Below are 57025 nucleotides of genomic sequence, written 5' to 3' on the forward strand. Positions count from 1 at the left end.
CAGATCCGGCACCAGCTCGAAGAGATACTGGGACCAGCTCATCGGCGAATTCCAGTTCGAGCACCCGGACATAGCCGTCGACGTCGACGTCTACGACCGCGGCGAGGTCGACCGCAAGGTCGCCGATCTGGTGAAGGCCGGCAAGGCGCCGGACATGGCCCAGATCGCCACCTACGCCGACTACGCGGCCGAGGACAAGCTCTACAGCGCCGACGAACTCCTGTCGATCCCCGCCCAGGCCGACTTCATCCGCGCGGTCTCCGTGGCGGGCACCGCCAACCGCAAGCAGTACGGTCTGCCGTTCACCGCCAGCACCCGGGTGTTCTTCTACAACAAGAAGCTGCTGAAGCAGGCCGGCATCGACAGCCCGCCGAAGACGTGGGACGAGCTCCAGGCCGACGCCACCGCGCTCCAGCAGTCCGGCGTAGAGATCCCGTACGGGCTGCCGCTGGGCCCGGAGGAGGCGCAGGCCGAGACCCTCAACTGGATGCTCAGCGCCGGCGGCGGCTACACCGACAACATCGGCAGCTACACCTTCGACGCCCCCGAGAACATCCGGGCCTTCGAATGGCTGCGCGACGAGATGGTCGCCAAAGGGCTCACCAACCCCTCCCCGGGCAAGACCAACCGCAAGGACGTCTACGACGCCTTCATCCGCGGCGAGGTCGCCATGCTCAACGGTCACCCGACGCTGATGGAACGCGCCCAGGAGGGCGGCATCGACTTCGGCATGGCACCGCTGCCCGGCCGGGAGAAGCCGTCCACGGCCACCACCGGGGTCGCCGACTGGATGACGGCGTTCAAGCAGAACGGGCACCGCAAGGAGATCAGCGCCTTCCTCAACTTCGTCTACGACAAGAAGAACGTCCTCAAGTTCGCCGAACAGTACGACCTGCTGCCGGTGACCAACTCCGCCTTCGACGAGATGCGCTCCGACGAGGCGCACCAGAACGTCTGGGAGTTCCTGGACCAGCTGCGCACCGCCCAGCTCTACCCGGTCGACAAGGTCTCCTGGGCCCCCACGGTCCGCGACCTGCGCCGGCAGATCGGCACCACGGTGGAGCAGGGCGGCAATCCGGGGAGCGTGCTGCAGGCGCTCCAGCGGGAGGCCGAGGCCACGGAGAACGCCAACTGACACCGCCGGCGGCGCCGGTGGCACCGGTGCCGAAGCCGTCCCGGGCCGGGCGGCCGCCGCGCACCCCGGCCCGGTGCCCGTTCGGGCCGTACCCGCACGGCGGTCTGGCGGACCGTCATGCTCCCCGCTAGGTTCGCAGATTCACGCGAACTCAGGGGAGGGCGGATGCGCAAGGCGTTGACGTGGCTGCCGGCACTGGCGGTGTTCCTGGGCACTCTGTGTGCCGGAACGGCACCGGCCGCCGCGAACACGGCCGCGGAGCCCGCCGGCCCGGGCACCGGCAGCACGGCGAACAGTGCGCGCGGCGCGGACCGCTCGGACCGTGCGGACCGTGCGGACAGGCCGGACAGTGGTGACATCAAGGACCGGATCCTGGCCATCCGCGGCATGCGTCTGGTGGAGGAGAAGCCGGTCGACGGCTACCGCTTCTTCGTCCTGGAGTACACCCAGCCCGTCGACCACCGCCGCCCGTACCTCGGCACCTTCCAGCAGCGGCTCACCCTGCTGCACAAGGGCACCGACCGCCCGGTGGTCTTCCACACCTCCGGCTACCACGTCTCCACCCAGCCCGGCCGCAGCGAGCCCACCCGCATCGTGGACGGCAACCAGGTCTCCCTGGAGTACCGCTACTTCACCCCCTCCCGTCCGGACCCGGCCGACTGGTCCAAGCTGGACATCCGGCAGGGCGCCGACGACCAGCACCGCCTCTTCCGGGCCCTCCAGCGGATCTACCGCGCCAACTGGCTCTCCACCGGCGGCAGCAAGGGCGGCATGACCGCCACCTACTACCGCCGCTTCCACCCGCACGACATGGACGGCACCATCGCCTACGTCGCACCCAACGACGTCCGCAACCGCGAGGACTCCGCCTACGACCGGTTCTTCGAACAGGTCTCCACCCCGGAGTGCCGGGCCGCGCTCAACGCCGTCCAGCGCGAGGCCCTCGTCCGCCGCGACGAGATCGTCGGCCGCTATGAGGACTGGGCCCGGGAGAACGGGGCCACCTTCACCACCGTGGGCAGCGCCGACAAGGCGTACGAGAACGTCGTCATGGACCTGGTGTGGGCCTTCTGGCAGTACCGGACGGAGGCGGACTGCGCCGAGGTGCCCGCGCCCACGGCCTCCACGGACACCCTCTACACCTTCGTCGACGAGGTCTCCGGCTTCTCCTTCTACACCGACCAGGTCCTCGCCGGCTACGCGCCGTACTTCTACCAGGCCGGGACGGAGCTGGGCTGGCCCTCCTTCCGCACCCCGCACCTGGACGGCCTGCTCCGCCACCCGGGCATCTACCAGCCGCGCAGCTACGTCCCCCGGGACATCCCGATGCGCTGGCGCGGCCGGGTGATGGACGACATCGACCGCTGGGTGCGCCACCGCGGCGAGCGGATGCTGTTCGTCTACGGCGAGAACGACCCGTGGGGCGCGGAACGGTTCCGCCCCGGCAAGGGCTCGCGCGACGCGTACGTCTTCACCGCGCCCGGCGCCAACCACGGGGCGAACATCGCCGGACTGACGCCGGAGGAACGGGACAAGGCCACCGCCGAGGTCCTGGAGTGGGCGGGCGTGGCGCCCGCCGCCGTCCGCCGTGACGCCTCGAAGGCCGAACCGCTGGCCGAGCGGGACGCGAAGCTCGACCGGAAACCCGTCGAGCCGCGCAACGCCCTGCGGCCGTAGGCACGGCGCAGGCACGGCGCAGGCACGGCTTGGAGGGCCGCACGGCACGGGCGGGCGCCGGGTTGCCGACGGCGCCCGCCCGCCCGGCACTCAGAGGCGGCGGGCGCAGCCGGTCGGCTTGTCGCCGCCCAGCCGGACGTACAGGTCCGTCGACCGGGGGCAGGAGGAGCGTTTCGCCACCGCCTTGGTCACCTTGAACTCCGGCGCGGGCACGGCGGATTCGGCGCAGGAGGTCTCCCGGACCTCGTTCTTCCGGGTCAGCCGGACGCAGTCGCCGGCGATCGTGCGCGGGCCGCCACCGCCGCCGGGGTCGCCGGGGTGCGGCGGCTCCAGATTGCGCATGCAGGCGTAGCCGCGCCGGGCCGCGGAGCCGCTGCCGCCGCTGTCGCCGATGCCGTCCGGGTGTTCGGTGATGTGCAGCAGGAAGTCCGTGCGGGCCGGGCAGACCGGGCCGTCCTCGGTGCCGCCGTGGAAGCGGAGCAGCACCCTGGCCACGGCCCGCTCGCTGCCGCACGGCACCTCGTCGAAGGACCGGCGGCCGCGGGTGCTGCACTCGTTCTCGGCGAGGAAGACGACGTTGGGCGTGGACGCGCTCGCCGCCGCCTTGCCGTCGGGCCCGGCGATGCGGCCGGTGCCGGAGGTGTCCGGCTGCCCGCAGGCGGCGGCCAGGGTGAGCGGAAGGGCGAGCAGGACGCTCAGGGCGGCACGCCGCGCCCCTCGCGTGGTCCGTGCCGTCGCCGGTGTCCCGCTCTGTCGTCTCGCGCGCATGGGCTCATCATCCCCCGTCCGCCGGACGCGGCCCGCGGGGGCGGGCGCACGCCCGGCGGGGGCGGGGCTTTTGCGGCGTACCGTCCGGGGATGCGCCGCGGGTGGCGTAGCGGTCAGTACGACAGGCCGTGGCCGATCGGGTACAGCACCTGCTCCGGGTCGTCCGCGTCGGTGACCGGAACGGGCAGCCGGCCGACCGGGTCCACCCGGCCCGCGATCACCCGGGCGGCGGCGCGCATCTCCCCGTCCGTCCAGGAGTAGCTCGCCAGCGAGGCCGCGACGCCGTCGAGCCGGGCGATGTCGTACGGGTTGCGGATGGCCAGCTGGACGACGGGGACTCCGGTCGCGACGAGCCGGGAGACCAGGGTGCGCTGCGGGGACGTGGCGGTCACGTTGTAGGTGGCCACCACCACCGCGTCCCGGCCGGACGCGGCGGCCGCGGCCCGCTCGATCAGCTCGGGGGTCGGGGTGACGCCGGTGGAGAGCGCTGTGGCGGTGAAGCCCAGTTCGGTGAGGGTCCGGGCGAGGACGGTCGTGGGCGGGCCGCCGGTTCCGGAGGGGGCGGCCGGGTCGGCGCCCACCACCAGCAGGTCCTGGTGCCTGCGGGGCTTCAGGGGCAGCGTGCGGTGGCCGCCGGTCCGCCGGTTGAGGACCAGCGTGGTGGTGCGGTCGGCGATCCGCTGGGCCGCCCGCAGGTGCGGCGGGACGCCGACGGTGCGGTCGACGCCCTCGTGGGTCACGTACGGCTCGTCGAAGAGGCCGCGGCGCTGCTTGAGCTCCAGGATGCGCAGCAGCGAGGTGTCGACGCGCTCCTCGCTGATCTCGCCGCTCTCCACGGCCGCCAGCACGGCGTTGTAGGCGAGCCGGAAGTCCGGCGGGTTCAGGAGCTGGTCGACGCCGGCCTTGAGGGCGAGGACGGGCACCCGCTCGTCGCCGTACTTCTGCCGCACGCCCGCCATGTCGAGGGCGTCGGTCACCACGACGCCCTCGTAGCCGAGGCGTTCCCGCAGGATGCCGGTGAGGATCGGCCGGGAGAGGGTCGCCGGGTCCCCGGCCGGGTCGAGGGCGGGGACGACCAGATGCGCCGTCATGATCGAGTCGACGCCCGCGGCGATGGCGGCGCGGAACGGCGGCGCGTCGAGCCGCTGCCACTCCTCCTCGCTGTGGGTGATGACCGGGAGGCCGGTGTGGCTGTCGGTGTGGGTGTCGCCGTGGCCCGGGAAGTGCTTGGCGGTGGCCGCGACGCAGGCGCTCTGATAACCCTTCACCTGGGCCGCGACCAGGCGGGCGACGGCATCCGGATCGGCACCGAACGACCGCACGCCGATGACCGGGTTGGCCGGGTTGACGTTGACGTCGGCGACCGGCGCGTAGTCCTGGCGGACGCCCATGGCGGCCAGTTCCGAACCGGAGATGAACGCGGCCCTGCGAGCGTCCTCACGGGAACCGTCCGCGCCGAGCGCCATCGCACCCGGCAGCAGGGTGGCGGGCGCGCCCACACGGGCCACGAGGCCGTGTTCCTGATCGGTGGAGATGAGCAGGGGGACGGGGGTGGGCTGGGCGAGGCCGGCGCGCTGGATGCCGTTCGACAGGTCGGCGATCTGGTGCGGATCGCGGACGTTGTGCGCCCAGGCGAAGTAGATGATGCCGCCGACGTGGTACTCGGAGACCAGTTCGGCCGCGGTGGAGACCCCGATCTCCTTGCGGTTGGCGGCGGCGTCGGCCGGGTCCGGGTCGGTGGCGGAATGCCCGTACACCCGCATGACGAACAGCTGGCCGACCTTCTCGCGCAGGCTCATCCCGGCGATGAGGCGGCGGAGTCTCCGCCGGTCGACGGGGTGGTGGCCCGGGGAGTGTCCCGGCGGATGCGGCGGCCCGGCGGCGAGGACCTCGCCGGCGCCGGTGGCGGCGAGCGCCGCCGCTGCGGCGGTGGCGGTGAGCAGGGTGCGGCGGGACGGGGAGTGGTGCACGGTGCGCTCCTTCCGTACGGAGGTGGCGGGCGCCGGAGCGGCCCGCGGCCGCCGCCCGCGCCCGCGGTGGCCGGCGGGGGCGGCCCGGGGCGGCGAGGGCCGGGCCGGGGCGGAGGGGCCGGTGTCCTTGAGCGGGGTGGCGGGCGGGTGTCGCGATCCGGCGGCCTGACGGTCCGGCGGCTCGGTGGCTCGGTGGCGCGATGGCTCGGCGGGGCTCGGCGGGGGCGGGGCGGATGAAGGAAACTTCCAGCCGTCAACGGATATCCGGAAAGTTTCCGCCAGTCAATGGGCCGTGCGCTCCATGGGCCCGTACGGGTCGCGCGCCGTCCGCGCGGCGGGGGCGGCGAGGGCTGCGGGACGCCGCCGTCAGCCCCGCTTCCGCTCCGGCTCGGCACGCCAGTGGCGTCGCAGCGCGCCGACCGTCTCCACGATGGCGGGACGGCGTGCCGCGCCGGGCCGCCACAGGGCGTACAGCCGGCGCACCGGGGCGGGCTCCAGCGGCACCACCGTCACCTCCCCGGGCAGCGGACCCCGTCCCAGCCAGGGCACCAGGGCGATGCCGAGACCGGCGGCCACCAGGGCGGTCTGGGTCTCGTACTCGGCCACCTGGTGTGCCAGTACGGGCTCTTGGCCGGCCGCGCGCAGGGTCCGCACCAGCCAGTCGTGGCAGACCGACCCCGGCGGCTGGCAGATCCAGCGCTCCCCGGCCAGTTCCTCCCGCCGCACGGCCTCCCGGCCGGCCAACGGGTGCCCGGCGGGCACCAGCAGCTCCGACGGATCGTCACCGATCACCGTGCGTTCGACGCCTTCGGGGGTGGGCAGCGGCGCGACGTCCCAGTCGTGCGCCACGGCCAGGTCGATCACACCGCGGGCCACCAGCGCGGGCGACAGATGAGGGTCCGCCTCGGTGAGCCGTACGTCCAAGGAGGCATGACGGGCCGACAGTTCGGCGAGGACACCGGGCAGCAGGCCGCGGGCCGCCGTCGGGAAGGCCGCGACGGAGAGCAGCCCCGAGGGCTGCCCCCGCCGTTCCTCCAGCTCAGTCTCCGCCCGCTCCATCAGCGCGAGCAGTTGTTCGGCCGCCGCCGCCAGCGCCTCCGCCGCGTCGGTGAGCACCACGCCCCGGCCGCGCCGTTCCAGCAGCGGGGTGCGGGTCTCCCGTTCCAGCTTGGCGATCTGCTGGGAGACGGCGGACGGGCTGTAGCCCAGGGCGTCGGCCGCGGCGGCGACCGAGCCGTGCACGGCCACCGCGTGCAGGGCCCGCAGCCGGGGCAGATCGAGCACGGTCCGTTCTCCCTTCCCGCGCCGGCGGGCCGGGCGACGGACGGTCCCGGGTGTGGTCGCGGCGCGGCTGTCGAACAGTTGACCACGGGGAGGGGGAGGTGCGGGAGCCGGGCCCGGGGACGGCCGGGGCGGCCGGCAGGGCGGACCGGAAGCGCGGACGAGAGGCGCGGACCGGAAGTCCGGAGCGGAAGTCCGGACCGGAAGTCCGGACCGGAAGTCCGGACCGGAAGTCCGGACCGGAAGTCCGGACCGGAAGTCCGGAGCGGAAGCCCGGGGAGCCGGGCCGCCGGGGCCCCCGTCCCGGGATGAAGCACTGCTTCATCATCCGGTGAAGCATTCCGTGCTGGTGCTTCACGGTCCGCCGCGGCGATGCTCGCACCATGCGTGCCGTACACACCGCCCTGGCCGTCCTCGTCGCCGCCGTCTGGGGCGTCAACTTCGTGGTCATCGAAGTCGGCCTCGGCCACTTCCCGCCGCTGCTCTTCTCCGCCCTGCGCTTCCTGGTGGCGGCACTGCCCGCCGTCTTCTTCGTGGGACGGCCGCCCGTCGCCTGGCGTTGGGTCGTCGCGGTCGGGCTCGCGCTCGGCGTGGCCAAGTTCGGACTGCTGTTCGTCGGGATGGACGCCGGGATGCCGGCCGGACTCTCCTCTCTCGTGCTGCAGATCCAGGCCGTCTTCACCGCCCTGTTCGCGATGGCGGTGCTCGGCGAACGCCCCGGTGGCGTGCGGCTGCTGGGCATGGCCACCGCCCTGGCCGGCATCACCGTCGCCGCCGTCGACGAGGGCGCCTCCGGACCGCTGTCCGGCTTCCTCCTCGTCGTCGCGGCCGCCGCCTGCTGGGGGGTGTCGAACGTGATGACACGGCTTGCCGCGCCCTCGGACGCCTTCCGTTTCATGATCTGGGTGAGCGCCGTGCCGGTGCTGCCGCTGCTCGGGCTGTCCCTGCTGGTCGAGGGGCCCGAGGCCGGCTCGGCGGCCCTGCGGTCGATCGACGCGGGCGGGGCCGGGGCGGTCCTCTACGTCGCCTGGTGCGCCACCGTGTTCGGTTTCGGGGCCTGGGGCTTCCTGCTCCGCCGGTATCCCGCCTCGTCCGTCGCCCCGTTCTCCCTGCTGGTGCCGGTCTTCGGGATGTCCTCCGCGGCACTGCTGCTGGGCGAGGACGTCAGCGCTCTGCGGTGGTGCGCCGCGGTGCTGCTGGTCGGCGGAGTGGCCGTCACCTCGTTCGGCGGGCGCGCCGGGCCCGGACGCGGCAACGGCGGCCCGGACGGGGACGGCCGGGGCCGGGGTCCCGTCAGGCGGACTGGGTCAGCAGCCCCAGCAGATGATCGCGGCCCGGTGCCAGCAGCCCCGGCAGCTCCGGGGCCCGCGGGTACCAGCGCTTCTCGAACTCCCAGCACAGCCAGCCCGCGCCCGCGTCCGGACGGGTCTCTCCCGCGTCCTGCCGGGTGAGCAGGTCCACGCACTCGGCGAGGGGCAGCACGCCCGCCCCGAGCGGCAGCGGGCTGGTGTCCTCCACCGACGCGATGTCCTTGACCTGGACGTAGCCGAGATGCGGGGCGAGCACGGCGTAGGTCGTCTCCGGGTCCTCGCCGGCCAGCCAGGGGTGCATGACGTCCCAGATCGCGCCGACGGACGCATGCCCGACCAGGCCCAGCACGCGCGCCGTGTCGGCGCCCCGGCGGTGCGAGTCGTGGGTCTCCAGGAGAAGGGTGACGCCCAGGTCGGCGGCGCGCGGTGCGGCGGCCCCGAGACGGCGCGCGGCAGCCGCGTCGGCCTCCTGCGTCGTCGGCTGGTCCACCCCGCCGGGGAACACCCGTACGTAAGGGGCGCCCAGGTCGTGCGCGAGGGCCAGGAGCCCGTGCAGCTCGTCGACGACCGTCTCGTCGTCACCGGGGGCCGCGACGCGGGTGTAGCCGGCCGCGCTGAGGACGCGCACCCCGGCGTCCTGGAAGCGGCGCACGGTCTCCTTGCGGACCTCGGCGCCCACTCCGGGGTGCACGGGCTCGTCGGGGTGGACGCGCAGCTCCACACCGTGGAAGCCGTTGTCCGCGGCGAGCCGCGCCACCTCGGAGATCTCCATGCCGGGGACACCGAGGGTCGAGAAGGCGAGTTGCACGGGGGCTCCTGGGGCGTGTCGGTCGGGTGGGTCCTGCCGGCGCCGCGCGGGGCGGGCGCCGGACGGCCGTCTGGGTCCGTACCGCCACCCCTGCCGGGTTCGCACGGACACAAGCCGAGTGCCCGGAGTCGGCGCGGACATGCCGGACGGTCCCGCACGGGCCTGTCCCGGACGAGGGCCGGCGCGGTGGCCCCCGGGCCACCCGGCCCGGTCAGCGCGGCGGGGCGGTGGAGGCGCGGACCATGAGCTCCGCCCGGACGGTGGCCACGCCACCGGGCGGTGCCGTCTCGCGGTCCATCGCCAGCCGCCCCGCGCGGGCCCCGGCGTCCTGGAGCGGCAGCCGTACGGTCGTCAGCGCGGGGACGGCGTCCGCGCTGAAGGGGAGGTCGTCGAAGCCGGCCACGGAGACGTCCTCCGGGATGCGCAGCCCCCGGTCGCGGAGGGCGGCGAAGGCGCCGAGGGCGATGGTGTCGTTCGCGGCGACGACGGCTGTCATCGCGGGCTCCCTGCGCAGCAGTTCGAGGGTGGCGTCGTAGCCGGAGGCGCGGTCGAAGGAACCGTGCACGGTCAGCCGCTCCGCGCCCTCGGTGAGCCCGGCGGCGGCGAGGGCCGCGCGGTGGCCCTCCAGCCGGTGCCGGGTGGTGGTCCGGTCCGGCGGCCCGGTGACGTACCCGATGCGGCGGTGGCCCAGGGCGAGCAGGTGTTCGGTCAGCCGCTGGGCGCCGCCCCGGTTGTCGAAGGCCAGGGTGGTGACGGCCGGCTCGCCGTCCCCGCTGTGCGGCAGCGGCGGCCGGCCGCAGAGGACGACGCGGGTGCCGGCGGCGGTCAGCCGGCCGAGCTTGGCCGCCACGGCGGCGGCGTGGTCCGCGCCCTCCGCGGCGCCGCCGGTGACGACCACGGCGGCGGCCCGCTGGCGCTGGAGCAGGGTGAGGTAGGTGAGTTCCCGCTCCGGGGAGCCGCCGGTGTTGCAGACGACGGCCAGCTTCCCCCCGCCCCCGGGGAGACCGGCGATCTCCGACTGCACGGCCCCCGCGATGATCCCGAAGAACGGGTCGGCGATGTCGTTGACGAGGATGCCGACCAGGTCGGAGGTGGCCGCGGCGAGGGCGCTGGCCGGCCCGTTCACCACGTAGTCCAGCTCGTTCACCGCCCGCAGCACCCGCGCCCGGGTGGCCTCGGAGACCGGATAGTTGCCGCTGAGCACCCTGGAGACCGTGGCCGAGGAGACCTTGGCGTGCGCCGCCACATCCGCCAGAGTCACTGCCATCTGTTCCTCCGTGTCGCCGCCGGACGGTGCGGGACCTCCCATCCGATCCCCCCCGGGCATGCTCTCACCCGCACGGCGCGCGGAGCACCCGGCCGGTGGATTGCCGACCGCAGTCTTGTCGACGCCTGTGCGCTCTGCCTAGGGTCCCTCTCGCGAAAGCGCTTTCCCGAACACCCTTTCCGCCGCGTCGGTCCCGCCGCCTCCGTCCCCAGCCCCGCCGGCCACCCTCGGCATCACACCCCGGAGAACGATGAGCGCTCCCCTCACCGTCACCCACGTCCACGGCGAACGGATCTCCGTCGTCTGCGATGACGTCGAACTGATGGCCTACGTCTACCGCCCCGACCCGGAGCCGTACGAGTCGCGCAAGCCGTACGCCCACCCGCTGCGCACCCTGGCCGGGCACACCGTCACCGGCTACCGGCCCAACGACCACCGCTGGCACAAGGGGCTCCAGCTGACCGCCAGCCATCTCTCCCACCAGAACTTCTGGGGCGGCAACTCCTACATCCACGGCCGGGGTTACCAGCGGATCCCCGAACGGGTCGGCTCCATGCGGCACGACGGCTTCGACCGGATCGGGGCGGACGGCGGCCGGATGTCCTTCACCGAGCGGCTGACCTGGGTCGCGCACGGGGGAGAGGAGTGGGTGCGGGAATCGCGGACCGTCTCCGCCCACTCCGCCGACCCGGAGGCGGGCTGCTGGGCGCTGGACTGGTCGTCCCGGCTCACCAACATCCGCGCGGAGCCACTGGAGTTCGGGTCCCCGACCACGGCCGGCCGCGAGATGGCCGGCTACACCGGTCTGCACTGGCGCGGCCCGCGCGACCTCACCGGCGGCGACGTCCTCGGCCCCGGCGGGCGCGGAGGGCCGGGGGAGGCCGGGGCCGCCGACATGATGGGCACTCGCGCGCCGTGGCTGGCCTTCACCGGGGAGCGCGACGGTGTCGACGCGCGCAGCACGGTGGTCTTCGCGCACGCGCCGGAGAACGACCGGGCGATCCACGCCTCGCACTGGTTCGTCCGCTCCGAGCCGGCCCCGAGCGTCGCCTTCTCCTGGGCGTTCTTCGAGGAGTTCGGCCTGCCGCCGGGCGAGAGCTTCGGCTACCGCTACCGGCTGCTGATCGCCGACGGGGCGTGGGACCGGGACCGCATCGGGGAGCGCCTGGCGGTGCTGGACTGGTGAACGGGCGCGGACCGCGGGGTGGTCCGCCGGGGCTCCGTCGACTGAGCGGAGGCGCGAACGGAGACGCGAACGAGCGTCCGGTTGAGGTGAGGCGTCCCGTCGGCCGACTTGTGAGGACCGTCCGGGCCGGTTAGCGTCATACGTAGAAAGCGCTTGCTGTCATTCCCGTGCCGCGTGACTCCGCACGGGGGCGGGCCGCGCGGGGCGGTGGGGCAGGGGTGGGAGAGGGGACGGTCGAGTGACACGCACGACGGTACGCATCGCCATGAACGGGGTGACCGGCCGGATGGGCTACCGGCAGCACCTCCTGCGCTCGGTGCTCGCCCTCCGCGAGCAGGGCGGCCTGGCCGTGGACGACGGGACGGTCATCTGGCCGGAACCCGTGCTCGTCGGCCGCCGCGAGCACGCCCTGCGGGCCATCGCCGAGCGGCACGGCCTCGAGCACTGGACCACCGACCTCGACGGCGTCCTCGCCGACCCGGCCACCGACGTCTACTTCGACGCCCAGATCACCTCCGCCCGCGAGGCGGCCGTGCGGAAGGCGATCGCCGCCGGCAAGCACGTCTACTGCGAGAAGCCGGCCGCCGGGGACCTCGGCGGCGCCCTGGAGCTGGCGCGGCTCGCGCGGGACGCCGGGATCAAGCACGGCGTCGTCCAGGACAAGATCTTCCTCCCCGGCCTGCGCAAGCTGAAGCGGCTGGTTGACGGCGGCTTCTTCGGCGAGATCCTGTCCGTCCGCGGCGAGTTCGGCTACTGGGTGTTCGAGGGCGACTGGCAGCCCGCGCAGCGCCCCTCCTGGAACTACCGCGCGCAGGACGGCGGCGGCATCGTCACGGACATGTTCCCGCACTGGGAGTACGTCCTGCACGAGCTGTTCGGCCCCGTGCGCAGCGTGCAGGCCGAGGTCGTCACCCACGTCCCGCGCCGCTGGGACGAGCGCGGCAAGCCCTACGAGGCGACGGCCGACGACGCCGCGTACGGCATCTTCCGCCTCGCCGGCGGCGCCGTGGCGCAGATCAACTCCTCCTGGGCGGTGCGCGTCCACCGCGACGAGCTGGTCGAGTTCCAGGTCGACGGCACGGAGGGCTCGGCCGTCGCCGGGCTGCGCGGCTGCCGCGCGCAGCACCGCTCGGCCACCCCGAAACCCGTGTGGAACCCGGACCTGCCGGTGACCGAGTCCTTCCGCGCGCAGTGGCAGGAGGTGCCGGACAACGAGGAGTTCGACAACGGCTTCAAGGCCCAGTGGGAGCTGTTCCTGCGCCATGTGGTGCTGGACGAGCCCTGGAGCTGGGACCTCCTCGCCGGGGCCCGCGGTGTGCAGCTCGCCGAACTCGGGCTGCGGTCGGCGGCCGAGGGCCGCCGCCTCGACGTGCCGGAGCTGACGCTGTGACCCTCCGCCTGCCCGCCGCCGGGGGCGCGCTCCGGGCGTACGAGCCCCGCCGCGAGCCCGCCCCCGCCGTGCTCGCGCGGGGCGCGCGGAGCCCAAAGGAGGCCCCGCGGTCCCGTACCGTCCACGCCGCCGCCCATGTCGTCGCCGACCCCTTCGCGGACAGCGCGCCGGACGGGCCGGCCGCCGTCGACTGGGAGACCACCCTCGCCTTCCGGCGCCACCTCTGGTCGCACGGCCTCGGGGTCGCCGAGGCGATGGACACCGCGCAGCGCGGCATGGGTCTGGACTGGCCGCGCGCCGCCGAGCTGATCCGCCGCTCCGCCGCCGAGGCGCGGGCCGCGGGCGGCCGGATCGTCTGCGGAGCGGGCACCGACCAGCTCACCGGACCGGGCGCGGGACTCGCCGCCGTGCGCGCCGCGTACGAGGAACAGCTCGCGCTGGTCGAGGAGTCGGGCGCGCGGGCCGTGCTGATGGCGTCCCGCGCCCTGGCGGCCGCCGCGCGCGGACCGGAGGACTATCTGGAGCTCTACGGGCATCTGCTGCGGCAGGCGCGGGAGCCGGTGATCCTGCACTGGCTCGGCCCCATGTTCGACCCGGCGTTGGAGGGTTACTGGGGCAGCACGGACCTGGACGCCGCGACGGACACGTTCCTCGACGTGATCCGGGCCCACCCGGACAGGGTGGACGGGGTGAAGGTCTCCCTGCTCGACGCCGGGCGCGAGACCGCCCTGCGCCGGCGGCTGCCGGACGGGGTCCGCTGCTACACCGGCGACGACTTCCACTACCCCGAGCTCATCGCGGGGGACGAACACGGCTTCAGCCACGCGCTGCTGGGCGTCTTCGACCCGATCGGCCCGCTGGCCGCCGAGGCGGTGCGCGTCCTCGACACGGGGGACACCGGCGGCTTCCGCGCCCTCCTCGACCCCACCGTCCCCCTCGCGCGGCACCTCTTCGCCGCTCCGACCCGCTATTACAAGACGGGTGTGGTCCTGCTGGCCTGGCTCGCGGGCCACCAGGCGCACTTCACGATGGTCGGCGGCCTCCAGTCCGCCCGCTCGCTGCCGCACCTGGCCCGGGCGTACGAACTGGCCGACGGGCTCGGCCTGTTCCCGGACCCGGAGCTGGCGGAGCGGCGGATGCGCACCCTCCTCACCCTCCACGGAGTCGCCCCGTGAACGGGCTCGACCGGTTCAGCCTCAACCAGGAGACCATCCGGCAGTGGTCACTCCCCGAACTCGCCAAGGGGTGCGCCGAGGCCGGCGTACGGCGCGTGGGGCTGTGGCGCGCGCCGGTGCAGGCGTACGGAGTGGAGCGCGCGGCGCGGCTGATGCGCGAGGCCGGGCTGTCCGTCAGCAGCCTGTGCCGGGGCGGCTTCCTCACCGCCACCGACCCGGCGGAACGGGCCGCGGCGCTCGCCGACAACCGCGCCGCCGTGGACGAGGCCGCCGCCCTGGGCACCGGCACCCTCGTCCTGGTGTGCGGCGGGCTGCCGGAGGGGAGCCGCGATCTGCGCGCGGCACGGGAACGGATCGCCGACGCCCTGGCCGAACTGGTGCCCTACGCGGCCGAACGCGGGGTCCGGCCGGCCATCGAACCCCTGCACCCGATGTTCGCCTCCGACCGGTGCGTGGTCTCCACCCTGGCGCAGGCCCTCGACCTGGCCGAGCGCTTCCCCGCCGACCGGATGGGCGTCGTGGTGGACACGTACCACCTGTGGTGGGACGACACCGTGCCCGAACTGATCGGCCGCGCGGGCGCGTCGGGCCGCATCGCCGCCTTCCAGCTCGCCGACTGGGTGACCCCGCTCCCCGAGGGCGTGCTGCTGGGGCGCGGCCAACTCGGCGACGGCTGCGTCGATCTGCGCGGATTCCGCGAACAGGTCGACGCGGCGGGCTACGGCGGACCGGTGGAGGTGGAGATCTTCAACCCCGCCCTGTGGGCGCGCGACGGCGCGGACGTGCTGGCGGAGACCACGGAACGGTACCGACGGCTGGTGGCGTGACGGCCGGTGCCGGCGCGCCGTCCGGGTTCGCGGCCGCGGTCCGGCCGGACGGCCGCGGATGACGGCCGCGGCTCACGGATGCGGGTGACGGGTCGTCAACCTCCGCGCGGGGCGACACCGTCGTCGGGAGGGATCTTCCTGGCTCCGGCTGGGTACAGCAGGTAGCGGACCGATCGCACAGCGCGACGGTGTTCGGAAAGGTGCCACCTGCATGACCGAGACAAGCGACCGGACCGGCGGCGTAGAGAACCGTTTCCCGCGCCACCCCCGCAGCGTGGGGCGGGCCCGCGCCGCCCTGCGGAGCCAGCTGTCGGCCTGGGGTGTGGAAGGGGACGCGGCGGACAACGCGGAATTGCTGATCTCCGAACTGATGACCAATGCCGTGCGGCACGCGCGGGTTCCGCACGGACGGGAGATCGAGGCACGCTTCGCGCTGACCGGGCGCCTGCTGCGGCTGGAGGTCTCGGACGCGAGCGAGCGGCTGCCCGTACCCGCGCAGGCGGGAGCCGAGGCGGAGGGCGGCCGGGGGCTGGCGCTGGTGGCGGCGCTGTCGCACGACTGGGGCATCCGGCCCCGCGAGGGCGTCGGCAAGTGCGTCTGGGCGCTGCTCGAACTGGCGGGCGGCCCCCGGCCGTCAGCCGTGACGGCCTCCGTGCCGGTAACTGTGCCGGCGTCCGTTCGAGCGGTCTCCCCGGCCCCGGCCTCGTCCGCCGCCACGACCGCGACCACGACCGCGGACGCCGGTACCGGAAGCCGGAGTTGCTAGTGCCGCTTGCCCCGCCGCTTGGCCAGGGCGGCCGCCGCGATGGGGAGCCCGGTGTTGATGGCGCGGTTGACCTTGGCGGTGGGAATGCCGGTCTTCTTGGAGACGGCCCGGGCCACGGGATCGGTGATCTTTCGGAGAAACATCATGTCCTCCACGGTACGTCCGGCGGCCGCGATGGGCATATGGGCAGCTCGCGGCGGGTGCGCGGGGGCGCGGAAGCGGGCGCGGGGGGCCGCGGGAAAGAAAAGAGGAATACTTATGAGTAGCCGTGCAACCCTTTCCGGGTTCCGGCTGTCGTACTCGGTGTCGGGCTTCCCGGGGGGAGATCTGGGGGGATTTTCAGGGGGGACCGTCGTGGGGGGACCCGAGGGTGCCCGGTCCGCGGACCGGGCACCCTCGATACCGTTCACGGGCCTATCCCGTCCGCATCCCGGGCACGCCGGTCACGGCCGGCGCTCCGTCATCCTCGCCCGGCAGCGCTTGTCCGGCAGCCTCGTCAGCCCTCGTCCGGGGGCACGGCGTCCGGCGGTGCGTCGTCGAGCGGAGCCCCGGGCAGTACGGCGAGATCCGCGGCCCGCGGGAAGGAACTCTGCGCCCCGGCGCGCGTGCAGGCGGCGGAGCCGACCCGTACCGCGTACCGCACGGCGGCCTCCAGGCCGTCACCGGCGCTGAGCCGCCAGGCCAGGGCGCCGGTGAAGGCGTCACCCGCCCCGGTGGTGTCCACCACCGCCACCCGCGGCGCGGGCACCGGCACCACGCCGTTCCGGTCGGCGGCCAGCGCCCCGGCCGCGCCCAGCGTGACCACCACCGAACGCGGCCCGCGGGAGAGCAGCGCGGAGGCCCAGACGGCCGGCTCGTCCGCCTCGGCGGCCGGGTGGCCGGAGAGCAGGGCCAGCGCCTCGTGCTCGTTGACGACCAGCGGATCGCAGGCCGCGAGCACCTGCGGCGGCAACGGGGCGGGAGGCGACGCGTTGAGCACCAGCCGGGCGCCGGGCGCGCGGGACCGCACGGCCTCCGCCACCACCGCCATCGGAATCTCCAGTTGCGCCGAGACGACCCGGGCGGAGGCCAGCAGACTGCCGGCGGCCCGGATGTCCTCGGGCGCCAGGCGGGCGTTGGCGCCGGGGGAGACGATGATGCTGTTGTCGCCGGCCCTGTCCACCGTGATGACCGCGACGCCCGTCGGCCCCTCGCCGACGAGCACGCCCACCGTGTCGACCCCCGCCGCGCGCTGCGCGTCGAGCAGCAGTCGCCCGTAGGCGTCGCCGCCGACCCGGGCCAGCAGGGCGGTGCGCGCTCCGAGGCGCGCCGCGGCGACGGCCTGGTTGGCGCCCTTGCCGCCGGGGTGGACGGCCAGGTCGGAGCCGAGCACCGTCTCCCCCGCCCTCGGGCGCCGGTCGACTCCGATCACGAGATCGGCGTTGGCCGAGCCCACGACCAGCAGGTCGTAGCCAAGCATGTGGTGTTACCCCCTCTGCCGGAGGCCGTCCGGGCGGGTGGGACGGCGGTGGTCCGCGGCCCGTGGGCCGCCGGTACGGCCAGCTTGGCCCATTCCGGGGGTGGTTGGGGGCAAGTCGCCGGGAACGGGCGCGTTCCGCGCCGTCCGGGCGCGTCCGGCGGGTCGTCCCGGGTTGTCCACAGGCCGCCCGCGGTGTCGGCGGTCGGCGGTACCGTCGCGGCATGGCGCAACTGTCGGTGCTCGAGGGGGTCCTGGAGCGGATCACCTACGCGAACGAGGAGAACGGCTACACGGTCGCCCGGGTCGACACCGGCCGCGGCGCGGGCGATCTGCTGACGGTCGTCGGTTCCCTGCTCGGCGCGCAGCCCGGCGAGTCACTGCGGATGGAGGGCCGCTGGGGCTCCCACCCGCAGTACGGCAAGCAGTTCACCGTCGAGAACTACACCACCGTGCTCCCCGCCACCGTCCAGGGCATCCGCCGCTATCTGGGCTCCGGCCTGATCAAGGGGATCGGTCCGCGGATCGCCGAGCGGATCGTCGACCACTTCGGGATCGACACCCTCGACGTCATCGAGAAGGAGCCCGGCCGTCTGATCGAGGTGCCGGGGCTCGGCCCCAAGCGCACCAAGCTGATCGGGGCCGCCTGGGAGGAGCAGAAGGCGATCAAGGAGGTGATGGTCTTCCTCCAGGGGGTCGGCGTCTCCACCTCCATCGCGGTGCGGATCTACAAGAAGTACGGCGACGCCTCGATCTCCGTGGTGCGCAATCAGCCCTACCGGCTCGCGGCCGACGTCTGGGGCATCGGCTTCCTGACCGCCGACCGCATCGCCCAGGCCGTGGGGATACCGCACGACAGCCCGGACCGGGTCAAGGCCGGGCTCCAGTACGCCCTGTCGCAGTCCTCCGACCAGGGCCACTGCTACCTCCCCGAGGAGCAGCTCATCTCGGACGCGGTGAAGCTGCTCCAGGTCGACACCGGGCTCGTCATCGACTGCCTGGGGGAGCTGGCGGGCGAGGAGGAGGGCGTCGTCCGGCAGACCGTGCCGGGTCCGGAGGACGGGCAGCCGGTGTCGGCGGTCTATCTGGTCCCGTTCCACCGGGCCGAGATCTCCCTGGCCGGCCAGGTGCTGCGGCTGCTGCGCACCGGAGAGGACCGAATGCCGGCCTTCCGCGGCGTCGACTGGGAGAAGGCGCTGGCCTGGCTGGGGAAGCGGACGGGGGCACAGCTCGCCCCCGAGCAGGAGCAGGCGGTGCGGCTGGCGCTGACGGAGAAGGTCGCGGTGCTGACGGGCGGCCCCGGCTGCGGCAAGTCCTTCACCGTGCGGTCCGTGGTGGAGCTGGCCCGGGCGAAGCGGGCCAAGGTGCTGCTGGCGGCACCGACCGGCCGGGCGGCGAAGCGGCTGTCGGAGCTGACCGGCGCCGAGGCGTCCACGGTGCACCGGCTGCTGGAGCTGAGACCGGGCGGGGACGCCGCCTACGACCGGGACCGGCCGCTGGACGCCGATCTGGTCGTCGTCGACGAGGCGTCGATGCTGGATCTGCTGCTGGCCAACAAGCTGGTCAAGGCGGTGCCGCCGGGCGCGCACCTGCTGATGGTGGGCGATGTGGACCAGCTGCCCTCGGTGGGGGCGGGGGAGGTGCTGCGGGATCTGCTCGCCCCGGACAGTCCGGTGCCGGCGGTGCGGCTGACGAGGATCTTCCGGCAGGCGCAGCAGTCGGGGGTGGTGACCAACGCCCACCGCATCAACTCCGGCGTCCCGCCGATCACCCACGGCCTGCCCGACTTCTTCCTCTTCCCCGAGGAGGACGCGGAGGAGGCGGGCCGGCTCACCGTCGACGTGGTGGCCCGCCGCATCCCGGCGAAGTTCGGGCTGGACCCGCGCCGGGACGTCCAGGTGCTCACGCCGATGCACCGCGGCCCGGCGGGGGCCGGCGCGCTCAACGGCCTCCTCCAGCAGGCCGTCACCCCGGCCCGTCCCGATCTGCCGGAGCGGCGCTTCGGCGGCCGGATCTTCCGGGTCGGCGACAAGGTCACCCAGATCCGCAACAACTACGAGAAGGGGGAGAACGGCGTCTTCAACGGCACGGTCGGCGTGGTCACCTCCCTCAGCCAGGACGACCAGCGGCTCACCGTCCGCACCGACGAGGACGAGGAGGTCCCCTACGACTTCGACGAGCTGGACGAGCTGGCGCACGCCTACGCCGTGACGATCCACCGCTCACAGGGCAGCGAGTACCCGGCCGTGGTCGTCCCGGTGACGACGAGCGCCTGGATGATGCTCCAGCGCAATCTGCTCTATACCGCGGTGACCCGAGCCAAGAGACTGGTCGTGCTGGTCGGCTCCCGGCGGGCGCTGGGCCAGGCGGTCCGTACCGTCTCGGCCGGCCGGCGCTGCACGGCGCTGGACCACCGGCTCAGCGGCGCGATCTGAATCCCGGCCCCCGCCTTTCGCGGGCGCGCGCGGAGGAGCAGGATGGGCCCGCACGCGGCACGCCGTGCCATTAATAGGCCTGACGGCCGACCCCGAGTGCACGGCTTCTGGCCATATGGGGGAAGGTAGAGGCAGTCAGGGCACCTCGAAGCAGAGGCACAACGTCGGTGAGGGATGACGTGAGCGACAACTCAGTAGTACTGCGGTACGGGGACGGCGAATACCAGTTCCCCATTGCCGACAGCACTGTCGGCAACAAGGGCTTCGACATCGCGAAGCTCCGCAACCAAACCGGTCTGGTGACCCTGGACAGCGGTTACGGCAACACCGCGGCATATCAGTCGGCGATCACCTATCTCGACGGTGAGCAGGGCATCCTGCGCTACCGCGGTTACCCGATCGAGCAGCTCGCCGAGCACAGCACCTTCCTCGAGACCGCGTATCTGCTGATCAACGGTGAACTCCCGACGGGCGACCAGCTCGCCGGTTTCCAGAACGAGGTCACCCAGCACACGCTGCTGCACGAGGACGTCAAACGCTTCTACGACGGCTTCCCGCGCGACGCGCACCCGATGGCGATGCTGTCCTCCGTGGTCAGCGCGCTGTCCACGTTCTACCAGGACAGCCACAACCCGTTCCACCCGGAGCAGCGCCACCTCTCGACGATCCGGCTGCTGGCCAAGCTGCCCACGATCGCCGCGTACGCGTACAAGAAGTCGATCGGCCACCCGGTCGTCTACCCCAGCAACGATCTCGGCTATGTCGAGAACTTCCTGCGGATGACCTTCTCGGTGCCGGCCGCCGAGTACGAGCAGAACCCGGTCATGGTCAGCGCGCTGGAGAAGCTGCTGATCCTGCACGCCGACCACGAGCAGAACTGTTCGACGTCGACGGTGCGCCTCGTCGGCTCCTCGCAGGCCAACATGTTCGCCTCGATCTCGGCCGGCATCTGCGCGCTCTGGGGCCCGCTGCACGGCGGCGCCAACCAGTCGGTGCTGGAGATGCTGGAGGGGATCAAGAACTCCGGCGGCGACGTCGACACCTTCATCCGCAAGGTGAAGAACAAGGAAGACGGTGTGAAGCTCATGGGCTTCGGACACCGTGTCTACAAGAACTTCGACCCCCGGGCGAAGATCATCAAGGCCGCCGCGCACGACGTGCTCGCCTCCCTCGGCAAGTCCGACGAGCTGCTGGACATCGCGCTCAAGCTGGAGGAGCACGCGCTGGCCGACGACTACTTCGTCGAGCGCAAGCTCTACCCCAACGTGGACTTCTACACCGGTCTGATCTACCGGGCCATGGGCTTCCCGACCGAGATGTTCACCGTGCTCTTCGCGCTCGGCCGGCTGCCGGGCTGGATCGCCCAGTGGCACGAGATGATCAAGGAGCCGGGTTCCCGGATCGGCCGGCCGCGCCAGATCTACACGGGCGTCGTCGAGCGGGACTTCGTTCCGCTGGAGAAGCGCTGACCACCTGCTGCTGACCGGACCCGGGGTATTCCGGGGCACCGGTGACGGGGGGCCGCCCGCAGCCGTCGCGGGGCGGCCCCCCGTCCGTTGCGTACAGGGGCCCGTCCGCCCACAGGGGCTCGGGGCCGGACGATCGCGGTGTGCGCGCGGGCGCCGACCGGGTCCGGAAAAGGTGGAGAGCGCCCCGCGGCCGATCCCCCCACGGGTCGGCCGACGAAGCGCTCTCCAATCCCGGATCGGATTCCCCCCACGGGATCCGGCCGGGGGTCTGCCCGCCGCGGAATCCCGCGGCCGGAAGCTTCGGCTCGTAGTGCTCTGTTAGATGCTTTTCAGTTGTCCTCGGTTGTCCGGCCGGAGCCGGTTACTGCCTGCCGGGACGAGCACGTACGGGAGGGCCGCTCAAAGCTCCCCGGGCACGCGCCCCGGCTCACATGACGGGTTCCGTCCCCCAAGACGGGTCCGTCAGGCGGATGCCGCACCCCGCCGGAGGTGTTGCATCGCACGGTTAGACTCACGACCCGCCCCAATGGTTACCCCCGAAGAATGTGATCTGGGTCTCATGCCATAAGGGGCCAATGAGGGCAAGGGCTCCGATAAGGAGATCCGGATCCCCGGGTGAGGGTCTCATGCAGCATCTGGTGATGCTGTGAAGGAACGCAATCTCAGGCTGTTGGTGACGACGAAGACGGACGAGAAGGCCATCGCGGCCCCGGCGATCATCGGGCTGAGGAGTCCGGCCGCGGCGAGCGGCAGCGCCGCCACGTTGTAGCCGAAGGCCCAGAAGAGATTGCCCTTGATGGTGCCGAGGGTCCGGCGGGAGAGCCGGATCGCGTCCGCCGCCACCCGCGGATCACCGCGGACCAGGGTCAGATCGGCTGCCTCGATGGCCGCGTCCGTACCCGTGCCCATCGCCAGCCCCAGATCCGCCGCCGCCAGCGCCGCCGCGTCGTTGACCCCGTCGCCGACCATGGCGACCGTCCGGCCCTCTTCCTGGAGCCGCCGGACGACCGCCACCTTGTCCTGCGGCAGCACTCCGGCGATCACCTCGTCGATGCCGACGGCGCGCGCCACGGCCTCGGCCACCGTCTCGTGGTCCCCCGTCAGCAGGACGGGCGTGAGCCCCAGGGCTCGCAGTTCGGCGATGGCCCGGGCGCTGGTGTCCTTCACCGTGTCCGCGACCGTCAGCACCCCTATCGGCCTGCCGTCCGCGGTGACCGTGACGGCCGTGCGGCCGGCGGCCCCGGCGGCCTCCTGCGCCGCCGCGAGGGAGGCCGGCAGCGCGCCGTCGCCGTCCACGCCGTCGCCGGGCAGCGGTTCCCGGCCGACGAGCACGGTGCGGCCGTCGACCCGTCCGCGGACACCGAGGCCGGGGACGTTCTCGAAGTCCGCCACGGCGGGCAGGGGGCCGGTCCGCTCGGTGGCCCCGGCGGCCACGGCCCGGGCGATCGGGTGCTCCGAGGCGTTCTCCACCGCGCCCGCCAGGCGCAGCAGTTCCTCCTCGCTCACGCCCTCGGCCGGGACGGCCTCGTGCAGGGTCATCCGCCCGGTGGTGACGGTGCCGGTCTTGTCGAGGACGACGGTGTCCACCCGCCGGGTGGACTCCAGCACCTCCGGCCCCTTGATGAGGATGCCGAGCTGGGCGCCGCGACCCGTACCGACCATGAGGGCCGTCGGGGTGGCCAGGCCCAGGGCACACGGGCAGGCGATGATCAGTACGGCGACGGCGGCCGTGAAGGCGGCGGTGACGTCACCGCTCACCAGCAGCCAGACGCCCAGGGTGCCGAGCGCGATCAGGATGACGACGGGAACGAAGACCGCGGAGATCCGGTCGGCGAGCCGCTGCACCGCAGCCTTGCCGCTCTGCGCCTCCTCGACCAGCGCCGCCATCCGGGCGAGCTGGGTGTCGGCGCCGACACGCGTGGCCTCGACGACCAGCCGGCCGCCCGCGTTGACCGTCGCCCCGGTCACGGCGTCGCCTGCGCTCACGTCCACCGGGACCGACTCGCCGGTCAGCATGGAGGCGTCCACGGCCGAACTGCCCTCCACCACCACGCCGTCGGTGGCGATCTTCTCGCCCGGGCGGACCACGAAACGGGTGCCGGCCGTGAGGCGGTCCGCCGGCATCCGCTCCTCGCGGCCGTCCGGGTGCAGCACGGCCACGTCCTTGGCGCCGAGCTCCAGCAGCGCCCGCAGGGCGGCGCCCGCACTGCGCTTGGAGCGGGCCTCCAGATAGCGGCCCAGCAGGATGAACGTGGTCACCCCGGCGGCCACTTCGAGGTAGATGGCGGAGGAGGCGTCCGCGCGGGAGACGGCGAAGCTGAACTCGTGCCGCATGCCGTGCATCCCGGCGTCGCCCAGGAACAGCGCCCAGAGCGACCAGCCGAAGGCGGCCAGGGTGCCGATCGACACCAGGGTGTCCATGGTGGCCGCGCCGTGCCGCAGGTTCGTCCAGGCGGCGCGGTGGAAGGGGAGGGCGCCCCAGACGATGACGGGGGCGGCGAGGGTGAGCGACAGCCACTGCCAGTTGTCGAACTGGAGGGCGGGCACCATCGCCATCAGCACCACAGGCACCGACAGCACGAGGGAGACGAGCAGGCGCTGGCGCAGGGCTTCCTGCTCGGCGCGGTGCCGGTCCGCCGCCCCGCCGGGGGACGGGACGCCGGCCCCGCTCGCGCCCGCGGGCAGCGGCTGGTCCGGCCGCGGCGTTGCCGGGCTTTCCGGTGCGGGGCGTGGTTCCGGCTTGCGCTCGGCGGTGTAGCCGGTCTTCTCGACGGTGGCGATGAGGTCGTCCACGGCGATGCCGCCGGCGAAGTCGATCCGCGCCTTCTCGGTGGCGAAGTTCACCGCGGCGGAGACGCCCTCCATCCGGTTGAGCTTCTTCTCGACGCGGGCCGCGCAGGAGGCGCAGGTCATACCGCCGATGGCGAGTTCGACCCGCTGCCGGGGCTCCTCGAGGGCTTCGGGCGGGGGCTGGGGTGCCGTACTGGTCATGAAGGTCTCCGGGAGGGGAGGGCCGGGCCGTGCGGGTCCGCGGTGGCGGAGCGGCACGGCCCGGCGCGGGAAGGGCGGCCGGGGCCCGGTCAGGCCCTGCCGGCCAGTTCGTAACCGGCCTCGTCGACGGCGGCGCGGACCGCGGCGTCGTCCAGCGGGGCCTCGGAGGTCACGGTGACCAGACCGGTGGCGGCGACGGCCTTGACGGAGCTGACGCCGTCGAGCGCGGACAGTTCCTCGGTCACCGCGCCCTCGCAGTGACCGCAGGTCATTCCGGTCACCCGGTATGTGACGGTGGCGCTCATGGTCTTCTCCTCGGTAGGGGTCTGCGGAGCGGGGCCGGCGAGGGGCGATCGCTTGCGATGCCCGCCGGATGCTCCATCGGAACTGCATCATACCCTATACCCCTAGGGGGTAAGTTCCCGAGGGATTCCCGCAGTCTCCTCAGGGTTTCTTGAGGCTTCTCGAGACTTCACGGGGCTGCCCGGCCCCTGGGGGTCCCCCGAGGTCCTGGGACCTCTGGGCACCCGGGGTCCCTGAGGCTTCTCCTGCCGGGAAGGGGCGGACGGATGGACGGTCGCACGGCCGCGCGCCGGCGGGGCTCAGGTGGCGGCGGGCGCCCCCGCGCCGACGACCGGGGCGAGATAGCGGTGGAGCGCGGCCTTCAGTTCGGCGAAGTAGGCCTCGCGCTCCTCGCCCTCGTGGCTCATGGCCAGCTCCATCCCCGAGGTGAAGAAGACGAACGCCAGGGTGGCCGCGCGTTCGCACTGCCCCGCGGGCAGGCCGGGCGCGCGCAGGGCGATCAGCTCGGCCGTGCGGGCCCGGAAGACGCCGTCGAGCGCCTCGTGCTCGTCGGCGATGTCCTGGGGCAGTCCGGGGGCGTGCATCAGGGCGAGCGAGGCGGGGTTGCGGCGGATGAAGCCGATCAGCGGGTCGATGATCCGGTCCAGGGCCTCGGAGAGCGGGAGCATGGCGTTCTCCGAGGTGAAGACCTGGCCGTGGGCCTCGCGCATCCGGTGCAGCAGCCGGCCGCCGAGCTCGACGGCGATGGCCTCCTTGTTCGGGAAGAACTGATAGAGCGTGCCCGGGGAGACGCCCGCCTCGCGCGCGATCGCGTTGGTGCTGGCCCCGTCGTAGCCGTGGTCGCAGAAGACCCGGGCGGCCGCCTCCAGCAACTGCTCGATGCGGCGCTCCCCGCGGGCCTGGCGGCGCCGCGGCCTGGCCGCGGCCGGCGGCCGCTCCGCGCCGGGCCGCTCCGGGGGGCGGGCCCCGTCGCCCCGCTGCCCGGCGGGGGGCTCCTCGCCCGCTGCCCCCGGCCGGTTCCCCGGCGCCGTCGGCTGCTTCTCGGACACGCGCGTCTTCCCCGGACTCTCTGCCTGTCTGGTGGCGGTTGACAAATGCGAGCGGTCACTCGCATTCTAAGGAACGCGAGCGATCGCTCGCTTTTGCCAAGTCTATTGGCAATCGGGGGAAGGGGACACCTGCGTCATGTCTGCTGACAACGGCCGTACGGGCGGCTGGACCCGGCTCGTCACGGCCCGGCCGAGACTGTCCCTGCTGGTCGCCCTGGTCTTCACGGCCCTGGCCGTATTCGCGGGGAGCGGTGTCGCGGACCGCATGGGCAGCGGCGGCTTCGAGGCACCGGACGCCGAGTCCACCGCCGCCACCGAGGCGCTCGACCGGCGCTTCCCCGCCTCCGGGCCCAATCTGCTCCTGCTCGTCGACGCCTCCGGGACCTCCGTGGACGACCCGGCCGTCGCCGCGGAGGGCCGGAAACTCGCCGAGCGGCTGAGCGGGGAGAAGTCCGTCACCGGCGTCACCTCCTACTGGGCCACCCGCTCGCCCGGGCTGCGCGCCGAGGACGGCCGGCAGGCCCTGATCACCGCCCGGATCGAGGGCGACGAGAACACCGTGAACCGCACCCTGGAGCGGATCGCCCCCGGACTTCGCGGGGAGCACGGCCCCGTCGAGGTGTCGATCGGCGGCCGGGCCGCCCTGCAGAACGAACTGCAGACCACCGTCCAGGAGGACCTGCTCCGTGCCGAGCTGATCGCCCTGCCCGTCACCCTGGTGCTGCTGATCATCGTCTTCGGCAGCGCCGTCGCCGCCCTGCTCCCGCTGCTCATCGGGGTCGTCGCGATCCTGGGCACCAACGCGGTACTGCGCGGGCTCACCGAGCTCACCGACGTCTCCGTCTTCGCCCAGAACCTCACCACGGCGCTGGGCCTCGGGCTCGCCATCGACTACGCCCTGTTCATCGTCCGGCGGTACCGGGAGGAGCTGGCCGGCGGCGCCGGACCCCGCCCCGCCATGGGCACGACCCTGCGCACCGCCGGGCGCACGGTCCTCTTCTCCGCGCTCACCGTCGCCGTCTCACTGGCCGCGATGCTGGTCTTCCCGCAGTACTTCCTGCGCTCCTTCGCCTACGCCGGCATCGCCGTGGTGCTGCTGGCCGCGCTGGCCGCCCTCTCCGTGCTGCCCGCCGCGCTCGTGCTGCTCGGCCACCGGGTGAACGCCCTGGACCTGCGCAGGCTGCTGCGCCGCGGCCGGCCCGCCGCACCCGACACCGGCGCGGGCTGGGCCCGTACCGGCCGGCTGGTGATGCGCCGGGCACCGTTCTTCGCGATCGGCACCACCGCCGTCCTGCTGCTGCTCGGAGCCCCCTTCGCCGGGGCGACGTTCGGCACCGTCGACGACCGCCAGCTCCACGCCACCGCCGAATCCCGCGTGGTTCAGGACCACTTGCGGGACGGCTTCCCGGGCACACCCGGCGGAGCGGTCGAGGTGCTGGCCGAGGGCGGCCCCTCGGCGCGGGAGCTGGACGAGTACAGCGCGCGGATCTCCCGGCTTCCCGACGTACTGCGGGTGGACGGGCCCACCGGGCAGTACGCCGACGGGGAGCGGGTCCGCGAACCGGGCCCCGCCGAGGCGGCGCGCACCGCCGGAAGCGCCGCCCAGATCAGCGTGCTGCCGCGCGGCGAGGCCGTGGACACCGCGAGCCAGGAGCTGGTGCGCGAGGTGCGGGCCGAGAACGGGAAGGCGCCGTTCGACGCCTCGGTCACCGGCACCGCCGCCGTCCTCGTCGACACCAAGGACGCCATAGCCGACCGGCTGCCCTGGGCACTGGCGATCATCGTGCTCACCACACTGCTGCTGGTCTTCCTCCTCACCGGCAGTGTGCTGATACCGGTCCAGGCCGTGGTGCTCAACGCCCTCAGCCTCACGGCGATGTTCGGCGCCCTGGTGTGGGTCTTCCAGGAGGGGCATCTCTCCGGGCTGCTGAACTTCACCGCCACGGGCGACATGGAGACCACGCTCCCCGTGCTGATGTTCTGTGTCGCCTTCGGCCTCTCCATGGACTACGGCGTCTTCCTGCTCTCCCGGATCAAGGAGGAGCACGACCGCAGCGGCGACCACCGGGGCGCGGTCGTCTTCGGACTCAGCCGTACCGGGGGGCTCATCACCGCCGCGGCGCTGATCCTCGCCGTGGTGATGATCGCCATCGGAGCCTCCCGGGTCACCAACACCAAGATGCTCGGCTTCGGTATCGCCCTGGCCGTGCTGATGGACGCCATGGTGGTGCGCACCCTGCTGGTCCCGGCGGTCATGGCACTCACCGGCAAGGCCACTTGGTGGGCCCCGGGCCCGCTGCGCCGGCTGCACGCCCGCTTCGGCCTGAGCGAGGGGGAGAGCGCCGCTGCCGCCGGGGAGGTGGCAGGTGACGGGGGAGGAGAGGCCGTACCGGACGCCCGGGGCACTGCCCGGCGTGCCCCGGCCGGTGCCGGGCCTTCCCGGACGCCGTAACGGCCGGGCCCTCCGGGCTGCGTCACGTGGCGGCGTCGACCGCGCAGTCGACGCGGACCGATGAGCCGTTCACTCCGCCGCGCGGGCTGCCTTGATGAAGGAGACGATCAGCTCCGGGTCCTTGACCCCCCGGCTGCTCTCGACCCCGCTGGACACGTCCACCCCCCAGGGCCCGGTGGCCCGGATCGCAGCGGTCACGTTGTGCTGGTCGAGCCCGCCGGCGAGCAGCCATTTCTCGCCGGGCGCGGTGAAGCGTTTCCGGGTCCAATCCCAGGGGACGCCGGCTCCGGGCACCGGGGCGTCGAGCAGGAGGAGGTCCTCCCCCATCGCGCCGCAGCGTGGCACCCGGTCACGGAACGCCGTGCCGCGGATCAGCGACCATCCACCCGTTTTGAGGGCATCGAAGTACGCTCGGTCCTCCCGCCCGTGGAGCTGTACCCCGCGGATCCCCGTGATGTTGGCGATGGAACGCACGTCCGGGAGTGGCTGGTTGCGGAAGACTCCGACAGTCAGGACCTCCTCCGGCACGCGCCGCGCCAGTCTGAGGGCGGTGGGGACGTCCACACGGCGGGGACTGTCCGCGAAGACGAATCCGATGGCGTCGCCGCCCGCCCGGACCGCCGTGTCCACGTCCTCCTCGGTCCGCAGACCGCACACCTTGACGAACAGTGGAGTCGCCATCCGGATCCCCCGATCTCCGTTATCTCACTTGCTGCTGGTAAAGGCGAGTTGGGCGCCGATGCCGACGAAGGCGGCGGCGAAGGTGCGGCGCATCCAGGTCAGTACCTTGGGACGCTTGATCACGTGGTCCCGGACGGCGGCGGCGAACAGCCCGTACAGGGCGAAGACGACAAAGGTCATCAGCATGAAGACCGCACTCAGTTCCAGCATGCGCGGCAGCGTGTTCGCCGCTTCGGCCGGCACGAACTGTGGCAGGAACGCGAGGAAGAAGATCGACAGCTTGGGGTTGAGGAAGTTGATCAGGATGGCCGTGCCCGTGACCCGGGCCGCCGACTGGGCTTCCGTCCCCTCCTCCGGTTCGCTCATCTTCAGCGTGCCGCGCTCGCGCAGGGTGCTCCAGGCCATGTAGAGGAGGTAGGCCACCCCGAGGTACTTGAAAGCCTGGAAGACGATCGCGCTGGTGTGCAGGATGGCGGCAAGCCCGGCAACCGCGGCGGCCAGGTGGGGAACGATTCCCAGGGTGCAGCCGAAAGCGGCCACGACACTCGTGCGGAAACCCCGGTAGAGCCCGGTGGCGATCGTGTAAAGGGCTCCGGTGCCGGGAGACACCACGATGACGAACGATGTGATCAGAAACTCGAGGCTCATGGCTTCCGCTCCCAGTTGGCACGGATGACCGCCCCACCCCCGCGATGCTTCCGATCACCGGCCCGGGATGGCACGCCCGGTGGTCATCCGGTGATCTCTTCGCGGAATGGAGTGGGCCCGGTCTGGTCTATTGAGGCCACGTTACTGGTTCGGCCCGCCAGAAGGCCGCGCGTCGCGGATTCCAGGTCGGGAGCGCGCATCAGGCTCTCCCCGATCAGGAACGCGCGGATGCCCACCCGCGCCAGACGGTCGAGATCCGGGGCGCCGCTGAGACCGCTCTCCCCGACGACCACCCGCCCGGCCGGGGCCTTCGGGGCCAGTGCTTCCCCGGTGCTCAGAGTGGTCTCGAAGGTCCGCAGGTCACGGTTGTTGATGCCCAGCAGCCGGGAGCGCAGGCGTGCCGCACGGAGCATCTCGTGCTCGTCGTGTACCTCGACGAGCACGTCCATCCCCAGGTCGAGGGCGGTGCGCTCCAGTTCCTCGGCCGTCTCGTCGTCGACCGCCGACAGCATGAGCAGGACGCAGTCGGCTCCCCAGGCCCTGGCCTCGACGATCTGGTACGGGTCGAACATGAAGTCCTTGCGCAGCGCCGGCAGCGATGTCGCGGCGCGGGCCGCCGCCAGATGGTCGCGGGCGCCGTCGAAGGACGGGGTGTCGGTCAGTACCGACAGACAGGTGGCTCCTCCGGCCTCGTAGGCGCGGGCCAGGGCGGCCGGATCGAAGTCGGTACGGATGAGCCCTTTCGACGGACTCCGCTTCTTGATCTCGGCTATCAGGGCGTACTCGCCCCGGGCGATCCGCTTCTCCACGGCGGCCAGGAAGCCGCGCGGGGGCGGCGCGGCCTCCGCCTCGCGGCGCAGTGCCGCCGGCGGCACTGCCTTCTTGGCGGCGGCGATCTCCTCGCGTTTGTACGCCTCGATGCGGGTGAGCAGGTCGGTCATGCCGTTCTCCTGTCAGGAAGGTTCGAGACCGCGGTGAGCCGGTCGAGGCGTTCCCTGGCCTCGCCGGAGTCGATGGACTTCTCCGCTGTCCGCACGCCGTCCGCCAGGTCCGCGGCATGCCCGGCGGCGACGAGGGCCGCCGCGGCGTTGAGGACCGACACGTTCCGGTAGCTGTTCCGCTCGCCGTCCAGGACCGCCAGCAGCGCGCGGGCATTCTCCGCCGCGTCACCCCCGCGGAGTTCCTCCGGGCGGCTGAGCGGGAGGCCCACCTCCTCGGGCGTGATCCGGAAGGTCCGTACGCTGCCGCCGCGCAGTTCGGTGATGGTGGTCGGGCCGGTGGTGGTGATTTCGTCGAGGCCGTCCGAGCCGTGGACGACCAGCGCGCGGACCGAACCGAGTTCACCCAGCACCCGGGCCATCGGTTCGAGCCACCGGGGGGAGAAGACCCCCACGAGATGGTGGCGGACCCCGGCCGGATTGAGCAGGGGGCCCAGCAGGTTGAAGACGGTTCGCGTGGCCATTTCGACCCGGGTGGCGGCGACATGCTTGAGCGCCGGGTGGTGGGACGGGGCGAACATGAAGCCGATCCCGGCCTCCTGCAGGCACCGCTCGACTGCCGCGGGGTTCAGACCGGTGCGGACGCCGAGCGCGCCCAGGACATCGGCCGCGCCGGAGCGGGAGGACAGAGCCCGATTACCGTGCTTGGCCACCGGCACGCCGGCGCCGGCCACGATGAAAGCCGCGCAGGTGGAGATGTTGAAGGAGCCGGACTGGTCGCCTCCGGTGCCGACCACGTCGACCGCCTCCGCCGGGGCGGACACGCGGAGCATGCGGGAACGCAGCGTGGTGGCCGCCCCGGTGATCTCCTCCACCGTCTCGCCCCGGACCCGGAGGGCCATCAGCAGGGCGCCCATCTGTGCGGAGGTCGCCTCGCCGGACATCATCTTGGCGAAGACGTGCGAGGACTCCTCGCGGGTCAGGGCGGCGCCCGTGGCCGTCTTGCCGAGCAGGGTTCTGAATCGTTCCATCATGCCTCCGGTCGGATGCCGGCACGGGCGGGTGGCAGGGGCTGGTCCCAATCGAGTTCGACGTTCTCGCGCCGGTACGGCGTCCAGTCGGTGAGCCCGGTGTCGAGCGTGCGGGCGAACAGATGCCCGCTGTGCACCGCGGCGGCGATGATCCCGGGCCCCAAGCAGTCCCCGATGCGGACCACGCGGCGGACGCCAGCCGTCGTGAGGGCCTCTGGGTCGCTCGCTCGCAGTTCGTGGTAGAGGTTGTCGCGCGGCACCATGCCTGTGGCCAGGACGACGGCGTCGGCCGTGACCTCGGTCTCGCGTCCGGTGTAGACGCAGGCCAGTCGGGCTGCCCCCGGTTCCGTCCCGGCGAGGGAGGTCAGTGGGTGGACGGCCTCGCACAGTTCCAGCAGGCTCCGTGCGATGCGGCGCTGTTCAGCGGTGTACGTGGTGAAGGCCGAGACCAGGCTCTCCGGCGTCACGAAGGTGACCGAGCAGCCGTGTTGTACGAGGCGTTCGGCGAGAACACCGGCCATGTAGTAGTGGTCGTCGTCGAAGACCACCACGCGCCCCGATGGCAGCCGGCCGTCCATGATGTCGTCCGGTGTGAACACCGGTATCCGGTCGAGGCCGGGGACGGGCGCGAGGTGATGGCGTCCGATGCCGTCCCGGCGCCACGTCGCGCCGGTGGCGACCGCCACCAAGGAGCATCCGGCCTCGCGGACGAGTTCGGGCGTGACCTCGTTGCCCGGCAGCACCTGCACGTTGCGCATGCCCCGCAGTTGCGTCACCCTCCAATCGCGGACCCGGGCGTAGGTCGCCAGCCCCGGTAATCGGCTCTCCCGGGTGACCCGTCCGCCCAGTTCGCGCCCGCGCTCCGCGAGGATCACGCTGTAGCCGCGCCGGCCGAGCGCCCGCGCCGCTTCCAGGCCGGCGGGCCCGGCCCCCGCGATGAGCACGGTGTCGTCGGTGTCCTTCGCCTCGATCCGCTCGGGGTGCCAACCGCGCCGCCATTCCTCGCCGGTGGTGGGGTTCTGGGTGCAGCGGAAGGGCGCCCCGGCGCGGTCCCAGGCCACGCAGACATTGCAGCCGATGCATTCGCGGATGTCGTCGAACCGGCCTTCCTCGATCTTGCGCGGCAGGAAGGGGTCGGCGATCGACGGGCGGGCGGCGCCGATGAAGTCGAGCGTGCCACCGCGGATCATGGAGACCATCGTGTCGGGCGAGGTGAACCGGCCGACTCCGACGACCGGCTTGCTGGTGACGCTCTTGACGAACTTGACGTACTGCTCCTGGTAGCCCTCGCCGCTGAAGCGGGCGGTCGCTCCGTCGTTGTCGAAGTTGCTCACGTTGACGTCCCACAGATCGGGGAGTTCCGCGAGCATCTCGATGGTGTCGTATCCCTCCCCGCCGGCGGTGATGCCGCGGTCGCCCAGCAGATCGTCGACGCTGAAGCGGACCGCGACCGCGCAGGTGTCGCCGACCGCCTCCTTCGCGTCCTCGATCAGTTCGCGCAACAGCCGCGCGCGATTCTCGAGACTGCCGCCGTATTCGTCGGTCCGTTGGTTGCGGCGGCGGGACAGGAAGTTGACGGGCAGCGTCATGTCGTGGCCGGCGTAGACGTAGACGATGTCGAACCCGGCGCGCCGGGCGTTCACGACGGCCGCGCGGTGCCAGCGGCGGAAGGCACGGATGTCGTCCTTGTCCATGGCACGCGCCGTGCCCGGGAAGATACCGCGGGTCGCCTCCACGCTCGCGGCGATGGGTACGGAGCGCGATTCGAGGTTGCTGACGTGAGCGCCGTTGTGCGCCAGTTCGACGCCGGCGAGCGCGCCGTGCTCGTGGATGAGGTCGGTGGCACGCGCGAGCTGGGGGATGTCCTTGGCGTCCCAGAGGCGGAGTTCCCGCTGGTGGTTGCCGGAGTGGTGGATGTCGCACTGTTCTGTGCAGACGACCCCCCAGCCGCCCTCGGCCTTGATGCCGCGCATCGCGGCCACGGAACTGGGGAAGGCGCGTCCCATGCCGTTGCAGTGCGGTACTTGGTAGAAGCGGTTCTTCGCGGTGACCGGACCTATGCGGACCGGCTCGAACAGGACGTCGTAACGGTCGGGGCGGGACATGGTGGGCCCTCCGGCGTCGGGGTGGTGTCGTCGGCTATCGCGTGGTGCCCGCCGGCTGGGGAGCCGGGTAGCTGCGCGCGCCGAAGATCGCGCTGCCGACCCGCACATGGGTGGCCCCGTGCTCTATGGCGGTGGCGTAGTCACCGCTCATCCCCATGGACAGGCAGCCCAGACCGTTGCGCGCGGCGATCCTCCCCAGCAGGGTGAAGTGCGGCTCGGGGGGCTCGCCCACCGGCGGGATGCACATCAGGCCCACCACGTCGAGACCGTGCTGCCCGCGGCAGATGTCCAGGAAGGCGTCCGCCTCATCGGCGAGGACGCCCGCCTTCTGCGGTTCGGCACCGGTGTTGACCTGGACGAACAGCCGGGGACGCAGGCCCTGCCGGGCACACTGCCGGGCCAGGGCCTCGCTCAGCGAGGTGCGGTCGACGGAGTGGATGACGTCGAACACGGCGACGGCGTCCCGGGCCTTGTTGGTCTGCAGCGGTCCGATGAGGTGCAGTTCGACACCGGGGAACCGGCTCCGCAGAGGTGGCCATTTCTCCTGGGCCTCCTGGACGCGGTTCTCACCGTAGACCCAGTGGTCCGCTTCGACGGTCCGGGCGAGCGTGTCCGCCGGAACCGTCTTCGAGGCGGCGATCAGGGTGACGGAGCCGGGGTCACGCCCGGCCCGTGAACAGGCGGTGGCCATCTCCTCCCGCACCCGGCGCAGGCCACCGGCCGGGCCGGAGCGGGAGGAGGACGCGGACTCGTCATGGGAACTGCTCACGCTTGTTCTCTCCTCAGGAGTATGAGAAGTCCAGCCGACGCCGGCCCGGACCGATCAGGGCCGATGTGGTGATACGGACTCCGAGCGCCGGCAGACCGGCCTTCAGCTCCGCTTCCAGCGAGATGAGGTCCTGTTCGGCCGAGGCGTGGTGGGCCTCGGCCACGATCAGCACCCGGTCGCTCCCGGACGACACGACCGAGGTGGAGCTCTGGCGGTAGGTCCAGCGCCGGGAATGCGCGTTCCCGGCGCGGTCGGCGAAGACGATCTCGCCCGGCGCCGGGTGCTCGGTGTCACCCTGGAAGGTCACATAGGTCTCGGTCCCCTCGGCCGGGCGCACGGTGATGCCCTCGGAAACCCGCGCCACGTCGAAGGCCGCGATGGGGATCGCGGAGGCCATGGAGGCGAAGTTGAGGTAGTCGACCAGAGGGTGGAAGCTCGGCATGTCCTTGCTCTTGCGGTAACGCCGCAGCAGCGCCTCGGACGCGCACCGGTACTGCGTCGGTTTCAGCCCCATCTGGGAGAAGGCCTCACGCCACGCGGCGATCTCCGGCATCTCGGCCTCCGTCGTGCCCTGCTGCCGGCGGTCGGTCTCCGCGGCCAGTTTCTCCGTGCGCAGAGGGTCGCTCTCGGCTCCGAGAACCCCGTCCGTGGCGACCACCAGGGCCCGGAGGCCGGGGTGTGCGTCCCATACGGCATCCGCGTGGGTGAAGTACATGGTGCCTGTCCTTCTGCGTGGTGGGTGGATCCCGGGGCGCCGGGACCTCTCGGCCGGATCGGGCCGGGCTTGCGGGGCCCGGCCCGATCCGGAGCGAAAGGCCTCAGGGGAAAAGGTGACCCCGGTCCCAGACGCCCTCGGGCTTCGTCCTGTTGAAGACGAGCCGTTCGTGCAACCGGGACGGCCGGTCCGACCAGAACTCGATGGCGACGGGCCGTATCCGGTAGCCGGTCCAGTGTGGCGGCCGGGGTACGGCCCCCGTGCCGAAACGCGCGGTTTCGCGCCGGAACGCCTCCTCGAGTTCCGCGCGACCGGCCATCGGCTGGGACTGCCGGCTGGCCCAGGCACCGATCCTGCTTTCCCGGGGCCGGGACGCGAAGTAGGTGTCGGCCTCCGCCTCCGTGGCGAACTCGACCGGACCGCGGAAGCGGATCTGGCGGCGCACCGACTTCCAGTGCAGAGCGCCGGAGGCCTGCATGTTGGCGGCCAGTTCGGTCCCCTTGGCCGACTGGGTGTTGGTGAAGAAGACGAAGCCCTCGGGGCTGTGGTGTTTGAGCAGGACGATGCGGACGTCGGGCATCCCGTCGGCGTCCGCAGTCGCCAGGGCCATGGCGTTGGGGTCGTTGACCTCGGTGTCGGCGGCCTCGTCGAGCCACTGGCGGAACAGGTCGAAGGGTTCGGTTTCCGGAGCCTGCCCGACCCGGGGTGCCGCAGGAGCGGCGCTGTGCTGGGACTGCATGCGAATCTCCTTGTGGCGGCGGTGTGGCGGCGGTGGTGCCACGGTGCGGCGGCGGCCGACGGAGGACCGTGGCGGCGCGCCCGGCCGGTGCCCGGTGTTCAGGGAGCGCCGGGTGCCCGGTGGCTTCATGCCCCGTGCGTCGCGGCAGCCGGTTCCCTCAACGGCCGGGCCGGGAGTTCCCTCTTCTCCGCCAGGAGATTGCGCCACTTGTCGTGTTCGCCACCGGGCGAGGTGATCAGGTGGGGCGAGCCGTCGGCGGCCACCAGCACCTCGGCGGCCGGCGGAACGTTCAGGAACTCCATGTGCTGGGTGGCGCAGTAGGCGCCCACGTCGAGTATCGCCAGGTGGCCGTCGGCGCCGACGCCCTCGGGGACGAGGACGTCACCGGGGAGGATGTAGTCGTTACGCAGGATGGTGCGTCCGCGCAGGGCAGCGCTGGTGGTGACCGTGCTGGTGATCTCCTTCATGGAGGCGTCCAGGAAGGCGACGTTGTGGTTGCGGTCACGGAGCTGGGCCGACGGCATGAGCATGCGGCAGCCGTTCGTGACGAGGATGTTGGAGACCGGCGTGCTGATGACGTCGCGCTCCACGCTGAGCAGCAGGGCTCCGGTGTCGGCCAGGACGTCCCGGGCCGGCTCGAAAAGGAACTTCACGTGCTCCGGGATGTCCATCCGCTCGGCGGACTGCCGGATGCGGATGAAGTACTCCTGCCAGTCGAAGTGCTTCTCGGACTCCTCCCAGGCGTCATAGTCGAAGCCGTGTCCGCCGGCGAAGTTGACCGACTGGGCGGTGGGGAAGTGGCGCAGGTAGATGTCGAATACCTGCTCGACGATGCCGACCATGTCCTCCAGCGAGTTGCCGCTGCCGCAGTACACCTCCAGCCCTTCGAGATCGCGGCCGTACTGCTTGAGCAGTCGGACCAGCTCGTCGAGTTCGGCGTACTTGATTCCGGGCTTACCGGAATCAAGGCTGTCGATGCGGACGCTGATCGTCGGGGCGTTGGTCCGCAGCGCGTGGGCGACCTCGTCCAGACTGGCCAGGAAGACCGGGTGCCCGGTCGTGTCCCAGAAGTCGATCTCCTGGTCGGAGACATGGCCGGGGGAAACGATGAAACGGTCGAAACCGAAGCGGCGCAGGATGCGGTACTCGCTCGGCAACTGGACGAGCAGCCCTGTCCCCGGCATGTCTTTCAAGGGCTCCAGAACATGCGGATTGGAGTTCGGGAAAAACGGAATGTATAACTCGACCCGGCTGTCGAGGCCGCTTTCCACAGCCGCGGTCCTGATGCGGTCGAGGTTCTTTCGGAACTGCGCCTCGCTGTAAACGAAGACCGGCGTTCCGGCCTCCTCGGCGATGTGGGCGAGGTCGATGTTGTTGAGCCACGAATGAGTCAGTGCGGTCATGTGTGGACCCTCCATGTCGCCCGCCAAGGCATGCGCGTACGGGACGCTGTCCACCGGATGAACGCCCGCTGACGGAACGGCGAAGCCGCCCCCGTTTACACGCACAGCCGAGTTGCGAGAGAAATCAGTGATGGGCTGGTGAAGCGGTCAAAGATTTACCAGCCGGTTTCTGCCGCCGCAAGCAGTGCTTGGGGGCGCGTGGCCGGATGTCGACCACCGTGCGCCGGCCGTGCGCGGTGAAAGGCCTGGTGAGGGGCGGGTGCCGCAGAGAGCGGAAGTGGTGGGATATCGATTATGAATACCCGGTTCCGATTCTCTGTCGGCCCTGTCTCAGAGAGTGGACACTTCTTGACGTTATTCGACGGAAGCTCTTTGCTTGCTTCTGCCGCCGGAGCGGCAAAAGCGGAAACCGGGAAACCGGTTGCCCGTGCCTGCCTTTCCGGTGTTGCCGGCCTGCTGCCTTCGGTGGTGGTGTCCGTCATGGCCGCGTGCCCGAGTGGTTAGGGAGCCGCCTGCAAAGCGGTTGACATCGGTTCGAATCCGGTCGCGGCCTCGCGCAGAAGCCGGCCCGTCCCGTTCTCCCCTGTACCGGCGGGAGAACGGGACGGCCAGGATGCGGACGGTTGAGCGGTTGACGCGGGGACGGCTGCGGGCTTGCCCGTGCCGCCTCCGCGGCGGCCCCCGGGGAATTCTCCGCGCGCTTCAGCGATAAAGGGCGGGCCGTGCCGCAAGGGTGACGGGCACGCGTCCCCCGCCGGACTGGGCCCGCACCGCGGCCTCGCAGACCGCGGCGGCCGCGTAGCCGTCCCAGGCGCTCGGGCCGGTGACGTCACCGCGGCGGGCCGCGTCCACCCACTGGCGCACCTCGCGGTCGTAGGCGTCCTCGAAGCGCACCACATAGTCCTGGGCGATCTCCCCGCCCCAGCGGCCCGCTGCCTGGGTCACCATGGCGTGCCCGTCGCCGATCCGCGCACTGCCCGCCTCGCACACGGCCTCGCACCGCACCTGATAGCCGAAACCGCAGTTGACGAAGATCTCCACATCGACCACCACACCGCCGTCCGTCTCGAACAGCACCAGCTGCGGCTCGCGCACCCCGCCGGAGCCGGGGCGGAGCACGGTCACCGCCGTGATCTCCTGCTCCAGCAGCCAGCGGGCGGCGTCGATCTCGTGCGCCACCGAGTCGGTGATCATCATCTGCTCGGTGAAGCCGGGCGGGCTGGCGACATTGCGGTGCCGGCAGTGCAGCATCCGCGGCCGGCCGAGCTCTCCCGCGGCGAGCAGTGCCTTGAGCCGCATGTACTCGGTGTCGTAACGGCGCATGAAGCCGACCTGCACCCGGCGCCGGCCGAGGGCGCTCTCGGCCCGCAGGACCCGCAGGGCGGAGGCGGCGTCCGGGGTGAGCGGCTTCTCGCAGAGCACCGGCAGGTCGTGTTCCAGGGCCGGCAGCAGTTGTTCCTCGTGGACCGGCCCCGGAGAGGCGATCAGCACCGCGCCGACGCCGTCGGAGGCCAGCGCGGCGGCCGGGTCGGTGTGGGCGGCGCAGCCGTCGATCCCGTCGGCGATCCGCTTGGCGCGCTCGGCGTCGGCATCGACGACGGCGGCGACCCGGGCGCCGCTGACGATCCGGTCCAGCCGCCGGATGTGGTCGGCGCCCATGCGTCCCGCGCCGATGACGGCGACGCCGAGTGTTTCCTGGTCAGTCATGGGTGTCCGTGTCCTTCGCCGGTCCGGCCCGGGCGGGCCGGTCGTTCGGGTGCCCCGGAGGGCTGTGCCGCCGGGCTGCCGGGCCGCCCGGGCCGCCCGGCCGCCGGGCTACCGGGCCCCGCAGCTCCGCAGGAATCCGCGGGTCCGTTCCGCGATCGGGAAGGGACGGTCCGGCTCGCACGGGTACATGTCCTGCTCGACGATGGCGAAGAGGTCGACGCCGAGCCCCTGCGCGGCGTCCAGCACCGGTTCGAGCGCCGGCACTCCGCAGGGCGGCTCGCACATCACGCCCTGGGCCACCGCGGGCCCGAACGGCACGCCCTCCGCGACCACCCGGGCGAGGATCTCCGGGTCCACCTGCTTGAGGTGGAGATAGCCGATCCGCTCCCCGTAGGTCTTGATGAGCCGCACGCTGTCGCCGCCGCAGTAGGCGTAGTGGCCGGTGTCCAGGCAGAGCCGGACCAGGGCGGGGTCGGTGGCGTCGAGGAAGCGGGTGACGTTCTCCTCGCCGTCGATGTGGGTGTCGGCGTGCGGGTGGACGACGATCTCCAGGCCGTAGCGGTCGCGGACCTCGCGGCCCAGCCGCTCCATACCGGTGGTGAGATCCCGCCACTGAGCGGCGGTCAGCTCCCGGTCCTCGATGATCTCGGCGGTCTTGTCGTCCCGCCAGAAGGAGGGGATGACCACCAGGTGCCCGGCGCCCATCGCCCGGGTCAGCTCGGCGACTTGGGAGACATGGGTCCAGGTGGCGTCCCATACGGCCGCACCGCGGTGCAGCGAGGTGAAGACGGTGCCGGCGGAGACCCGCAGGCCGCGGCGTTGCGTCTCCTCGCGCAACCGGGCGGGGTCGGTGGGGAGATAGCCGTAGGGGCCGAGTTCGATCCAGGAGTAGCCGGCGTCCGCCACCTCGTCGAGGAAGCGCCGCCACGGCACCTGCCGGTCGTCCTCGGGGAACCACACGCCCCAGGAGTCGGGGGCGGAGCCGATCCGGAGCCGGTCGAGGGAGACGGGGGAGGAGGGGGAGGGCGCGGTGGGGGCGGGGGGTCCTGCGGTCATCTGACGGCTCTCCTCTCGTCGGTCACCGGTGACCGGAGAAGGCGGTGTCTCCCGTGTTGGCGGGACGGGGGAAGGGCAGGGATGCCCGGTAGCTTCCTGCCCGGCACGACCGGAGTCAATGCCAGGTCCGGACATACGGACGTATGGTCAATACTCCGCCGGGCCGGTCAGCATGTCAGGACAGGGACAGGACGGGGCACGGTCCGCGCCCGTGAGGGACCCGCGCCGAGCGGAGGGGAACACCATGCCGGAACGCACCGAGCCGGAGGCCACCGGCACGCCGCCCGGCCCGGGCGGCGGCCCGTATGAGCTGATCACCATGGGACGGACCGGGGTGGACCTGTACCCGCTGCAGAGCGGGGCCGGGCTGGCGGAGGTGGAGACCTTCGGGAAGTTCCTCGGCGGCTCGGCCGCCAATGTCGCGGTCGCGACCGCCCGGCTGGGCCGGCGCACCGCCCTCGTCAGCCGTACCGGAGCCGATCCGTTCGGGGCGTACATCCACCGCGCGCTGCGGGAGTTCGGGGTGGACGACCGGTGGGTGACGGCCGTGCCCCGGCTGCCGACCCCGGTGACCTTCTGCGAGATCTTCCCGCCGGACCACTTCCCGCTCTACTTCTACCGGCAGCCGAAGGCACCGGATCTGGAGATCGCGGCCGGTGAACTGGACCTCGACGCGATCCGGGCCGCACGGGTGTTCTGGATGACCGGTACCGGGCTGTGCGAGGAGCCGAGCCGTTCGGCGACGCTGGCGGCCCTGGAGGCCCGCTCCGGCTCCGGGGCCCCGGGCTCCGGAACCCCGGCCGCGCGCGGCGGGGCTTCGCCCCCACGTCCGGACGGCCCGGGGGCGGGTCCGGAGGAGGGGGCGCGCCCGGCGGCCCGCGACGCGGCCGGCTCGGCCCGGATCGCCGACGGTGCGGTGGGGACCGGCGACGGTGCGGCCGGGAAGGCCGCCGGCGCGGCGGGGCGGACCGATGGCACGGCCGGGGCGGCCGGCGGCACGGCCACCGTCTTCGACCTCGACTGGCGCCCCATGTTCTGGCCCGCTCCCGCCGGCGACCCCGTCGGCGAACCCCCCGGCGCGCCCCGTGGAGAGAGCCCCGTCGCACGGGCGGCCCGCGCGGCCGCCGCGCGCCCCCACTACGCACGGGCCCTGGCGCACGCCACCGTCGCCGTCGGCAATCTCGACGAGTGCGAGGTCGCCACCGGGTGGCGGGAGCCGAAGGACTGCGCCCGCGCGCTGCTCGACGCCGGAGTGGAACTCGCCGTCGTCAAACAGGGGCCGCGCGGTGTACTGGCGATGCACCGGGACGGCACGACGGCCGAGGTGCCCCCGGTGCCCGTGGAGGTGGTCAACGGCCTCGGCGCGGGCGACGCGTTCGGCGGCTCGCTCTGTCACGGACTGCTCGCCGGCTGGGACCTGGAGCGCACCATGCGCCACGCCAACGCGGCCGGTGCGATCGTCGCCTCCCGGCTGGCGTGCTCCGCGGCGATGCCGACGGCCGCCGAGGTCGAAGCGGCCCTCACCGGCTCATGACGGGCCCCGCGCACGGCGCCGCGTCCGAGGCCGCCCCGGGTGTTCCGGTGTTCCGGCCATTCCGACCGCTTTCTGGGGAGACTCAACCATGACGCCCGATCACCCCGATGAGCCCGGGCAGCCGGGGATCTCCGGCCGCCCCCGTCTGCACCTCCCGGCCGGGAGCGCGGCCACCGGCCCGTATACGACCGCCGTCGGACCGGAGCGGGCCGGCTGGGACTTCGCCGGTCTGCGCGTGCTCGATCTGCCGCCGGGGGGTTCCCACGGGTTCGACGCGGGCGGCAGCGAGTGGATCGTGCTGCCGCTCAGCGGCGGCTGCACCGTCGAGATCCTCACCGTCACCCCGGACGGGGAGAGCTTCGACGAGACGTTCGAACTGCACGGCCGGGACAGCGTGTTCAGCGGTGTCACCGACTTCGCCTATGTGCCCCGCGAGTCCTGGGCGCGCATCACGACGCCGACCGGCGGCCGCTTCGCGCTGCCCGGTGCCCGCTGTGGACGCCGGCTGCCCGCCCGCTACGGACCGGCCTCCGGCGTCGGCGTCGAACTGCGCGGCAGCGGCGCCTGCTCGCGCCAGGTGAACAACTTCGCCGCCGCCGGTGCCTTCGAGGCCGACAAGCTGATCGCGGTGGAGGTGCTGACCCCCGGGGGCAACTGGTCGTCCCATCCGCCGCACAAGCACGACGAACGACTGCCCGGCCGGGAGTCGGCGCTGGAGGAGATCTACTACTTCGAGATCGCCGCCGCGCCCGGTGGCACGCCCGGCTTCGGCTATCAGCGGGTCAGCCCGTCCGGGACCGGCCGGGACAGCGACCTCCTCGCCGAGGTCCGCGGCGGCGACACCGTGCTCATCCCGGACGGCTGGCACGGCCCGTCCATCGCGGCACCGGGGCATGACATGTACTACCTCAACGTTATGGCGGGACCGGCCGAGGAGCGGGCCTGGCTGATCACCGACCACCCGGACCACGCCTGGGTCCGCGCCACCTGGCCCGAGCAGCCCGTCGACCGCCGGCTACCGCTCTACCGGTCCCCGGGGGCGCCGTCGTGAGCGCCGCGGCGCACCGCACAGGAAGCGCCGTCAACGCCGGCCCCGCCACGGGAACGGCCGCGGGCCTCGGCTCCGCGCGCCCCGGGATCCCGGGCGCCCCCGCTGCCCGGACCTCGTATCCGCCCCCTCGTCGTCCCGAGGAGACCACTCATGAACACCGGCCCCGGCAGGGACAGGACCAGCGGCGGGGGCAGCACCCGCCGCCTCACCGTGGCGCAGGCCCTGATCGCCTTCCTCGCACGCCAGTTCACCGAACGCGACGGCGAGCGGCACCGCCTCATCCGCGCCTGCTGGGGCATCTTCGGCCACGGCAACGTCGCCGGTCTCGGCCAGGCGCTGCTGGAGACCGGCGCCGACCGCATGCCGTACCTCCAGGGCCGCAACGAGCAGGCCATGGTGCACGCCGCCGTGGCCCACGCCCGCCAGACCGCCCGGCTCTCCGCGCAGGCCGTCACCACCTCCATCGGCCCCGGCGCCACCAACCTCGTCACCGGCGCCGCCCTCGCCACCGTCAACCGGCTGCCCGTCCTGCTGCTCCCCGGCGACACCTTCGCCACCCGCCCCGCCGACCCGGTGCTCCAGCAGCTCGAAGTGGTGTCCGCCGGCGATGTGTCCGTCAACGACTGTCTGCGGCCGGTGTCCCGGTACTTCGACCGGGTGACGCGCCCGGAGGCGCTGATCCCCGCCGCGCTCCACGCCATGCGCGTGCTCGCCGACCCGGCGGAGACCGGCGCCGTCACCCTCGCCCTTCCGCAGGACGTGCAGGCGGAGGCGTACGACTGGCCGGAGGAGTTCTTCGCCGAGCGGGTGTGGCGCGTCCGCCGCCCCGCGCCCGACGCCGACGCCCTCGCCGAGGCGGCCGCCGTCCTGCGCGCCGCCCGCCGCCCGCTGATCGTCGCGGGCGGCGGCGTCCACCACAGCGAGGCCGAACAGGCGCTCGCCGCGTTCGCCGGTGCCACCGGCATCCCCGTCGCCTCCACCCAGGCCGGCAAGGGCTCGCTCCGCCACGACCACCCGGCCGACGTCGGCGGCATCGGGCACACCGGCACGGCCACCGCCGACGACCTCGGCCGGACGGCGGACGCGGTGCTGGGCGTGGGCACCCGCTGGAGCGACTTCACCACGGCCTCCGGCACCCTCTTCGCCGCACCCGGCGTCCGCTTCGTCAACCTCAACATCACCGCGTTCGACGGCCACAAGATGAGCGGCCTCCCCCTGGCCGCCGACGCCCGGGCGGGGCTCGACGCGCTGGCGGCCGCCCTCGCCGGCCATCGCGTCGAGCGCGCGTACGAGGAGGAGTACGGCCGCGCCAAGGCCCGCTGGGAGGAGCGCGTCGACCGCGCCCTCGCGGGGCGCGGCGATCCCGCCGCCCGCCCCACGCAGGCCCAGGTCATCGGCGCCCTCGACGCGCTGGCCGGGGACGAGGACATCGTCATCAACGCGGCCGGGTCCCTCCCCGGCGATCTGCACAAGCTGTGGCGGGCCCGCTCCCCGCGCCAATACCACGTCGAGTACGGCTACTCCTGCATGGGATACGAGATCCCGGCCGCCATCGGCGTGGCTCTGGCGGCGCCCGGCCGGCCCGTCTGGGCGCTGGTCGGCGACGGCACGTATCTGATGATGCCGACGGAGATCGTCACCGCCGTCCAGGAGGGGATCCCGGTCAAGCTGGTGCTGCTCCAGAACCACGGCTACGCCTCCATCGGCGGGCTCTCCGAGGCCACCGGCGCCGAACGCTTCGGCACCGCCTACCGCTTCCGGGCCGCCGACGGGAGCTACACGGGCGACCCGCTGCCCGTCGACCTCGCCGCCAACGCCGCCAGCCTCGGCATGGAGGTGCTGCGCGCGGGCACGGCGGGGGAGCTGCGGAAGGCGCTCGCGGCGGCGCGGGCGTGCGACCGGCCGGTCTGCGTCCATGTGGAGCTCGCGGCGGAGGCGGAGGCGGAGGCGGAGGTGCACGGCGGAACGGGGGCGGAGGCCGGGGTGCCCGGCGCGCAGGCCTGGTGGGACGTACCGGTGGCCGGGACCGCCACCCGCCCCGCCGCCCGCAGGGCCCGGCAGGAGTACGAGCGCCACGCGGCGGAGCGCCGGCGGTACCTGTGACACGGCCGCGCCGGCCACGTCCGTGCCGGGGCCTCCGCCGGCGGACCGACGCGGTGGCCGCCCCGCCGGCGCGGACCCGGGCTGCTCGCGCAAGGCCTGAGACACCGGACCGCGCACGGCCCCCGGGAAGCGTCCGGCGCCCGCCACGGTCGGCCCCGGCGACGCCCGCCGCCCGGGACGCATGCCCTCCCGTGCCGCGCCCCGCCCCCGCCTCCCGTGCCGAGGCAGCGGACAGGGCCCGGAGCCGCACGGATGCCGTACCGGCGCCTACGGATGGCGGGCCCGCGCCAGGGTGAATGCCCGGCCCCGCGCGGTGGATCGCCCGCTCAAGATCTCCCCAGCTCAGAGGCGGTGCGGCGGCCCGGTGCGCGGGGACGCCGCACCGGGCGGGCCGCGTGTCGGAACGCCTCGTGGCGCCGTTCAGCCGGAGCTAAAGGTGGCATGCTGGCGGCGGAGACCTCGCCGTCCCAAGCCCAAGGACCATGCCGATCTGGGGGGTTGACACCCATGCCATTCATGGCGCGTGGCGAGAACGCGACCGACGCGGCCGCCGCGAGGCTGGCGCGGCAGGCGGCGACCGCTCTGGCCGGCGAGCTGGCCGCCCGCGGACTCTCCCGTGCGGACCTGGCGCGGCTCATGGGCGTCAGCCCGGGCAGGGTCAGCCAGATCCTCTCCGGCGACGCCAACCTCACCGTCCGCTCCCTGGCCGGCGCCGCCGCCGCGATGGGCGCCTGTGCGGAGATCCGGTTCACCGATCCGCCGCGTCCGCAGAGCGCCCCGCGGTCGGAGGAGACCGGGGGAGGCGGCGCGTCAAGCCTGCGCGGTGGCGTCGTCCGGTCGCGGTTCTGACGCTCCCGCTCCCGGCGCCGTGCGCCTGCCCCGGCCGTCGAGAACCCGGCCGACCCGCCCGAACCACCGCAGGTGGGGTCGGCGCTGGGACGGCAGCGGAGCGTCCCGGCGGCCGCCGCCCGGCGCGGCGCCGTCCAGCAGGTCCAGCAGCCGCCGCCGGTCGGAGCGCCGGCCGAGGAGATAGGCCACCCGCAGCAGCAGCTTGCAGCCGTGCAGTGCCTCGCCCCAGGCGCGCAGGCTCTCCACCCGCTCCTCCCCGGCGCGGTCGCGGCGGGTTCCGGGAAGGTCGTCGCGGCCGGGCGGCCGGAGGCCCCCGCCGGTTCGGGTTCGGGAGTCGGTCTCGATGGCCTGCTGGAGTGCCGCTTCCGCCTCGGCGAACCGCTCGTCCGTCATCTTGCGGGCCGCCTTGTCCGGATGACGGGCCAGCAGGTGCAGCCGCACCGCGTGGACGAAGATCTGCAGTTGGTAGAGGTCCCGGATGCCGCTCACCATGGCGTCGCACCAGTCGGCGCAGTCCGTCTCCATCCGGGTTTCCAGCCGCTCCAGGAGATGCGTGGTGCCGAGGGTGAGGAAGGTCAGGAACGGCTTGGTGGTGTCCTGCTGCACGGCGGTCCGGCCGCGGCGCAGCACTCCGGCGCCGGTGGCCACTCCGACGGCGGCGGCCGGTACCTCCGCGAGCAGCGGGAGCAGGGCGATCACCAGCAGGGCGATCGCGGCCATGGCCCCGACCACGGCGGCCGACAGCAGACCGGACCGCCAGGTCCCGAGGAGCCGCCCCTTGCCGTGGTACTGCCGCACCAGGCAGATCCAGGCCACCAGCCCGCTCAGCCCGGCGGGCAGGGCCCACTCCGGGAGGAACGATGACGGAAACCAGCTCATGTGCGGCCCCACGGCTCTGCGGAGGACAACGGAACCGGCACCCCGGGGCCGCTCGGCCGGGGATCTCCTCGGCCCGGCACCGGGCGGTCGTCGGCCGGGCCTTCCGAAGGGTGTCCCGGCCGCCGGGCTACCGCGGTGTGCCCGGGGGCGGTCTCGTCAGCCCACCGGAACCGGATGACAGTATCGTTTCGCTAAATTCCTCCCATCATGCACCTTTGGGTCGCTTTCGGCCGTCCAGCGACTGCGTGGCGCGGCCGCCGGAGAGACGAAGAGCGCCCTTTCCGCCCGAACGGACGTTCCCGTCCGGGTGGAGCGTGGACCGCGTGTACCGCGACCGCTGTACGCCGCCTCCCGGATGTACGCCGCTGAGAGGGGATGGGAGGGGACGCGGGTCATACCGGGGGCAGGTGTGAAGCGGACAGCGCTGCGTAGGCTCAGGGCATGGATTCTCGACAGTCCCGGACCCCCGGGCCGTTCAGGCTGCCCCGGCCCCTCCGGCCGCTCCGGTCACCCCGAGGCCGGGGGCGGCTGGCCGCCGGAGCGGTGGCGGTGGCCCTCGTCGCGGGCGCGGGCACCTGGGCCGCCGTCGCCGGCGAACCGGCCGCCGTGCAGCGCACGGACCGGTATCTGGCGATGCCGGCCCCCGGCAGCGGCGCGGACGGCGACGGCGAGGGGGCCGCGGCCCGCCGCAGCGTGCGGATCGACACCTCCTTCTACACCTCCGGCCCCGCCTCCGAGCGGCGTCCCGCGGTGCTGCTCGCACACGGCTTCGGCGGCAGCAAGAAGGACCTGCACCAGCAGGCCGAGGGCCTTGCGCGGGAGGGTTACGCCGTCCTCACCTGGTCGGCGCGCGGCTTCGGGAAGTCCACCGGCCGGATCGGGCTCAACGACAAGGAGAACGAGGTCGCCGACGTGCGGCGGCTCGTGGACTGGCTGGCGCAGCGTCCCGAGGTGAAGCTCGACGCCGACGGCGACCCGCGCGTCGGCATCGCCGGAGCCTCGTACGGCGGCGCGATCTCGCTGCTGACGGCGGGCCACGACCGGCGCGTCGACGCCATCGCCGCCCAGAACACCTACTGGGACCTCTCCGAGGCGCTCTTCCCGGACGGCGTCTTCAAGAAGCTCTGGTCCGGCATCTTCTTCACCACCGGCTCCACCCCCTTCCCCACCGACATGGGCCCGTCCCCCGAGGACGCGCCGGACGGCGGCGGAGCCGGCCAGGGCGCGGGCGGAACGGGGGACACGGGCGCGACCGGCGGCGGGGGCGGCGGCGGGGGCCGGGCCCCCGAGGCGCCGTTCCAGCCGGAGCCGCTCACCGCGGACCGCTCCTGCGGGCGCTTCGAGACGGCGCTGTGCGAGATGTACGAACGGGTCGCCGTCGCCGGGAAGCCGGACGCGGAGGCCGAGAAGCTGCTGCGGGAGCGCAGCCCCGTCGCCGTCGGCGACCGCATCAAGGCCCCGACCCTCGTCCTCGGCGGGCAGGCCGACTCCCTCTTCCCGCTGAGCCACGCCGACGCCATGGCCCGCCAGATCAAGAAGAACGGCGCGCCCGTCTCCGTCGACTGGCTCGCGGGCGGCCACGACGGCGGCGACCAGGAGACCGAACGGGTCCGGCAGCGCGTCACGGCCTGGTTCGACCGGCACCTCAAGGGCGACGAGGAGGCGGACACCGGGGCCGCCTTCCGGGTCAGCCGCACCGGAGGCTTCGACTCCACCAACGGCCGGGTCCAGCTGAGCGGCGCCACCGGCGACCACTACCCCGGCCTCGACGGCGACAGGACCCGCACGGTCCGCCTCGCCGGACGCGAACAGACCGCGGCCAACCCGGCGGGCGGCACCCCCGCCGCCGTCTCCTCCGTGCCCGGCCTCTCCGGCGCGGCGGCCCAGCTGACGGCCTTCGGTGCCGGCGTGGCCCTGGACTTCCCCGGCCAGGCGGCGGCGTTCGACTCGGAACCGCTCACCTCCGCCGTCCGCGTCACCGGCGCCCCGACGGCCCGCGTGCGCGTCGCCTCCGACACGGACGACGCGGTGCTCTTCGCCAAGGTGTACGACGTGGGGCCCGGCGGCAGCCAGCTCCTGCCCTCCCAGCTCGTCGCGCCCATCCGGGTCGAGGGAGCGGGGGAGGACGGCGGCCGCACCGTCGAGCTGCGCCTCCCCGTCATCGACCACAAATTCGAGGCCGGGCACCGGATACGGCTCGTCCTCTCCGCCACCGACATGGGCTACGCCTCACCGCTGAAGCCCGCCGACTACCGCGTCTCCCTCGCGGACACCGGCCTGACCGTGCCCACCGCCCCCGGCTTGAAGAACGAGAACAGCGACCTGCCCGCCTGGGTCTGGGGCCTGCCGCTCGCGGGCGCCGCCCTCGGCGCCGTCCTGCTGCTCACCGGCCGCCGCCGCGTCACCACCCCCGCGCCCGCCCCGGCGCTCGCCGAGGTGCCGCTGCACATCACCGGCCTCGGCAAGCGCTACGCCAAATCGGCCGACCGGTACGCCGTCCAGGACCTCTCCTTCCGCGTCGAACGCGGCCAGGTCCTCGGCCTCCTCGGCCCGAACGGCGCCGGCAAGACCACCACGCTCCGGATGCTCATGGGGCTCATCACCCCCGACGCGGGCGAGATCCGCGTCTTCGGGCACGCGATCCGGCCCGGTGCGCCCGTGCTCTCCCGGGTCGGCGCGTTCGTCGAGGGCCCCGGCTTCCTGCCGCACCTCTCCGGCCGCGCCAACCTGGAGCTGTACTGGCAGGCCACCGGCCGCCCCGCCGACGAGGCGCACCTGGACGAGGCGCTGGAGATCGCCGGGCTCGGCGACGCCCTGGAGCGTGCCGTCCGGACGTACTCCCAGGGCATGCGGCAGCGGCTCGCCATCGCCCAGGCCATGCTCGGCCTGCCGGACCTGCTGATCCTCGACGAACCGACCAACGGCCTCGACCCGCCACAGATCCGGGAGATGCGGAACGTGATGGTCCGCTACGCGGAGGGCGGCCGGACCGTGATCGTCTCCAGCCATCTGCTGGCCGAGGTCGAACAGACCTGCACGCATCTGGTCGTCATGGACCGGGGCCGGCTCGTCAGCGCCGGACCGGTCGCGGAGATCACCGGCTCGGGCGACACCCTGCTGGTGGGCGTCGCGGGCGGACCGGTGTCCGACGAGAGCGTGGACGCGGTGGCGGCCCTCAAGGGCGTGGACTCCGTGGTCCGCGCCGAGGAGGGGCTGCTGGTCCGGCTCGACGGCATGACCGCCTCCCAGCTCCTGCCCGAACTCGTACGCCTCGGCATCCCCGTCGACCGGGTCGGCCCGCACCGCCGCCTGGAGGACGCCTTCCTGACCCTGATCGGAGGTGCCGCATGACCGGCCCGACGGAACGACCCGCCGGCGGAATCCCGGACCCCGCGGCGGCGAACGGCACCGGTGACGGCGGCAGGCCGCCGGCTGGAGCGGCGAACGGCGATGGCGCCGGGGACGCCGGCAAGCCGCCGACCGGAGCAGTGAACGGCGGCGGCACGCCGCAGCCCGCCGCGCCGGAGAACGCCGGGCCCGGCCGCGCGGCGGTGAACGGCGACGGCACGCCGCCACACCCCGGAACGGCGAACGGCGCGACGCGCGCCGGGACGCCCAACTCCGGGGGGACGAACTCCGGGAAGGCGAGCACCGGGGCGCCGAAGGCCGGTACGGCCAACGGTGCGATGGCGGCGAAGGGGACCAAGGCCGCGGCCACGGCCACCGGGGCGGCCGCCACCGCCACGGCGGAACGGCAGCCCGCCGCAACCCGCACCGCGGGAACCGGCGCCGCCCCGACCGGGGCCGCCGCCCCCGAGACGGCCCCCGGCTACCGCCCCCGCCACACCCTGCCCCTGCGGGTCGAGGCGGTACGGCAGCTGCGCCGCCGCCGGACGCTCGTCGTCTACGGCATCCTCGCCGCCCTGCCGTTCATCCTCATCGCGGCCTTCGCCATCGGCGGCGACCCGGACGAGCGCGGCGGCAACGGCCGCATCTCCCTGATCGACACGGCCACCGCCTCCGGCCTCAACTTCGCCATGGCGTGCGTCTTCGTCTCGGCGGGCTTCCTGCTGGTGGTGCCGGTGGCGCTGTTCTGCGGGGACACGGTCGCGTCCGAGGCGAGCTGGTCGTCGCTGCGCTATCTGCTGGCGTCACCGGTGCCGCGCTCGCGCCTGCTGCTGAGCAAGCTCACCGTGGCCCTGCTGTTCAGCGCGGCCGCGATGATCCTGCTGCCGCTGGTCGGCCTGCTGGCGGGCACGGCGGCGTACGGCTGGGGCGGCCTGGAGCTGCCGACCGGGGGCTCGCTCGACCCGGGCACGGCGCTGGTCCGCCTGGGGATCGTCGTCGCGTTCGTCTTCGTCAGCCAACTGGTCACGGCCGGCCTGGCGTTCTGGCTCTCCACCGTCACGGACGCGCCGCTGGGCGCGGTGGGCGGCGCGGTCGGCCTAACCATCGTCGGCAACGTCCTCGACGCGGTGACGGCCCTCGGCGACTGGCGCCAGTTCCTGCCCGCGCACTGGCAGTTCGCCTGGGCCGACGCCCTCCAGCCCCAACTGGAGTGGGGCGGCATGGCCCGCGGCGCCGCCGTCTCCACGGCCTACGCCCTGGTTCTCTTCGCCCTGGCCTTCCGCCACTTCCGCGCCAAGGACGTGGTGTCCTGACGGGACCGGCGGGCCCGGCGGCCGGGCGGGCCGGGGAGGCTCTGGAGCCCGTGGGAGGAACAGGGGAACGCGGGCCGTCCGCGAGCCCTCCCCGGCTGCGCTCGACCCATGACGGAGCGCGTGCGGCAACGTCAGACCGACGGCGGCCCCGGCTACTTGGACGTCCCGCGCCATGCGGCAGGGCGGTACCGGCTGAACGCTGAACGGTCCCCCGGCGGCATCCGCAGCGCTGCTCCGAGCAAGAATGCGGTCGCCATACCGTGTCTCCGCCCGGGCGATCGCCAGTCGGGCGGTGGCCTGAGCCCGGTGGAGGGTAACGATCATGTCCCTGACGACAGCGCATGACCGGCTCGTCGAGGTGTTCGGCGCCGACGGCGTGGTCCGGGCGCCTGATGCCCCGGTCCCCCATGAGGAGTCCCGGCGCTGGCTAGCCGAAGTCGGCGTGCCGCGGCAAGCGGGTTCCATGCGGCTCGACCCGGACCCGCCGGGTGGCCTGCGCACTGTCGCGTCACACTTCGCTCCCGGTGCCGAACTGCCGCCGGACGTCGCCGAGATGCTGGTGATCGGGGGAGTGGCGGACCCCGAGGAGCGGGACGCGGTGGCTTACGACCCGGACACGGCGCAGCGCAAGGTGCTGCTCGACCCGGTGAGCGGACGAGTGCACCTCGTGTGCTTCTTCGTCGAGGAGAACTCGGCCGGCTTGCTGGAGCTGCTGGCACCGGGCCTGTCGGTGCTGGTCGGTCTGTCCTCCGATGTCGAGGAGTTGCGCACCGAACGCGGCGAGTTCGCCCGCTTCGCCGGCCGTCACGGGCCGGAGGTGGTCGCCGAACTCACCCGGCTCATGCTGGACCGGATTCGGAGCCGCGATCCGGAACTGCTGCGATGCGTCCGCGACGTCTCCCGGCTCTGGCATATCGAGGCACGGATACGGCCGCTCGCCAAGATCGCCGGGCCTGGCGAGGGTTTGCTGCTCGACCTGCCGGACGGCTTCCTGGCCGGGGCTTTCGGTACGGATGACGTGGTGTGCTTCCCGGACGAGGATGTTCCGGCGGTGCTCACTCACGAGCCGACCAGGCGCTTCCTCCGTGAACAGGGGCTGCCGCAGGACGCCGGGTGGTTCATGGCCCAGGACGAGGAGCGTCCCCTGAGGTCGCTGTGGGATCACTGGTTCGCGGATGACGACGCGGATCCGGATGAGGCACCGGAGAACGTCCACGAGCTGGTGGTGCTCGGAGACCTGATCGATGACATCGATCTGGTGGTCGAGGGGCCGACCGGCCGCATCCTGGGCTGGTACGGGCCGGAGGCGATGCTGCGGGTGGTCAACACCGATGTGTCCGGACTCGCCTTCACCATCTGGCTGTGGCGCCAGGAGCAAGCACTCGACCGGGACGAGCGTCTCACCGATTCCTACGAGGAGCTGGCCACGACGATGACCGAGGTCCTTGCCCGCGTCGACCCGGCGGCGTGCGAACCCACAGGCGCCGACGACGACTTCAGGTACTGGCCGGAAGTCTTCGCCGACGAGGGCGGAGGCGGACTCAGCGCGGACTGAGGCCATCCGCGTGATCCGGGATCGCGCCCTCGCCGTTCTCGCGCCGTCTCGCCGGAGCCGACGCGGGGCCACGGCGGCATCGCCACCGGGATCCTGCCCGCGGACGCCTGGGAGCCGGCCGGGTGGGTGAGATGGCGTGGTGGGGGGTGCGGGTTGGTGTCCCCGGGGCATCACCGCCAACTCGGTGGCGCCCGGCATCATCGACACGGACCTCAACGCGGCCTGGCTGCGCGGCGATCCGCAGGCCCGGGCCCACGCGGGGTCCCTGGCGGCGCTGGGCCGGGTCGGTGAGCCGGACGACGTGGCCGGCGTCGTGGCCTTCCTCGCCTCCGACGACGCACGCCGGGTGACCGGCCGCGTGATCGACGCGACGGGTGGTGCCGGGCTGTGAGCCCTTCCCCTCGGGCGGAAGCGCCGCGGGGGTGTGTTCCCGCCCGAGGGGGGCTCGTCACCCGCGCTTGACCTGCCCCGCGGGCCCGCACCCCCCCCCGTGGAGTGCGGGCCCGCGCTCCTCACGGCCTGTAGACGGACTGCAGCTTGGCCACCCGGCCCTCTCCGTCGAAGCTGAGGTCGTACCCGACGCCCGCGGCGACCCCGGGATCCAGTCGCTTCAGCAGGGTGACGAACTCGGCCTGGGAGAACGGCAGGGGCTCGGCCTTGCTGACGCCCGCCGCGTCGGCGTCCCGGACCGGGGCCGTCAGCAGAACCCGGGCGTCCTTCGCCATGGTCACCGTGGTGAAGGCCCCGGTGCCGGGGGTGATCTCCCAGGTGTCGAACTGGGTGTTGACCTTCTTCCGGGCGGGCCGCACCGACAGACGGGTCAGTCCGTCCTCGGTCCAGCCCTTCTCGATCGTCACGAACTGTTTGGTTCCCGCCCACGGGGTCTTGCCGGCCGGCGTCCGCGTGTCCTTCGGCGCGTCGCCGCTGTTCGACGGGGTGGCCGTCCGGTCACCGCCGGGCTGGGCGGTGGCCGCCGGCGCGGCCGCGGTGGGACCCGCGGGTTCCTTGGCGTTCTCGCCGCATCCGGTCAGGAGAAGGGCGCCGGAGGCGACAAGGGTGAGCAGGCACTTGGTGGCCCTGCGGCGTGAGGCAGACATGGTCAACGTTCTCCCGGAACCGGTGTGGTTGGTTGCATGGTCTCTACGCCCTGCACCGACCTCCGGGTTGCATCCCGGCCGGCTTTTCTTCGGGGGCCTCTGCCGAAGCTCACCCGGCGGTCAGCCAGTACGCCTCCCGCAGCGACTGGATCCGGCCCTCGCCGTCGTAGTCGAGGGCGAACACCCACCGCGGCCCGCCCCGCAGCCGGTCCACCAGCTCCTCCAGCCGCATGTCCCCGGGCTTCCCCCCGGCAGCTTGCTCCACCTCGACCGGGGTCCGCGGCGGCAGGGTCACCTCGTGCACCACCCCGGTGGGTACGGCCTTCCCCCGCTCGGCGCGGAGTTGCCGCACGGTGACCCGGATCCCGTCCGCCCGCACCGTCGCGTCGTACACGTAGCCGACCTCGCTCGCGTATTCCTCACCCGCGGCCGGCGTCGGGGGCACGAAGGGGGCGGCGCTGTGCGACGGCGTGGGCTTCGCGGCGCTCGGCCCGGGCCCGGTACCGGGCAGGACCAGCGACACACCTCCGACGGTGACGGCGGCGGTCAGCAGCACGCCGCCCGACATCTGTGCCACCCGCTTACGGCGCCGGCGCCGGTCACCGCGCACCCGGATCTCCTCCGCGGCCATCGGCACGGCGAACCGCCGGCCCTCCGCGGCGAGGCGGGCGAGGTGATCGTCCAAGCCGGTCTCGTCAACCATGCCCATGCTCCACCTCCGGTACCCGGCCCGCCCGCGGATCCAGCTCGGTGCCGGCCAGTATCCGCGCCAGCGCGGCCCGGCCCCGGCTCAGCTGTGCCTTCACCGTACCGACGGGGCAGTTGGTCTCGGCGGCCACCTGCTTCACCTCCAGGTCGCACAGGTGGTGGAGCACGATGACCCGTCGCTGCGCCGCGGGGATCTGCCGCAGCGCCTGCACCAGCAGCACATGGTCGGTGTCCGGCGGCGGTACGTTCGGGGGCGGGCCCTGGCGCCGCGCGAAGGAGAGCGCGGTGCGCACGCGCCGCCACCGGCTGACGGCCAGCCGCCAGGCCACGGTACGCACCCATGCCTCGGGCGCACCGTCCCGGTCCAGCTCCGCCCGGTGCTCCCAGGCCCGGACGAAGGCTTCCTGAACGACGTCCTGCGCCTCGGTACGGTCGCCGGTCATGGCGTACAGCTGACCGATGAGCCGCCCCACGCTCCCGGCATAAAAGGCGTCGAACGCTTGCTCGTCCATCCCCGCCCGCGATTCCCGGTGGCCGTACGTTTGTCCGGTCAAGCGCACGATGCCACCCGGTGGACTCGGGGCGCAAGGAAGCCCGTCACACCACGGGGACCTGCGACGACGGCAGCGGAGGCGTGATCACCGGCAGGCGCGGGTCCGACGCGGACGACTGCATCGCCCTCTGGCCCGGCCTGCTGGACTGCCCGCGGTGAGGCCGTCCCGCGCAGCTTCGTCCAGCAGCGGCCCTTCATGATCTGCAGTTCGCGATCGTCCACCCACGAGGACCAGTGGGGAGCGGAGAGTTCGCCGCCTCGCTCGCCCCGTGCTTCTTCCGCCTCGCTCAACGCTCCCTCGGTCTCCTTGGGCTGCCCGGCCTTGGCATGGGCCCACGCCCGGCGTTCGTGGAGCAGTGCCCGCACGCTCGACGGGGCGTCCCGCCCCGTTGCCTCGCAGGAAGCGGCAGCCGTGGCGACACCGGAAGCGCCGGAACTCACCTGCTGATGGGCGAGAAACGCCGGCGAGTTGCCCGACGAGTGCCCGGTTCCCGGCTTCCGTGGCCGCCCGGTGGGAGCTGGTCACGAACGCCGCGCGGCACGCCCGGATTCCGTCCGGCCGAGAGGTCGATCCGGTACGCACTGGTCGGTGCCGGCCTGCGCGACGACTGCGGCACCGGGCCGGACAGATAGGCCGGCTCCGGTCAGTAGTAGCCCTTACCGCCGTCCAGCAGTTCGCGGATGATGTCCATGTGGCCTGCGTGGCGGGCGGTTTCCTCGGTCATGTGGAGGAGCATCCAGCGCAGACTGGCCCGGGCCGAGGTGAAGTCGGGGTGGCGGCCGGTCTCGTCGAGGGAGTGGGCGGCGATGATTTCGTCCGAGTCCCTGCACTGCCGGTCGTAGTCGGCGAGGAGCTGGGCCAGGGGTATGCCCTCGGCCATCATGTCGGCGTCCTCCGGGTCCTCGGAGAACTGCGGCCCGTCGGCGGGGCGTCCGAGGAAGAGCACCTCGAACCAGGTCTGCTCGGTCCAGCGCAGATGGGAGACGATCCCCGCCATCGTCATCAGCGGGGAGGCCGGCAGAAGTGAGCGGTGGGCGTCGTCGTCCGACAGCCCCTCGCACTTCATGTGGATGATCGCGCGCTGCATCTCGAACCAGCCGAGAAGCTGGGTCCGTTCGTCCGCCGAGAAGGGAGGTCGCTCACGAGGAGGAGTCATGAGCGGCGACGGTACCCGGCGGCGGGTCGCCGCCGCATGAGGTTTTCCGCAAGCTTGCTCGAATGGTCTCCAGAAAAGTCAACCTACATCAGCGATAAATGCCGAATACGAGAATGGACATCAAGCAGCACAGGGCGCAGAGATCCCCAAACCATGACCTCGAAATGCTTCTTGAAATGCTTTCCCGTTCATGAATTTTCCGTTCTGATCTCCAACGCAGGCTGCATTCCATGGCCTACAAATTCCGCAGCAGGGGGTTCGACAGGATGCTGCCGACGCCGGAAAGCTCGACGAATGCGATCGCGCACATGGTTCTCTCGGAAATGTCGTCGGTCTCCCACCGGTGAATGCCTGAACGCCTGGCCCGGACAGTTCCGTTCTGGTCTTCCAGGGTCATCTGAAGCCCGCGCCGTCTGACCCCCAGCGACTCGCCTTCCGGGAAAACGAAGTCGATCGCTCTGCGTCTGGATCTGTATGAGCTTCGAGCTTTTACCCTGCATGGGGATCCACAGATAAGGGCGTCGATTCCGTCGCGTACCCGGCGGTTCACGTAGGCGGGTGCCGCGAGCGCGAAAAATGTCGCAATAATTGATTCGTTGAAATGGATCTCCCAGTCCTCGTGTTTGTTGGCCAGGGATTCCGGGGTTCGTCCCGTCGAAGGGGATCGGATGAGCGACATTCTTCCGACGGGTGTTTCGACGTGGACGTGGCGTCGTCTCGTTGTCGCGGGATCTGCCCAGGTGGTGAGGGGAACATCCAGTGTGGGAGATATGAAAAATTTCACTGAGTGATTTCCCGTGTTTCGGGCAGGTGTTGTCCGAGTTGGATCGGTGCGTGGGAATCGCTCGTGTGGCAAGCGGTGCGGGAGTTCATCTCTTTTCGGTCGACCGCCAGGAGGATGACGCCTACTGTGGTGACCAGGAAGCCGTAAGCGGTCATCACCTCGGCAAGGCGCTGGAGATGTGCTCCCCGTTCTGTTCCCGAGGTTCCGAGCGTGATTCCCGAAATTGAGAACAGGCATCCGATGAGCAGTGGTGTCGCTCGGTGGATCTTCCGGCTGGTACTGCCGTACCGCCGGCGCCTCACCCCGATCCACATGAGGAAGGGAGCCGCAACCAGCGGTATCCCTGCCGACTGCCATAGGGGGTCCAATGAGAGGGTGAGAGTCGTTGTGCCGCAGATCCATACCGATGCCAGGATCGCTGTGGCTGTGCCGGAGAACGACCTGATCGTGCTGTGCCCGGCGCGTTCCGTGGCGCGCAGCCTCACCCCCTCACCCCCTGTGTGGTGCCGAAGCCCTTTGATGCTCGGCGTCGCCCCCGGATGCCTGTGGCCCTGGAGCGCCTTCCGCGGTCCACAGCGATGGAACCA

General features: G+C 72.8%; 45 protein-coding genes, 1 tRNA gene and 2 pseudogenes (1 of these 48 running past the window's edge). 21 read left to right on the top strand and 27 right to left on the bottom strand.

Features of this window, described 5'->3' with window-relative positions; translation table 11 throughout:
* Both IF83_RS0102770 and IF83_RS0102775 read left to right on the top strand, forming a co-directional pair.
* Nucleotides 1-1135, top strand: the 3' portion of a protein-coding gene (locus IF83_RS0102770; RefSeq protein ID WP_051722418.1) for an ABC transporter substrate-binding protein. It extends 113 nt beyond the left edge of the window; 1135 of the gene's 1248 nt are visible here — the last part of the coding sequence; its start codon lies off the left edge, out of view; it ends in the stop codon at nt 1133-1135.
* 165 nt (nt 1136-1300) lie between these two features.
* Nucleotides 1301-2812, top strand: a complete 1512-nt coding sequence (locus IF83_RS0102775) for an alpha/beta hydrolase family protein (protein WP_030542390.1) — start codon at nt 1301-1303, stop codon at nt 2810-2812.
* A 90-nt stretch (nt 2813-2902) separates the two neighbouring features.
* Here the strand turns inward: IF83_RS0102775 and IF83_RS0102780 are convergent, their stop codons facing one another.
* The 3 genes from IF83_RS0102780 to IF83_RS0102790 all read right to left on the bottom strand — a co-directional run bounded on the left by IF83_RS0102780 (nt 2903) and on the right by IF83_RS0102790 (nt 6834).
* Nucleotides 2903-3580: a hypothetical protein gene (locus tag IF83_RS0102780; protein ID WP_078843102.1), complete on the bottom strand. Its 678-nt coding sequence runs from the start codon at nt 3578-3580 to the stop codon at nt 2903-2905.
* A gap of 113 nt (nt 3581-3693) precedes the next feature.
* Entirely contained in the window at nt 3694-5550 is a 1857-nt protein-coding gene (locus tag IF83_RS0102785) for a glycoside hydrolase family 3 protein (RefSeq protein WP_030542392.1), read from the bottom strand.
* Nucleotides 5551-5916: 366 nt separating this feature from the next.
* Nucleotides 5917-6834: a LysR family transcriptional regulator gene (locus IF83_RS0102790; RefSeq protein WP_030542393.1), complete on the bottom strand. Its 918-nt coding sequence runs from the start codon at nt 6832-6834 to the stop codon at nt 5917-5919.
* Between the two features lie 380 nt (nt 6835-7214).
* On the opposite strand from IF83_RS0102790, the gene IF83_RS0102800 reads away from it, so the two are divergent.
* A complete protein-coding gene (locus IF83_RS0102800) occupies nt 7215-8282 on the top strand; it encodes an EamA family transporter (RefSeq protein ID WP_037678380.1) in 1068 nt (355 codons plus the stop codon).
* A gap of 46 nt (nt 8283-8328) precedes the next feature.
* Here the strand turns inward: IF83_RS0102800 and IF83_RS34505 are convergent.
* Nucleotides 8329-9090 (bottom strand): annotated as a pseudogene (locus IF83_RS34505) (sugar phosphate isomerase/epimerase family protein); the annotation flags it as partial.
* 70 nt (nt 9091-9160) lie between these two features.
* Nucleotides 9161-10216, bottom strand: a complete 1056-nt coding sequence (locus IF83_RS0102810) for a LacI family DNA-binding transcriptional regulator (protein WP_030542397.1) — start codon at nt 10214-10216, stop codon at nt 9161-9163.
* Nucleotides 10217-10466: 250 nt separating this feature from the next.
* On the opposite strand from IF83_RS0102810, the gene IF83_RS0102815 reads away from it, so the two are divergent.
* The 5 genes from IF83_RS0102815 (at nt 10467) to IF83_RS0102840 (ending at nt 15560) form a co-directional block, all read left to right on the top strand.
* Nucleotides 10467-11402, top strand: coding sequence for a DUF6807 domain-containing protein (locus IF83_RS0102815; RefSeq protein ID WP_030542398.1), 936 nt, complete (start codon nt 10467-10469; stop codon nt 11400-11402).
* Between the two features lie 238 nt (nt 11403-11640).
* Nucleotides 11641-12792, top strand: coding sequence for a Gfo/Idh/MocA family protein (locus IF83_RS0102820; RefSeq protein ID WP_030542399.1), 1152 nt, complete (start codon nt 11641-11643; stop codon nt 12790-12792).
* A complete protein-coding gene (locus tag IF83_RS0102825; RefSeq protein WP_030542400.1) occupies nt 12789-13967 on the top strand; it encodes a dihydrodipicolinate synthase family protein in 1179 nt (392 codons plus the stop codon). The genes IF83_RS0102820 and IF83_RS0102825 overlap by 4 nt, the downstream gene beginning before the upstream one ends.
* Nucleotides 13964-14794: a sugar phosphate isomerase/epimerase family protein gene (locus IF83_RS0102830; protein ID WP_030542401.1), complete on the top strand. Its 831-nt coding sequence runs from the start codon at nt 13964-13966 to the stop codon at nt 14792-14794. Before IF83_RS0102825 ends, IF83_RS0102830 begins: the two co-directional genes overlap by 4 nt.
* A gap of 211 nt (nt 14795-15005) precedes the next feature.
* Nucleotides 15006-15560 carry an ATP-binding protein gene (locus IF83_RS0102840; protein WP_078843105.1) on the top strand — a complete coding sequence of 185 codons (555 nt, stop codon included), beginning with the start codon at nt 15006-15008 and terminating at the stop codon, nt 15558-15560.
* On the opposite strand, the gene IF83_RS0102845 is transcribed toward IF83_RS0102840, so the two are convergent.
* Nucleotides 15557-15706, bottom strand: a complete 150-nt coding sequence (locus tag IF83_RS0102845; protein ID WP_158710983.1) for a hypothetical protein — start codon at nt 15704-15706, stop codon at nt 15557-15559. The genes IF83_RS0102840 and IF83_RS0102845 overlap by 4 nt on opposite strands.
* 350 nt (nt 15707-16056) lie before the next feature.
* Nucleotides 16057-17019 (bottom strand): ribokinase, encoded by a 963-nt coding sequence (locus tag IF83_RS0102850; protein WP_051722389.1) that lies wholly within the window; start codon nt 17017-17019, stop codon nt 16057-16059.
* A 221-nt stretch (nt 17020-17240) separates the two neighbouring features.
* On the opposite strand from IF83_RS0102850, the gene recD2 reads away from it, so the two are divergent.
* Together recD2 and IF83_RS0102860 are read left to right on the top strand one after the other, a co-directional pair.
* Nucleotides 17241-19451 carry an SF1B family DNA helicase RecD2 gene (recD2, locus tag IF83_RS0102855; protein ID WP_030542405.1) on the top strand — a complete coding sequence of 737 codons (2211 nt, stop codon included), beginning with the start codon at nt 17241-17243 and terminating at the stop codon, nt 19449-19451.
* Nucleotides 19452-19630: 179 nt separating this feature from the next.
* On the top strand, nt 19631-20920 hold the full coding sequence (locus tag IF83_RS0102860; RefSeq protein ID WP_030542406.1) for a citrate synthase: 1290 nt from the start codon (nt 19631-19633) through the stop codon (nt 20918-20920).
* 624 nt (nt 20921-21544) lie between these two features.
* On the opposite strand, the gene IF83_RS0102865 is transcribed toward IF83_RS0102860, so the two are convergent.
* The 3 genes from IF83_RS0102865 to IF83_RS0102875 form a co-directional block, all read right to left on the bottom strand.
* Nucleotides 21545-23911 (bottom strand): heavy metal translocating P-type ATPase, encoded by a 2367-nt coding sequence (locus tag IF83_RS0102865; RefSeq protein WP_030542407.1) that lies wholly within the window; start codon nt 23909-23911, stop codon nt 21545-21547.
* A gap of 89 nt (nt 23912-24000) precedes the next feature.
* Nucleotides 24001-24216 carry a heavy-metal-associated domain-containing protein gene (locus IF83_RS0102870; RefSeq protein WP_030542408.1) on the bottom strand — a complete coding sequence of 72 codons (216 nt, stop codon included), beginning with the start codon at nt 24214-24216 and terminating at the stop codon, nt 24001-24003.
* A 297-nt stretch (nt 24217-24513) separates the two neighbouring features.
* Entirely contained in the window at nt 24514-25263 is a 750-nt protein-coding gene (locus IF83_RS0102875) for a TetR/AcrR family transcriptional regulator (RefSeq protein ID WP_078843106.1), read from the bottom strand.
* A 136-nt stretch (nt 25264-25399) separates the two neighbouring features.
* Here IF83_RS0102875 and IF83_RS0102880 point away from each other — a divergent pair, with 136 nt between their 5' ends.
* Nucleotides 25400-27715, top strand: a complete 2316-nt coding sequence (locus IF83_RS0102880) for an MMPL family transporter (RefSeq protein ID WP_037678384.1) — start codon at nt 25400-25402, stop codon at nt 27713-27715.
* A gap of 69 nt (nt 27716-27784) precedes the next feature.
* Here IF83_RS0102880 and IF83_RS0102885 read toward each other — a convergent pair whose 3' ends face one another.
* The 9 genes from IF83_RS0102885 to IF83_RS0102925 all read right to left on the bottom strand — a co-directional run bounded on the left by IF83_RS0102885 (nt 27785) and on the right by IF83_RS0102925 (nt 36744).
* On the bottom strand, nt 27785-28396 hold the full coding sequence (locus tag IF83_RS0102885) for a phosphoribosylanthranilate isomerase (protein ID WP_030542411.1): 612 nt from the start codon (nt 28394-28396) through the stop codon (nt 27785-27787).
* Between the two features lie 24 nt (nt 28397-28420).
* Nucleotides 28421-29044 (bottom strand): LysE family translocator, encoded by a 624-nt coding sequence (locus IF83_RS0102890; RefSeq protein ID WP_030542412.1) that lies wholly within the window; start codon nt 29042-29044, stop codon nt 28421-28423.
* Between the two features lie 83 nt (nt 29045-29127).
* Complete coding sequence (trpC, locus tag IF83_RS0102895; RefSeq protein WP_051722390.1) at nt 29128-29985, bottom strand: indole-3-glycerol phosphate synthase TrpC; 858 nt, start codon at nt 29983-29985, stop codon at nt 29128-29130.
* The gene (trpD, locus tag IF83_RS0102900; RefSeq protein WP_030542414.1) at nt 29982-31013 is read right to left on the bottom strand and encodes an anthranilate phosphoribosyltransferase; all 1032 of its coding nucleotides are present in this window, start codon (nt 31011-31013) and stop codon (nt 29982-29984) included. The genes trpC and trpD overlap by 4 nt, the downstream gene beginning before the upstream one ends.
* Nucleotides 31013-33118 (bottom strand): oxidoreductase, encoded by a 2106-nt coding sequence (locus IF83_RS0102905; protein WP_051722391.1) that lies wholly within the window; start codon nt 33116-33118, stop codon nt 31013-31015. The genes trpD and IF83_RS0102905 overlap by 1 nt, the downstream gene beginning before the upstream one ends.
* A 34-nt stretch (nt 33119-33152) precedes the next feature.
* Nucleotides 33153-33887, bottom strand: coding sequence for a YggS family pyridoxal phosphate-dependent enzyme (locus IF83_RS0102910; RefSeq protein WP_051722392.1), 735 nt, complete (start codon nt 33885-33887; stop codon nt 33153-33155).
* A 13-nt stretch (nt 33888-33900) separates the two neighbouring features.
* Nucleotides 33901-34602: a B3/B4 domain-containing protein gene (locus IF83_RS0102915; RefSeq protein WP_030542417.1), complete on the bottom strand. Its 702-nt coding sequence runs from the start codon at nt 34600-34602 to the stop codon at nt 33901-33903.
* Nucleotides 34603-34705: 103 nt separating this feature from the next.
* A complete protein-coding gene (pdxH, locus tag IF83_RS0102920) occupies nt 34706-35341 on the bottom strand; it encodes a pyridoxamine 5'-phosphate oxidase (protein ID WP_051722393.1) in 636 nt (211 codons plus the stop codon).
* 125 nt (nt 35342-35466) lie between these two features.
* Nucleotides 35467-36744, bottom strand: coding sequence for a diaminopimelate decarboxylase (locus IF83_RS0102925; RefSeq protein ID WP_107046688.1), 1278 nt, complete (start codon nt 36742-36744; stop codon nt 35467-35469).
* Between the two features lie 482 nt (nt 36745-37226).
* On the opposite strand from IF83_RS0102925, the gene IF83_RS0102930 reads away from it, so the two are divergent.
* Nucleotides 37227-37297: transfer RNA gene (locus IF83_RS0102930), tRNA-Cys, on the top strand.
* Nucleotides 37298-37446: 149 nt separating this feature from the next.
* On the opposite strand, the gene IF83_RS0102935 is transcribed toward IF83_RS0102930, so the two are convergent.
* Both IF83_RS0102935 and IF83_RS0102940 read right to left on the bottom strand, forming a co-directional pair.
* Nucleotides 37447-38451: a Gfo/Idh/MocA family protein gene (locus IF83_RS0102935; RefSeq protein ID WP_030542420.1), complete on the bottom strand. Its 1005-nt coding sequence runs from the start codon at nt 38449-38451 to the stop codon at nt 37447-37449.
* Nucleotides 38452-38559: 108 nt separating this feature from the next.
* Nucleotides 38560-39507, bottom strand: a complete 948-nt coding sequence (locus IF83_RS0102940; protein WP_030542421.1) for a sugar phosphate isomerase/epimerase family protein — start codon at nt 39505-39507, stop codon at nt 38560-38562.
* Between the two features lie 244 nt (nt 39508-39751).
* Between IF83_RS0102940 and IF83_RS0102945 the strand changes: the two genes are divergently transcribed.
* The 4 genes from IF83_RS0102945 (at nt 39752) to IF83_RS31580 (ending at nt 45044) form a co-directional block, all read left to right on the top strand.
* Nucleotides 39752-41041, top strand: coding sequence for a PfkB family carbohydrate kinase (locus IF83_RS0102945; protein ID WP_051722395.1), 1290 nt, complete (start codon nt 39752-39754; stop codon nt 41039-41041).
* Nucleotides 41042-41129: 88 nt separating this feature from the next.
* Nucleotides 41130-42092, top strand: a complete 963-nt coding sequence (iolB, locus tag IF83_RS0102950) for a 5-deoxy-glucuronate isomerase (protein ID WP_051722396.1) — start codon at nt 41130-41132, stop codon at nt 42090-42092.
* 150 nt (nt 42093-42242) lie between these two features.
* Nucleotides 42243-44195, top strand: a complete 1953-nt coding sequence (gene iolD / locus IF83_RS0102955; protein ID WP_051722397.1) for a 3D-(3,5/4)-trihydroxycyclohexane-1,2-dione acylhydrolase (decyclizing) — start codon at nt 42243-42245, stop codon at nt 44193-44195.
* A 516-nt stretch (nt 44196-44711) separates the two neighbouring features.
* Nucleotides 44712-45044: a helix-turn-helix domain-containing protein gene (locus IF83_RS31580; protein ID WP_244176790.1), complete on the top strand. Its 333-nt coding sequence runs from the start codon at nt 44712-44714 to the stop codon at nt 45042-45044.
* Here the strand turns inward: IF83_RS31580 and IF83_RS31005 are convergent.
* Entirely contained in the window at nt 45006-45923 is a 918-nt protein-coding gene (locus tag IF83_RS31005; protein ID WP_051722398.1) for a hypothetical protein, read from the bottom strand. The two genes, IF83_RS31580 and IF83_RS31005, sit on opposite strands and share 39 nt — an antisense overlap.
* Nucleotides 45924-46364: 441 nt before the next feature.
* Here IF83_RS31005 and IF83_RS0102970 point away from each other — a divergent pair, with 441 nt between their 5' ends.
* The 4 genes and pseudogenes from IF83_RS0102970 to IF83_RS0102985 all read left to right on the top strand — a co-directional run.
* Entirely contained in the window at nt 46365-49274 is a 2910-nt protein-coding gene (locus IF83_RS0102970) for an alpha/beta fold hydrolase (protein ID WP_078843108.1), read from the top strand.
* Between the two features lie 335 nt (nt 49275-49609).
* Nucleotides 49610-50584, top strand: coding sequence for an ABC transporter permease (locus IF83_RS0102975; RefSeq protein ID WP_030542428.1), 975 nt, complete (start codon nt 49610-49612; stop codon nt 50582-50584).
* A 322-nt stretch (nt 50585-50906) separates the two neighbouring features.
* A complete protein-coding gene (locus tag IF83_RS0102980) occupies nt 50907-52139 on the top strand; it encodes an SUKH-4 family immunity protein (protein WP_051722399.1) in 1233 nt (410 codons plus the stop codon).
* A gap of 160 nt (nt 52140-52299) precedes the next feature.
* Nucleotides 52300-52530 (top strand): annotated as a pseudogene (locus tag IF83_RS0102985) (SDR family oxidoreductase); the annotation flags it as partial.
* A 121-nt stretch (nt 52531-52651) separates the two neighbouring features.
* Here IF83_RS0102985 and IF83_RS0102990 read toward each other — a convergent pair.
* From IF83_RS0102990 to IF83_RS0103000, 3 genes are all read right to left on the bottom strand, one after another.
* Complete coding sequence (locus tag IF83_RS0102990; RefSeq protein WP_030542431.1) at nt 52652-53236, bottom strand: hypothetical protein; 585 nt, start codon at nt 53234-53236, stop codon at nt 52652-52654.
* A 109-nt stretch (nt 53237-53345) separates the two neighbouring features.
* Nucleotides 53346-53939, bottom strand: a complete 594-nt coding sequence (locus IF83_RS0102995) for a hypothetical protein (RefSeq protein WP_030542432.1) — start codon at nt 53937-53939, stop codon at nt 53346-53348.
* Nucleotides 53932-54456, bottom strand: a complete 525-nt coding sequence (locus IF83_RS0103000) for a SigE family RNA polymerase sigma factor (protein WP_030542433.1) — start codon at nt 54454-54456, stop codon at nt 53932-53934. The genes IF83_RS0102995 and IF83_RS0103000 overlap by 8 nt, the downstream gene beginning before the upstream one ends.
* Before the next feature lie 59 nt (nt 54457-54515).
* Between IF83_RS0103000 and IF83_RS33575 the strand changes: the two genes are divergently transcribed.
* Nucleotides 54516-54656: a hypothetical protein gene (locus tag IF83_RS33575; RefSeq protein ID WP_158710984.1), complete on the top strand. Its 141-nt coding sequence runs from the start codon at nt 54516-54518 to the stop codon at nt 54654-54656.
* A 485-nt stretch (nt 54657-55141) separates the two neighbouring features.
* Here IF83_RS33575 and IF83_RS0103010 read toward each other — a convergent pair whose 3' ends face one another.
* The gene (locus IF83_RS0103010) at nt 55142-55654 is read right to left on the bottom strand and encodes a DinB family protein (protein ID WP_030542434.1); all 513 of its coding nucleotides are present in this window, start codon (nt 55652-55654) and stop codon (nt 55142-55144) included.
* 235 nt (nt 55655-55889) lie between these two features.
* Nucleotides 55890-56333, bottom strand: a complete 444-nt coding sequence (locus IF83_RS33580; RefSeq protein ID WP_158710985.1) for a hypothetical protein — start codon at nt 56331-56333, stop codon at nt 55890-55892.
* Nucleotides 56334-57025: the final 692 nt, after the last annotated feature.

This window comes from Streptomyces albus subsp. albus (genome assembly GCF_000719865.1).
In the GTDB taxonomy this organism is placed as follows: Bacteria; Actinomycetota; Actinomycetes; order Streptomycetales; family Streptomycetaceae; genus Streptomyces; species Streptomyces albus_E.

Bases quoted from the DNA above. Each gene is read 5' to 3' on its own strand.
- IF83_RS0102775 (WP_030542390.1), top strand. From the start codon at position 1,301: ATGCGCAAGGCGTTGACGTGGCTGCCGGCACTGGCGGTGTTCCTGGGC.
- IF83_RS0102780 (WP_078843102.1), bottom strand. From the start codon at position 3,580: ATGCGCGCGAGACGACAGAGCGGGACACCGGCGACGGCACGGACCACG.
- IF83_RS0102800 (WP_037678380.1), top strand. From the start codon at position 7,215: ATGCGTGCCGTACACACCGCCCTGGCCGTCCTCGTCGCCGCCGTCTGG.
- IF83_RS0102810 (WP_030542397.1), bottom strand. From the start codon at position 10,216: ATGGCAGTGACTCTGGCGGATGTGGCGGCGCACGCCAAGGTCTCCTCG.
- IF83_RS0102815 (WP_030542398.1), top strand. From the start codon at position 10,467: ATGAGCGCTCCCCTCACCGTCACCCACGTCCACGGCGAACGGATCTCC.
- IF83_RS0102840 (WP_078843105.1), top strand. From the start codon at position 15,006: ATGACCGAGACAAGCGACCGGACCGGCGGCGTAGAGAACCGTTTCCCG.
- IF83_RS0102845 (WP_158710983.1), bottom strand. From the start codon at position 15,706: ATGATGTTTCTCCGAAAGATCACCGATCCCGTGGCCCGGGCCGTCTCC.
- IF83_RS0102850 (WP_051722389.1), bottom strand. From the start codon at position 17,019: ATGCTTGGCTACGACCTGCTGGTCGTGGGCTCGGCCAACGCCGATCTC.
- recD2 (WP_030542405.1), top strand. From the start codon at position 17,241: ATGGCGCAACTGTCGGTGCTCGAGGGGGTCCTGGAGCGGATCACCTAC.
- IF83_RS0102865 (WP_030542407.1), bottom strand. From the start codon at position 23,911: ATGACCAGTACGGCACCCCAGCCCCCGCCCGAAGCCCTCGAGGAGCCC.
- IF83_RS0102870 (WP_030542408.1), bottom strand. From the start codon at position 24,216: ATGAGCGCCACCGTCACATACCGGGTGACCGGAATGACCTGCGGTCAC.
- IF83_RS0102880 (WP_037678384.1), top strand. From the start codon at position 25,400: ATGTCTGCTGACAACGGCCGTACGGGCGGCTGGACCCGGCTCGTCACG.
- IF83_RS0102885 (WP_030542411.1), bottom strand. From the start codon at position 28,396: ATGGCGACTCCACTGTTCGTCAAGGTGTGCGGTCTGCGGACCGAGGAG.
- IF83_RS0102890 (WP_030542412.1), bottom strand. From the start codon at position 29,044: ATGAGCCTCGAGTTTCTGATCACATCGTTCGTCATCGTGGTGTCTCCC.
- trpC (WP_051722390.1), bottom strand. From the start codon at position 29,985: ATGACCGACCTGCTCACCCGCATCGAGGCGTACAAACGCGAGGAGATC.
- trpD (WP_030542414.1), bottom strand. From the start codon at position 31,013: ATGGAACGATTCAGAACCCTGCTCGGCAAGACGGCCACGGGCGCCGCC.
- IF83_RS0102905 (WP_051722391.1), bottom strand. From the start codon at position 33,118: ATGTCCCGCCCCGACCGTTACGACGTCCTGTTCGAGCCGGTCCGCATA.
- IF83_RS0102915 (WP_030542417.1), bottom strand. From the start codon at position 34,602: ATGTACTTCACCCACGCGGATGCCGTATGGGACGCACACCCCGGCCTC.
- pdxH (WP_051722393.1), bottom strand. From the start codon at position 35,341: ATGCAGTCCCAGCACAGCGCCGCTCCTGCGGCACCCCGGGTCGGGCAG.
- IF83_RS0102925 (WP_107046688.1), bottom strand. From the start codon at position 36,744: ATGACCGCACTGACTCATTCGTGGCTCAACAACATCGACCTCGCCCAC.
- IF83_RS0102935 (WP_030542420.1), bottom strand. From the start codon at position 38,451: ATGACTGACCAGGAAACACTCGGCGTCGCCGTCATCGGCGCGGGACGC.
- IF83_RS0102940 (WP_030542421.1), bottom strand. From the start codon at position 39,507: ATGACCGCAGGACCCCCCGCCCCCACCGCGCCCTCCCCCTCCTCCCCC.
- IF83_RS0102945 (WP_051722395.1), top strand. From the start codon at position 39,752: ATGCCGGAACGCACCGAGCCGGAGGCCACCGGCACGCCGCCCGGCCCG.
- iolB (WP_051722396.1), top strand. From the start codon at position 41,130: ATGACGCCCGATCACCCCGATGAGCCCGGGCAGCCGGGGATCTCCGGC.
- iolD (WP_051722397.1), top strand. From the start codon at position 42,243: ATGAACACCGGCCCCGGCAGGGACAGGACCAGCGGCGGGGGCAGCACC.
- IF83_RS31580 (WP_244176790.1), top strand. From the start codon at position 44,712: ATGGCGCGTGGCGAGAACGCGACCGACGCGGCCGCCGCGAGGCTGGCG.
- IF83_RS31005 (WP_051722398.1), bottom strand. From the start codon at position 45,923: ATGAGCTGGTTTCCGTCATCGTTCCTCCCGGAGTGGGCCCTGCCCGCC.
- IF83_RS0102970 (WP_078843108.1), top strand. From the start codon at position 46,365: ATGGATTCTCGACAGTCCCGGACCCCCGGGCCGTTCAGGCTGCCCCGG.
- IF83_RS0102975 (WP_030542428.1), top strand. From the start codon at position 49,610: ATGGCGGCGAAGGGGACCAAGGCCGCGGCCACGGCCACCGGGGCGGCC.
- IF83_RS0102980 (WP_051722399.1), top strand. From the start codon at position 50,907: ATGTCCCTGACGACAGCGCATGACCGGCTCGTCGAGGTGTTCGGCGCC.
- IF83_RS0102990 (WP_030542431.1), bottom strand. From the start codon at position 53,236: ATGTCTGCCTCACGCCGCAGGGCCACCAAGTGCCTGCTCACCCTTGTC.
- IF83_RS0102995 (WP_030542432.1), bottom strand. From the start codon at position 53,939: ATGGTTGACGAGACCGGCTTGGACGATCACCTCGCCCGCCTCGCCGCG.
- IF83_RS0103000 (WP_030542433.1), bottom strand. From the start codon at position 54,456: ATGGACGAGCAAGCGTTCGACGCCTTTTATGCCGGGAGCGTGGGGCGG.
- IF83_RS0103010 (WP_030542434.1), bottom strand. From the start codon at position 55,654: ATGACTCCTCCTCGTGAGCGACCTCCCTTCTCGGCGGACGAACGGACC.
- IF83_RS33580 (WP_158710985.1), bottom strand. From the start codon at position 56,333: ATGTCGCTCATCCGATCCCCTTCGACGGGACGAACCCCGGAATCCCTG.